50 protein-coding genes and 1 pseudogene (1 of these 51 running past the window's edge) are annotated in these 57,671 nt (G+C 62.6%); 34 read left to right on the top strand and 17 right to left on the bottom strand.

The window, feature by feature from the left end; translation table 11 throughout:
- Together GGQ98_RS06190 and GGQ98_RS06185 are read left to right on the top strand one after the other, a co-directional pair.
- Nucleotides 1-543, top strand: partial view of an SDR family NAD(P)-dependent oxidoreductase gene (locus GGQ98_RS06190; protein WP_184066674.1) — the 3' portion only. Its footprint begins 231 nt before the window's first position; the window shows 543 of its 774 coding nt (coding positions 232-774); its start codon lies beyond the left edge, outside the window; its stop codon occupies nt 541-543.
- Nucleotides 544-553: 10 nt separating this feature from the next.
- Complete coding sequence (locus tag GGQ98_RS06185) at nt 554-1,324, top strand: SDR family NAD(P)-dependent oxidoreductase (RefSeq protein WP_184066671.1); 771 nt, start codon at nt 554-556, stop codon at nt 1,322-1,324.
- Between the two features lie 49 nt (nt 1,325-1,373).
- Here the strand turns inward: GGQ98_RS06185 and GGQ98_RS06180 are convergent, their stop codons facing one another.
- A complete protein-coding gene (locus GGQ98_RS06180) occupies nt 1,374-2,225 on the bottom strand; it encodes a fumarylacetoacetate hydrolase family protein (RefSeq protein WP_184066668.1) in 852 nt (283 codons plus the stop codon).
- Nucleotides 2,226-2,357: 132 nt separating this feature from the next.
- Between GGQ98_RS06180 and GGQ98_RS06175 the strand changes: the two genes are divergently transcribed.
- The 10 genes from GGQ98_RS06175 to GGQ98_RS06130 all read left to right on the top strand — a co-directional run bounded on the left by GGQ98_RS06175 (nt 2,358) and on the right by GGQ98_RS06130 (nt 12,543).
- Nucleotides 2,358-3,116, top strand: coding sequence for an SDR family NAD(P)-dependent oxidoreductase (locus GGQ98_RS06175; RefSeq protein WP_184066665.1), 759 nt, complete (start codon nt 2,358-2,360; stop codon nt 3,114-3,116).
- Nucleotides 3,117-3,176: 60 nt separating this feature from the next.
- On the top strand, nt 3,177-4,403 hold the full coding sequence (locus tag GGQ98_RS06170) for a phosphotransferase family protein (protein ID WP_184066662.1): 1,227 nt from the start codon (nt 3,177-3,179) through the stop codon (nt 4,401-4,403).
- Nucleotides 4,400-4,930: a hypothetical protein gene (locus GGQ98_RS06165; RefSeq protein WP_184066659.1), complete on the top strand. Its 531-nt coding sequence runs from the start codon at nt 4,400-4,402 to the stop codon at nt 4,928-4,930. Before GGQ98_RS06170 ends, GGQ98_RS06165 begins: the two co-directional genes overlap by 4 nt.
- Nucleotides 4,930-5,739, top strand: a complete 810-nt coding sequence (locus GGQ98_RS06160; protein ID WP_184066656.1) for an SDR family NAD(P)-dependent oxidoreductase — start codon at nt 4,930-4,932, stop codon at nt 5,737-5,739. The genes GGQ98_RS06165 and GGQ98_RS06160 overlap by 1 nt, the downstream gene beginning before the upstream one ends.
- A gap of 27 nt (nt 5,740-5,766) precedes the next feature.
- Nucleotides 5,767-6,159, top strand: coding sequence for an EthD domain-containing protein (locus GGQ98_RS06155; RefSeq protein WP_184066655.1), 393 nt, complete (start codon nt 5,767-5,769; stop codon nt 6,157-6,159).
- A 23-nt stretch (nt 6,160-6,182) separates the two neighbouring features.
- Complete coding sequence (locus tag GGQ98_RS06150) at nt 6,183-7,193, top strand: zinc-dependent alcohol dehydrogenase family protein (protein ID WP_184066653.1); 1,011 nt, start codon at nt 6,183-6,185, stop codon at nt 7,191-7,193.
- A gap of 104 nt (nt 7,194-7,297) precedes the next feature.
- Nucleotides 7,298-8,545, top strand: coding sequence for a phosphotransferase (locus GGQ98_RS06145; protein WP_207791283.1), 1,248 nt, complete (start codon nt 7,298-7,300; stop codon nt 8,543-8,545).
- Nucleotides 8,545-9,039 (top strand): hypothetical protein, encoded by a 495-nt coding sequence (locus tag GGQ98_RS06140; RefSeq protein ID WP_184066651.1) that lies wholly within the window; start codon nt 8,545-8,547, stop codon nt 9,037-9,039. Before GGQ98_RS06145 ends, GGQ98_RS06140 begins: the two co-directional genes overlap by 1 nt.
- Nucleotides 9,040-9,219: 180 nt before the next feature.
- Nucleotides 9,220-11,754: a TonB-dependent receptor gene (locus tag GGQ98_RS06135; RefSeq protein ID WP_184066649.1), complete on the top strand. Its 2,535-nt coding sequence runs from the start codon at nt 9,220-9,222 to the stop codon at nt 11,752-11,754.
- Nucleotides 11,755-11,826: 72 nt separating this feature from the next.
- Nucleotides 11,827-12,543 carry a glutathione S-transferase N-terminal domain-containing protein gene (locus tag GGQ98_RS06130; protein ID WP_184066647.1) on the top strand — a complete coding sequence of 239 codons (717 nt, stop codon included), beginning with the start codon at nt 11,827-11,829 and terminating at the stop codon, nt 12,541-12,543.
- A 36-nt stretch (nt 12,544-12,579) separates the two neighbouring features.
- Here GGQ98_RS06130 and GGQ98_RS06125 read toward each other — a convergent pair whose 3' ends face one another.
- Together GGQ98_RS06125 and GGQ98_RS06120 are read right to left on the bottom strand one after the other, a co-directional pair.
- Entirely contained in the window at nt 12,580-13,338 is a 759-nt protein-coding gene (locus GGQ98_RS06125) for an SDR family NAD(P)-dependent oxidoreductase (RefSeq protein WP_184066645.1), read from the bottom strand.
- A 63-nt stretch (nt 13,339-13,401) separates the two neighbouring features.
- On the bottom strand, nt 13,402-14,406 hold the full coding sequence (locus GGQ98_RS06120; protein ID WP_243451730.1) for an NADP-dependent oxidoreductase: 1,005 nt from the start codon (nt 14,404-14,406) through the stop codon (nt 13,402-13,404).
- Nucleotides 14,407-14,507: 101 nt separating this feature from the next.
- Here GGQ98_RS06120 and kce (GGQ98_RS06115) point away from each other — a divergent pair, with 101 nt between their 5' ends.
- Both kce (GGQ98_RS06115) and GGQ98_RS06110 read left to right on the top strand, forming a co-directional pair.
- Complete coding sequence (kce, locus tag GGQ98_RS06115; RefSeq protein WP_184066640.1) at nt 14,508-15,437, top strand: 3,5-dioxohexanoate:acetyl-CoA acetone transferase; 930 nt, start codon at nt 14,508-14,510, stop codon at nt 15,435-15,437.
- Nucleotides 15,438-15,481: 44 nt separating this feature from the next.
- On the top strand, nt 15,482-16,522 hold the full coding sequence (locus GGQ98_RS06110; RefSeq protein ID WP_184066637.1) for a TIGR03857 family LLM class F420-dependent oxidoreductase: 1,041 nt from the start codon (nt 15,482-15,484) through the stop codon (nt 16,520-16,522).
- Between the two features lie 20 nt (nt 16,523-16,542).
- On the opposite strand, the gene GGQ98_RS06105 is transcribed toward GGQ98_RS06110, so the two are convergent.
- The 7 genes from GGQ98_RS06105 to GGQ98_RS06075 all read right to left on the bottom strand — a co-directional run bounded on the left by GGQ98_RS06105 (nt 16,543) and on the right by GGQ98_RS06075 (nt 24,505).
- Nucleotides 16,543-17,274 carry a glutathione S-transferase C-terminal domain-containing protein gene (locus tag GGQ98_RS06105; RefSeq protein ID WP_184066633.1) on the bottom strand — a complete coding sequence of 244 codons (732 nt, stop codon included), beginning with the start codon at nt 17,272-17,274 and terminating at the stop codon, nt 16,543-16,545.
- The gene (locus tag GGQ98_RS06100) at nt 17,271-17,621 is read right to left on the bottom strand and encodes a hypothetical protein (protein WP_184066630.1); all 351 of its coding nucleotides are present in this window, start codon (nt 17,619-17,621) and stop codon (nt 17,271-17,273) included. Before GGQ98_RS06100 ends, GGQ98_RS06105 begins: the two co-directional genes overlap by 4 nt.
- Nucleotides 17,618-18,886: an aromatic ring-hydroxylating oxygenase subunit alpha gene (locus GGQ98_RS06095; RefSeq protein WP_184066627.1), complete on the bottom strand. Its 1,269-nt coding sequence runs from the start codon at nt 18,884-18,886 to the stop codon at nt 17,618-17,620. Before GGQ98_RS06095 ends, GGQ98_RS06100 begins: the two co-directional genes overlap by 4 nt.
- A 22-nt stretch (nt 18,887-18,908) precedes the next feature.
- Nucleotides 18,909-19,595 (bottom strand): EthD domain-containing protein, encoded by a 687-nt coding sequence (locus tag GGQ98_RS06090; RefSeq protein WP_184066624.1) that lies wholly within the window; start codon nt 19,593-19,595, stop codon nt 18,909-18,911.
- A 53-nt stretch (nt 19,596-19,648) separates the two neighbouring features.
- Nucleotides 19,649-22,246: a TonB-dependent receptor gene (locus tag GGQ98_RS06085; RefSeq protein WP_184066621.1), complete on the bottom strand. Its 2,598-nt coding sequence runs from the start codon at nt 22,244-22,246 to the stop codon at nt 19,649-19,651.
- A 144-nt stretch (nt 22,247-22,390) separates the two neighbouring features.
- Nucleotides 22,391-23,266: an NmrA family NAD(P)-binding protein gene (locus GGQ98_RS06080; protein WP_184066619.1), complete on the bottom strand. Its 876-nt coding sequence runs from the start codon at nt 23,264-23,266 to the stop codon at nt 22,391-22,393.
- A 297-nt stretch (nt 23,267-23,563) separates the two neighbouring features.
- Nucleotides 23,564-24,505 (bottom strand): DUF7064 domain-containing protein, encoded by a 942-nt coding sequence (locus GGQ98_RS06075; RefSeq protein WP_184066617.1) that lies wholly within the window; start codon nt 24,503-24,505, stop codon nt 23,564-23,566.
- Nucleotides 24,506-24,769: 264 nt separating this feature from the next.
- On the opposite strand from GGQ98_RS06075, the gene GGQ98_RS06070 reads away from it, so the two are divergent.
- The 8 genes from GGQ98_RS06070 to GGQ98_RS06035 all read left to right on the top strand — a co-directional run bounded on the left by GGQ98_RS06070 (nt 24,770) and on the right by GGQ98_RS06035 (nt 34,476).
- Complete coding sequence (locus GGQ98_RS06070) at nt 24,770-27,106, top strand: membrane-bound PQQ-dependent dehydrogenase, glucose/quinate/shikimate family (RefSeq protein ID WP_184066615.1); 2,337 nt, start codon at nt 24,770-24,772, stop codon at nt 27,104-27,106.
- 33 nt (nt 27,107-27,139) lie between these two features.
- On the top strand, nt 27,140-27,907 hold the full coding sequence (locus GGQ98_RS06065) for an SDR family NAD(P)-dependent oxidoreductase (protein WP_184066613.1): 768 nt from the start codon (nt 27,140-27,142) through the stop codon (nt 27,905-27,907).
- Between the two features lie 94 nt (nt 27,908-28,001).
- Nucleotides 28,002-29,786 carry an FAD-dependent monooxygenase gene (locus tag GGQ98_RS06060; protein WP_184066611.1) on the top strand — a complete coding sequence of 595 codons (1,785 nt, stop codon included), beginning with the start codon at nt 28,002-28,004 and terminating at the stop codon, nt 29,784-29,786.
- Between the two features lie 97 nt (nt 29,787-29,883).
- A complete protein-coding gene (locus GGQ98_RS06055; protein ID WP_184066609.1) occupies nt 29,884-30,228 on the top strand; it encodes a hypothetical protein in 345 nt (114 codons plus the stop codon).
- Between the two features lie 15 nt (nt 30,229-30,243).
- Nucleotides 30,244-31,506: an aromatic ring-hydroxylating oxygenase subunit alpha gene (locus tag GGQ98_RS06050; protein WP_184066607.1), complete on the top strand. Its 1,263-nt coding sequence runs from the start codon at nt 30,244-30,246 to the stop codon at nt 31,504-31,506.
- Nucleotides 31,507-31,528: 22 nt separating this feature from the next.
- Nucleotides 31,529-31,960, top strand: a complete 432-nt coding sequence (locus tag GGQ98_RS06045) for a nuclear transport factor 2 family protein (protein WP_184066605.1) — start codon at nt 31,529-31,531, stop codon at nt 31,958-31,960.
- Nucleotides 31,960-33,147 carry an acyl-CoA dehydrogenase family protein gene (locus GGQ98_RS06040; RefSeq protein WP_184066603.1) on the top strand — a complete coding sequence of 396 codons (1,188 nt, stop codon included), beginning with the start codon at nt 31,960-31,962 and terminating at the stop codon, nt 33,145-33,147. The genes GGQ98_RS06045 and GGQ98_RS06040 overlap by 1 nt, the downstream gene beginning before the upstream one ends.
- A 24-nt stretch (nt 33,148-33,171) precedes the next feature.
- Nucleotides 33,172-34,476 carry a cytochrome P450 gene (locus GGQ98_RS06035; protein WP_184066601.1) on the top strand — a complete coding sequence of 435 codons (1,305 nt, stop codon included), beginning with the start codon at nt 33,172-33,174 and terminating at the stop codon, nt 34,474-34,476.
- Here GGQ98_RS06035 and cofC read toward each other — a convergent pair.
- The 5 genes from cofC to cofH are packed head-to-tail and all read right to left on the bottom strand — an operon-like array spanning nt 34,461 to nt 39,684.
- The gene (gene cofC, locus GGQ98_RS06030) at nt 34,461-35,024 is read right to left on the bottom strand and encodes a 2-phospho-L-lactate guanylyltransferase (RefSeq protein ID WP_184066599.1); all 564 of its coding nucleotides are present in this window, start codon (nt 35,022-35,024) and stop codon (nt 34,461-34,463) included. The two genes, GGQ98_RS06035 and cofC, sit on opposite strands and share 16 nt — an antisense overlap.
- Nucleotides 35,021-35,956: a 2-phospho-L-lactate transferase gene (cofD, locus tag GGQ98_RS06025; protein WP_184066597.1), complete on the bottom strand. Its 936-nt coding sequence runs from the start codon at nt 35,954-35,956 to the stop codon at nt 35,021-35,023. The genes cofC and cofD overlap by 4 nt, the downstream gene beginning before the upstream one ends.
- Nucleotides 35,953-36,708 carry a coenzyme F420-0:L-glutamate ligase gene (gene cofE, locus GGQ98_RS06020; RefSeq protein WP_184066595.1) on the bottom strand — a complete coding sequence of 252 codons (756 nt, stop codon included), beginning with the start codon at nt 36,706-36,708 and terminating at the stop codon, nt 35,953-35,955. The genes cofD and cofE overlap by 4 nt, the downstream gene beginning before the upstream one ends.
- A gap of 8 nt (nt 36,709-36,716) precedes the next feature.
- Nucleotides 36,717-37,376, bottom strand: a complete 660-nt coding sequence (gene npdG, locus GGQ98_RS06015; protein ID WP_184066593.1) for an NADPH-dependent F420 reductase — start codon at nt 37,374-37,376, stop codon at nt 36,717-36,719.
- A 10-nt stretch (nt 37,377-37,386) separates the two neighbouring features.
- Nucleotides 37,387-39,684, bottom strand: coding sequence for a 5-amino-6-(D-ribitylamino)uracil--L-tyrosine 4-hydroxyphenyl transferase CofH (cofH, locus tag GGQ98_RS06010; protein ID WP_243451729.1), 2,298 nt, complete (start codon nt 39,682-39,684; stop codon nt 37,387-37,389).
- A 392-nt stretch (nt 39,685-40,076) separates the two neighbouring features.
- Between cofH and GGQ98_RS18915 the strand changes: the two are divergent.
- From GGQ98_RS18915 to GGQ98_RS05960, 11 genes and pseudogenes are all read left to right on the top strand, one after another.
- Nucleotides 40,077-40,288: pseudogene (locus GGQ98_RS18915) on the top strand (hypothetical protein); the annotation flags it as partial.
- Between the two features lie 536 nt (nt 40,289-40,824).
- Nucleotides 40,825-41,589 (top strand): GntR family transcriptional regulator, encoded by a 765-nt coding sequence (locus tag GGQ98_RS06005; protein ID WP_184066589.1) that lies wholly within the window; start codon nt 40,825-40,827, stop codon nt 41,587-41,589.
- Between the two features lie 162 nt (nt 41,590-41,751).
- On the top strand, nt 41,752-43,917 hold the full coding sequence (locus tag GGQ98_RS06000; RefSeq protein WP_184066587.1) for a TonB-dependent receptor: 2,166 nt from the start codon (nt 41,752-41,754) through the stop codon (nt 43,915-43,917).
- Between the two features lie 43 nt (nt 43,918-43,960).
- The gene (locus tag GGQ98_RS05995; protein ID WP_243451728.1) at nt 43,961-45,103 is read left to right on the top strand and encodes a serine hydrolase domain-containing protein; all 1,143 of its coding nucleotides are present in this window, start codon (nt 43,961-43,963) and stop codon (nt 45,101-45,103) included.
- On the top strand, nt 45,100-45,867 hold the full coding sequence (locus GGQ98_RS05990) for an SDR family NAD(P)-dependent oxidoreductase (protein WP_184066585.1): 768 nt from the start codon (nt 45,100-45,102) through the stop codon (nt 45,865-45,867). Before GGQ98_RS05995 ends, GGQ98_RS05990 begins: the two co-directional genes overlap by 4 nt.
- A complete protein-coding gene (locus GGQ98_RS05985) occupies nt 45,867-47,201 on the top strand; it encodes an MFS transporter (RefSeq protein WP_184066582.1) in 1,335 nt (444 codons plus the stop codon). The genes GGQ98_RS05990 and GGQ98_RS05985 overlap by 1 nt, the downstream gene beginning before the upstream one ends.
- Before the next feature lie 56 nt (nt 47,202-47,257).
- A complete protein-coding gene (gene kce / locus GGQ98_RS05980) occupies nt 47,258-48,190 on the top strand; it encodes a 3,5-dioxohexanoate:acetyl-CoA acetone transferase (RefSeq protein WP_184066579.1) in 933 nt (310 codons plus the stop codon).
- Nucleotides 48,190-50,256 carry a hydantoinase/oxoprolinase family protein gene (locus GGQ98_RS05975; RefSeq protein ID WP_184066575.1) on the top strand — a complete coding sequence of 689 codons (2,067 nt, stop codon included), beginning with the start codon at nt 48,190-48,192 and terminating at the stop codon, nt 50,254-50,256. The genes kce (GGQ98_RS05980) and GGQ98_RS05975 overlap by 1 nt, the downstream gene beginning before the upstream one ends.
- Nucleotides 50,253-52,016 (top strand): hydantoinase B/oxoprolinase family protein, encoded by a 1,764-nt coding sequence (locus tag GGQ98_RS05970; RefSeq protein WP_184066572.1) that lies wholly within the window; start codon nt 50,253-50,255, stop codon nt 52,014-52,016. Before GGQ98_RS05975 ends, GGQ98_RS05970 begins: the two co-directional genes overlap by 4 nt.
- Nucleotides 52,013-52,780 carry an SDR family oxidoreductase gene (locus tag GGQ98_RS05965; protein ID WP_184066569.1) on the top strand — a complete coding sequence of 256 codons (768 nt, stop codon included), beginning with the start codon at nt 52,013-52,015 and terminating at the stop codon, nt 52,778-52,780. The genes GGQ98_RS05970 and GGQ98_RS05965 overlap by 4 nt, the downstream gene beginning before the upstream one ends.
- A gap of 3 nt (nt 52,781-52,783) precedes the next feature.
- A complete protein-coding gene (locus GGQ98_RS05960; RefSeq protein ID WP_184066567.1) occupies nt 52,784-53,374 on the top strand; it encodes a carboxymuconolactone decarboxylase family protein in 591 nt (196 codons plus the stop codon).
- A gap of 66 nt (nt 53,375-53,440) precedes the next feature.
- On the opposite strand, the gene GGQ98_RS05955 is transcribed toward GGQ98_RS05960, so the two are convergent.
- Entirely contained in the window at nt 53,441-54,781 is a 1,341-nt protein-coding gene (locus GGQ98_RS05955) for an ATP-binding protein (RefSeq protein WP_207791282.1), read from the bottom strand.
- 13 nt (nt 54,782-54,794) lie between these two features.
- On the bottom strand, nt 54,795-56,192 hold the full coding sequence (locus GGQ98_RS05950; RefSeq protein WP_184066561.1) for a sigma-54-dependent transcriptional regulator: 1,398 nt from the start codon (nt 56,190-56,192) through the stop codon (nt 54,795-54,797).
- A 174-nt stretch (nt 56,193-56,366) separates the two neighbouring features.
- Between GGQ98_RS05950 and GGQ98_RS05945 the strand changes: the two genes are divergently transcribed.
- On the top strand, nt 56,367-57,626 hold the full coding sequence (locus GGQ98_RS05945; protein WP_184066558.1) for an efflux RND transporter periplasmic adaptor subunit: 1,260 nt from the start codon (nt 56,367-56,369) through the stop codon (nt 57,624-57,626).
- Nucleotides 57,627-57,671: the final 45 nt, after the last annotated feature.

Below are 57,671 nucleotides of genomic sequence, written 5' to 3'. Positions count from 1 at the left end.
GGTAAGCTAGACATTCTCGTCAGCAACGCGGCGATAGCGAATGTGCATCCGATGTCGGAGGCCGACGCCACCCGAGCCGATCGCTATTTCCAGGTCAACGCGCTGAGCGCGCTTGTCGGGATGCGCGAGGCGGCAAAGCGGATGGGCGAAGGCGGATCGATCATCAGCACGGCCTCGCTCTCCGGCATCCGCGGCACGCCCGGTTGGGGTGAATATGCGATGTCGAAGGCGGCGGTGGTCGCGGCGACGCAGACCGCCGCGCTCGAATTCGGGCCGCGCGGTATCCGCGTCAATGCGGTTTGCCCGGGCGGGGTCCGCACTCCGCTTGCGGTCGCGGTCAACGGGGAGGCGCTCGACAAGGTGATGAAGATTCTCTCGCCTCTTGGGCGGATCGGTCGGCCCGAAGAGATCGCCGCGATGGTCCATTTCCTCGCCAGCGACGACGCGAGCTACGTTACCGGCCAGGCCTATCTGGTCGATGGCGGCTGGGGCATCGGCACCACGCTGGCGACCGTCGAACTCGCGCTCGCTGCAGAAAATTGAGGGTAACACCATGAGCGAAGCTGGCTTCGACAGGCTTTCGATGCGCGGCAAGGTGGCGCTGGTCACCGGCGGCGCCAAGGGGATGGGCGCGGCGCATTCGCGGTTGATCGCCGCGCGAGGCGGATCGGTGATCATCGCCGACATCGACGAGGCGGGCGAAGCACTCGCCGACGAGATTCGCGGCAGTGGCGCCGAGGCACGGTTCGTGCGGCTCGATGTTACGTCGGAAGAACAGTGGCGCGCCGCCATCGACGAGGCGATTGCGCGCGACGGCCGTATCGACGCACTGATCAACAATGCGGGCGTCGCGACCGTAAAGCCGATCGCCGAGGCTACGATCGAGGATGTCGAGTTCATCTTCGGTGTGAACTTCCGCGGGGTGTTCCTGGGGTGTCGATCGGTGCTGCCGGCAATGAAACAGGCCGGGGGATCGATCGTCAACATCGCATCCGCAAGCGCGATGAAGGCGATCATGCCGACGCTCTCGCTCTATTCGGCGTCGAAGGCAGCGGTGCGGATGTTCAGCAAGGTTGCCGCCTGGGAGTTCACTGAACACCGTATTCGCGTCAACACGGTGCATCCGGGACTTGTGGAGACGACGCTTAATCGCGAGTATCTCAAGGATCCGGCGACACGTCGGATGATGATGGGCAGTACGATGTTCGACCGGCTCGGATTACCCGAAGAACTCGCTGAGATGGTGGTGTTTCTCTGCTCGGATGCGGCGTCCTATATTACCGGCGGAGATTTCGCCGTGGATGGAGGCTGGTCGGCCAACTGAAAGAGTTGGGCCTCGACGGGCTCGGCCCCAGCGGTTCGCATGGGCACCCCTATTCGGGGCGTACCACATTCTCGATCGCGCCGATCCCGTCGATCTCGACACGAACGACATCGCCATCGGCGAGCCATTTCGGCGGCTGCATTACAGCACCGACGCCGCTTGGCGTGCCAGTGAAAAAGACGTCGCCGGGAAGCAGCGTCATCACTTGCGAAAGATAGGCGACCTGATCGTAGCAATCGAAGATGAAATGGTGCGTATTCGACGATTGCCGCTCCTCGCCGTTCACGTAGCAACGGATCGCAAGATCATGCGGATCGATCGAATCGGCGGTGACGATCCACGGCCCGAACGGTGCATGACTGTCGAATGACTTGCCGAGATTGAACTGGCTGGTCTTGAACTGCCAGTCGCGAACGCTGACATCGTTGCCGACGCAATAGCCGAAGATGGCGTCGCGCGCCTGCTGGAGGCTGGCGTGGCGAATTGGTTTGCCGATCACGAAAACGAGCTCGGCTTCGTAATCGAGCTTGTCGGAGACTTTGGGTAGCTGGATCGGGCCGTAAGGATCGGCAATGCACGTCGCCTGCTTCGAGAACCAGAGCTGTTCCTCCGGAAGCTCCATTTTTGCCTCGGCGGCGTGATCGGCATAGTTGAGGCCTATCCCCATGATCTTGTCCGGCCGCGTCAAGGGCGCGTGGAGCGTGACGTCGGGGAGCTTGTGGTCGGGCGCGGTGCCAGCGAGCGCCTCAAGCTCGGGCCGGAGCGTGTCCCATGCCTCGATCAGCGCGATCATGTCGGCGGGAGCGCCGGGCAGGTGGCGGGTGAGCGCGATCAGTCCGCTATCCTCGACCAGTCCGAGCTGTCTGTGGCCACCATCGATCGAAAAGGACGCGATTTTCACTGACACCGTCTCCTGTTGTTCTCGTTCGACACTTAACGTGCGCGAGCATCTTGCGCAAACGGTCAGTTAAGTTTAGCGTCCAGTGAAATTCCGCCGAACGAGCGGATGGCGCCAAGCGGGAGAGTATAGCCAATGGTCAAGGACAAGGTTCTCATCGTCACCGGCGCGGGCTCGGGCATCGGCCTGACCACTGCGCACGTGTTGGCGGGCGCGGGCGCCAAGGTGGTGGTGGCCGATATCAACATCGGCGCGGCACAAGGCGTCGCCAACGAGATTCGCGACGCAGGTGGCGAGGCGGCGGCGGTCATGGTCGATGTCGCCGACGAGGCGAGCGTCGCGGCGATGGTCGCGTTCGCGGTCGATACCTACGGGCGACTCGACGGCGCGCATAACAATGCCGGGATCGAGATGGCCAGCAAGCCGCTGCATGAGCTCACCGCCGACGAATGGGGTCGCGTGGTCCATATCGACCTGACGGGTGTGTTCTACTGCCTTAAGCACCAATTTCTAGCGATGAAGGATAGCGGCGGCGGTGCGATCGTAAACACCGCTTCTTCCTCCGGCATTCGCGCAACCATGAACTCAGCGGAATATACTTCTGCAAAACATGGTGTAGTCGGGCTCACCAAATGTGCTGCGATCGATGGCGCCCCTCTGGGTATCCGCGTCAATGCGATCTGCCCGGGCCTAATCATGACGCCGATGGCCAAGGATCGGCTGATGAACGATCCGGGATTTTCGGTCGCACTGGAAGGCATCCGGCAGCGGCATGTCATCGGCCGCTTCGGTGAGCCGAAGGAAATCGCAGACGCCGTGATGTGGCTGCTCTCTGATCAGTCAACCTTCATGACCGGGGCGCCGATGCTCGTCGACGGCGGCTTTGCAATCTGAAATCTCCGGCAAGCGATCCGATCGCATGATCGGACAAAAGGACGTGAACGGATGACCTCGATGGCAGGATTGTCAGACTCTGACTCACGGGCTGAGCCGGATGAGGCGTTCATCGCCCGCATCCGTGCGGCCTATCCAGTCGAGGCGGAGATCGACCGGGTACTGACGCGCAAACTGCGCGGGCGGGGCGGGCCTGAATATGCACCGGTGTCGCTCGACGAACTGGTCGACGGCGTCGCGGCGCTGATCCGCGCCGACATCGGCGACCGCTTCTCGATCCGCAATCCACGCTGGCTGGCAGGCGGGGCATCGAAGCTGCAGATGGCGTTCGATCTCGACTGGGCGGGCAAGTCCGGCGAGGGTCCGTTCCGGACAGAGCCGATGGTGCTGCGGATGGAGCCTCCCGAGGCGATCGTCGAGACGAGCCGGCTGCGCGAGTTCGAAATACTTGGGGTCGCGGGCGATGTCGTGCCGGTGCCGCCTTGCTATTGGGTCGATGCGGAGGGCGGCTGCCTACCTCATCCGGCGCTGATCTACGGATTTGCGGCAGGCACGACCAAGCCCGCGGCGCGGCCATCGACGCAGGTGACAGGGATCGGCACCAATTTCGGGCCGGAACTGCGGCAGATCCTTGCCGAGCAATTCGTCGATCACCTCGCGGCGATCCACACCATAGACCCCGCGCGACTGGCGACGTTGCAGAGCTTCGAGCAGGCCGAGGTTGGCTCCAACGCGAGCGTCCTGCGACAGATCGCGTGGTGGCGGCGCGTGTGGGACGAGGACCGGCCGGAGGAACTGCCGCTGGTCGATGTCGCTGCGCGCTGGCTGATCGCGAATGCGCCGCCGCTCGACCATGTCTCGCTCGTCCACGGCGATTTCCGGGCGGGTAATTTCCTGTTCGACGAGGAGAGCCGGCGGATTACCGCATGGCTCGACTGGGAGCTTGCGGTGCTGGGTGATCGCCATCAGGATCTGACCTGGACCACCGGCGTGCATTTCGGCCATTATCATGAGGACGGGCAGACTTTCCTTGCCTCCGGCCTGCTGCCCGTCGAGGAGTTGCATCGGCGCTACAAGGCGGCTGCAGGGCTGTCGATCGATCCGGTGCGGCTACGCTATTACCGCATCTTCAACGACTTCACCTCTTGCGTGCACATGCTGGCCACTGCGGCGCGTGTCGCGCGCGGCGGCAAGACGCACCAAGATGTCGTCGTCGGCTGGTTGTCGATGATCGGCAATGTCATCGCGGGCAAGCTCCGCGACTCGCTTGCGGAGGTGCTGCGATGATCCCCGACCTCGATCTTCAACTGCAGGTCGTCATCAAGGCACTCAAGGACACGGTAATGCCGGCGGTCGACCCGGCCCATCGCATGGCGATCGAACAGCTCGGCCTGTCAATCGCGACGCTCTCCATGGTGCGCGAGAGGCTTCCGCTGGCGGGGCTTCGCGAGTGGCAGGACCTCGCCAACGCGATCGCGCTTGGACGCGCGACCGTCGCTGAGGTCTCGTCCGCCGTGCTTGAACAGGCGATCGGTGACGGTGCGGCCTTGCTCGATGAGGCGCGGCCGGCACCCGGCGCCCGCACTGCCGCAACGCGCGCCGTTCTGTCGGCGGTGAGTATGGCGGTGCGCGAAGCGGATGACGGCAGCGAGACCGCGCTCATGCGAACGATCGTCGAGGCATCGCGGCCGGCGCTCGATCTGGCGCGCGCATGGAGCAAGTCGGCGGGCTTTGAGCCGGATCCTGATGAGGTGCCCGAGGTGGTGGCATTGCTGACCGGAACGGTCGGCGTACAACGAACAGGAGTGCGATGATGGGCAAACTTTCGGGCAAGGTCGCGATGATCACGGGCGCAGCGTCGGGCATCGGCCGCGCGTGCGCGATCCGGATGGCGGCGGATGGTGCGGTGGTCACGATCGCCGACATCAACATGGAAAGCGCAGCGCAGGTCGTTGCCGAGATCAGCGATGCTGGCGGCACGGTGGAAGCCATCTATTGCGACATCACCGTCGAAGAGAGCATCAAAGCGGCAATCGAAGGTGTCGCGGCCAAACATGGTCGGCTCGATATTCTCCACAACAATGCCGCCTATGTGCCGATCGAGGTGCTCGAGGCCGACGTCGATATCCTTACCATCCCGACTGCGATGTGGGACAAGGTGATGGAAGGGACGCTGCGAGGAACGATGCTCGGCTGCCGATACGGCGTGATCGAGATGCTGAAGACCGGTGGCGGCAGCATCATCAATACCTCGTCGATGTATGGCGTCGGCGCATTCAACCGGCAGCCGGCCTATGGCGTGTCGAAGGCCGGGATCAACATGCTGACGGAGTATGTCGCGACCGCATTCGGCAAGAGGGGCGTGCGGTGCAATGCGGTGGCGCCATCCATGATCAGCACGCCGCTGCTGCGCAGCTTCATCCCGGAGGCGTTGGTCAAACTCAACGAGGATGCGACGCTGACGCCGTTCCTCGGCGAACCCGAGGACATCGCCGCGATCGTGGCATTCCTCGCCTCCGACGATGCCCGCTACCTGAACGGACAGGTGATCCGCGCCGATGGCGGTACAACCGCGCATCTGCCGACCTATTCGGATGCTCGCCGCTTCTTCGGCGAAGCCTGATAACGACCTGCAATCAGGGAGCAGATGATGATCAAGATGGTGGTCGAGGTGTGGAAGAAGGACGGGATGACCGATGCGGCGTTTACGCGGCGTTGGCTGGTCGAACATGGCGCGCTGGTGAAGCAGCACGCGAACGCGATGGGTTTCGTGCGGTACATACAGAGCCACAAACAGCCGTCTCCCGCAATCGAAGCGTTCGCCGCAGGGCGTGGCTGGAAGAGCCCACCGGACGGGCTGACCGAGGTTTGGTGGGAGAGCGTTGAGGCGATGAACGCCGCGCTCGGGTCGCCGGAGGGGCAAGCCGCCAGCGCGGCGCTGGCCGCCGACGAGGTGCAGTTCATCGAAGCGTCGAAGATTAGCGCTTTCCTTGCCACTGAAGAGGTCATCTTCGATTACACGAGAGAAACCGCCGCAGCGTGATGCGTGAGCAACGGAGGGGACGGATGCGCCGTTACATGATTACCCCGGGGGGAGGCATAGACAGCCTCACGCTCATCGATTGCCCGACGCCGGAGCCGGGGCCCGGCCAGGTGCTCGTCGCGCTCAAGGCTGTGTCGCTCAACTACCGTGACCTGCTGATCGCCGACGGCCTGTATCCCGGTGGCGGAGCGAGCGGAATCGTGCCGCTTTCCGATGGAGCAGGCGAGGTGGTGGCGATCGGGGAGGGGTGCCGCCGCTTCAATGTCGGCGATCGCGTTGCAGGGATATTCATGCAGAGCTGGGCCGGCGGAGAGATCGCCGACGCCGATCTTGCTTCCGCGCTCGGCGGATCGATCGACGGCGTGCTGAGCGAGTACCGGCTTTTCGACGAGCGTGGCCTTGTTTCCGTTCCGGACGCGCTTTCCTTCGAGGATGCGGCAACGCTGCCCTGCGCGGCGGTCACGGCGTGGAACGCACTGTTCGGGATGAAGCCGATCATGGCAGGCCAGACGGTGCTGACATTGGGAACCGGCGGGGTCTCGATATTCGCCCTGCAGTTCGCGCATGCCGCCGGCGCCCGCGTGATCGCGACATCATCGAGCGACGAGAAGCTCGCACGCGCCCGCGCGCTCGGCGCAGCCGAGACGATCAATTACCGTACGACCGAGGATTGGGCGAGCGAAGTGCGCCGGCTGACCGACGGACGGGGCGTCGACATGGTGGTCGAGGTCGGCGGGCCGGGAACGCTCGGCCGGTCGATCGCAGCCACCGCGCGCGGCGGATCGGTGCAGATGATCGGTGTGCTTTCGTTTGCGCAGATCGATCCGCTGCCGATCTTGACAGGGGGCGTGGTTGTGCGCGGGCTGATGGTGGGATCGGGCGAAATGTTCGAAGGGATGAAACGTGCGATCGTCACCAACAAGATCAAGCCGGTGATCGACCGCCGTTTCACCTTCGACGACGCGGTCGGCGCCTATGAGCATCTCCGCTCGGCAGCGCATTTCGGCAAGGTCGTCATCGGGGTCGCGCAATGAGAATGTGCTGACCAATTGGTGTAATTATGTTGACGGGAGCCTGCCATGAGAGCAATTGTTAACCAAGCGGGTGATCGCGATCGACCCGCACGGGAGGTTCGAACGTGGCAGACGCAGACAGCATCGTGACGCGGCGGCCGGACGCTGGCCTCGATCCTCGCGCAGCACCGACCTCTGAGTTCATAGAGCAAATCCGGCGACGGTTTCCGGTCGAAACCGAGATGGACCGGGTTCTGACCCGCAAGATGAGGCTGCGATCGGGGCCTGGCTATTCGCCGATCTCGCTCGATCAGCTCGAAGCCGGCGCGCGCCGGCTTATTTCCCGCAACATCGGTGAGGACTTCACGCTATCGCGCGTGCGCTGGCTCACGGGCGGCGCGTCCAAGATCCAGGTGGCATTCGACCTGGAATGGAACGGACCCGCCGGCGATCAGCGGCAATCGACGCCGATGGTTCTGCGGATGGAGCCGCCCGAGTCTGTCGTCGAGACGAGCCGGATGCGCGAATTCGAGCTGATCCAGGCACTCGACGGTCTCGTCCCGGTGCCGCCCTGCTACTGGGTGGATGCGGACGGGGAGTGTCTTCCCCATCCGGCGCTCATCTATGGCTTCGTGAACGGTGTCACGTGCCCGAGCAGCCTGAAATCGACCCAGGTTACGGGAATCGGCCTCAACTACGGCCCCGAGCTGCGACCGTTGCTGGCGCGCCAGTTCCTCGACCAGGTAGGACGTTTTCATCGTGCGGGCGCCGAGCTGGCGCCGCGCCTGCCGCATTTCGATGGCGCCGAGGTCGGCTCGAACCTGTCGGTGATCCGCCTCGTCAACTGGTGGCGGCGCGTGTGGGAGGAAGATCGCAAGGAGGATGACCCGCTCGTCGAGCTCGCTTATCAGTGGCTGATCAAGAATGCGCCGCCTCTCGATCATGTCTCGATCGTTCACGGCGATTGTCGCGGCGGCAATTTTCTGTTCGACGAGCAGACCGCGCAGATCACCGGCTGGCTGGACTGGGAACTGGCGCTGCTGGGCGATCGCCATCAAGACCTCGCCTGGTCGATGCACAATGCCTATCGCCACATGAGCGAAGACGGCAAGGACGAGCTTATGAGCGGCTTCCTGCCGCTCAACCAGTATCTGGAAGAATATGAACGACTGTCGGGTTTGTCCGTCGATCGCAAGCGGCTGCAATATTACCGGGTTCTCGTCAGCTTCATGTCGGTCGTGATCTGTGGCGGGACGGGCTATCGCGTTGCGCGCGGTGGCAAGACTCATCAAGACGTGGTCGTCGCGTGGCTCGCCATGATTACGCATCCCATCGCCGAACAGATGCGTGAGACGCTTGAGGAGGTGCTCTGATGGTTCCCAGTCTCGATCTCCAGCTGCAGGCTGCGATCAAGGCGCTTTCCGACACCGTCAGCCGCGCGATCGATCCCGCCGACAAGATGGCCTCGGGACAACTTCACCTGGTGATCGCCAGCCTCGGCATGGTGCGTGAACGGCTACCGGTACAGCGTCGTTTCGTTCGGCGTCTGCTTGAAGATGCCGTGGCGATTGCCGGAGCTGTGAACGCGAGCGAGCAGGACGGTCGGCTCGCAGAGGCGGTAGTGGTCGCCAGGGCGGCGCTGGCCGATCCCGAGATGGAGGCGCAGGAGCTGGAGGACGTGCGTTCCAACCTGACCAGTATTACAGCAAATCTTATCGCAGCGGCTGGTGGTGAGGGCCTTGACCGCTTCGGTGCGGCAGTCGCCCGCGGGTCGAAAGTGCCGCTCGACCGCCTCCGTGCGTGGAGTATCATGTCGGGCTTTGAGCCAGACCCATCGGCCGTTCCGCCACTGAGTGCGCTGATTTAGGCGTGTCCAGGAGTGCAGGGCGAAGATCGTCCTGAGGAAACGACCTGTGATGCCATCCAGCCACATATTTCTATTGATCGATGCAATTTTAAAATATAGGTTGTCCATATGGTCAGTGTGGTTTAACGCATATACCGAGAAGCGGCCATGGAGTCGCTCGCATTCAGAGGGGGGATTTGCATGTACGCTCATCGCACGACACTTCACATCGGTGCTTCGCTCGCAGCCTTGCTCGTGGCCGGCGCGTCCCACGCTCAGGTGACCGGCGCCACCCCGGATGTTGCGGCACCGGCTGCAGCAGGGGCGACGGAGCAATATGAAGACATCGTCGTCACAGCTAACAAGCGCGAACAAAATCTCAGTGATGTCGGCCTCTCCGTGACGGCGCTTGGAGCGCAGTCGCTCGCCAATCAGCGTATCGCGACGGTCGCCGATCTGGCGCAGGTGGTTCCCGGACTCACCTTCGCCCCCACGCCAAACGCGACGCCGGTCTATACGCTGCGCGGTGTTGGTTTCTACGACAGCTCGCTCGCATCCTACCCGGACGTCGCCGTCTATATCGATCAGGCGCCATTGCCGCTGCCGGTCATGACCACCTTGACGGCCTTCGATCTGGAGCGCGTCGAGGTCCTGAAGGGACCGCAGGGCACGCTCTTCGGCAACAATGCGACCGGCGGCGCGATCAACTTCGTAGCAGCCAAGCCGACCGACCAACTCGAAGCTGGCGTCGAACTCAGCTACGGGCGCTTCAACACCTTCGAGGCAGCAGGTTTCATCAGCGGCCCGATCACCGATACGCTGCGGGCACGCCTTGCGGTGAAGGCCGTCAACGGCGACGAATGGCAGCATAGCTACACGCGCAACGACAAATCGGGCAGAGCCGATAATATCGCAGGCCGGCTCATACTCGAATGGGATCCGACGGACGCGCTCAGCGTCTCGTTGAACCTCAATGCCTGGCGCGACCAGAACGATCCGCAGGCGCCGCAGCGGATCGCTTTCACGCCGCAAAACGACGTGTCCGGGGCGCCCGTTATTGGGCCGTTCAATCCCGCCCCCGGCGGCCCAGTGCCCTATCCTCAGGCGAGCTATCCGAATGCGCCGCGTACCGCGCGCGCTGCGGACTGGACGCCGGAGTTCGCGCCTGAGCAGGACAACAGGTTCAAGCAAGGCATATTGCGCGCGGATTATGATTTCGGTGGTGCGACACTTACGTCGCTGACAAATCTGATCGACATGGATTTCCGGAACACCACCGAGGGCGGTGGCACCGCGCTGCGCGATCTTGATCTTCGCAACGATCAGGGCAAGATCAAGTCCTTCACCCAGGAAGTCCGCCTTGCCGGAGACACCGCGAACCGTCTTCGCTGGGTGATCGGCGCCAATTACGAGCGCACCACCGTCTACGAAGATACGAACCTGGCCTACACCGATACGAGTTCGACCTATGTCAACGGTATCGTGATGAGCTCCTATTTCACCGATCAAAAGATGAAGAACTATGCGGCGTTCGGAAACGTCGAGTTTGACGTCAACGATCAGATCAAGCTCAAGGGCGGCATCCGCCAGACGAAGGCGAAGCGCTGGTCCGAAGCCTTCAATGGCGACCTGCCACAATATCCGATTCTTTCCTCCGACCAAACCTTCGCCGGCACGCCTGGCGTAACGCTGACGGACTTCTTCAACACGCTCTACGGCGCACTTAGCGGACTCTATGGCGGCCCCGGCTACCAGATTCCGACGATCGCCCCCGGTGGTTCGATCATCCTCGATACGCGTGGCCTCGTGCTCGGCGACCCCTCGGCCAATAATCCGGTTGATCCAGCGACGTTCCTGACCGCTGCCAACGTGTTCACGAAGCTCAACGAAGATAGCACTTCATGGAGCGTCGGCGTCGATTTCAAACCCAGCGATGATCTCCTCCTCTACGCGAACGTCGCCAAGGGTTATAAGGCGGGAAGCGCTCCACATCTTTCGGGTGCCATCTTTGACGCCTACGCCCCTGTCAAACAGGAATCGTTGCTTGATTATGAAGTGGGCTTCAAGGCGCAGCTGATGGACAGTCGCCTATCGATCAACGGCGCCGCCTTCTACTACGACTATAAGAACAAGCAGACCCGGGCCAAGTTCGTGGATCCGATCTTCGGTGCGCTCGACAAGCTGCTCAACGTGCCCAAGTCGACCATCAAGGGCGCCGAGTTGGAGATCAGCGCACGGCCCTCACGCGGGCTCTCTTTCACGGCTTCGGCGACCTACCTTGACGCGAAGGTGAAGGAATACACCGGTGCGATCGGCTCTCAGGCTGTAAGCGGTGTTCTTGTGGCGGAGTTGGCCTCGTTCGAGGGTGTCCGTTTACCTTACGCGCCGAAGCTCCAATATTCGTTCCGGGCCGACTATGACACGGAGATTACGTCGGAACTCGCTGGCTTCGTCGGTGTCGGTGTGAATGGACAATCCAAGTCCTACTCGGCTCTGGTACTCCAAGGATCACAGCCATTCGGCGCTGATGCTTCGCTCTACGATATCAATGCTCGTACGCTCGTAAATGCCAACATCGGTGTACGTTCTGCGGACGACACGTGGCGTTTGTCGTTCTGGGGCAAGAACATTTTCAACAAGTATTATTGGGTGAACGCAACCCAGGCTTACGATACCTTTGTTCGATATACCGGTCGGCCTGCCGAATATGGCCTTACACTTGGTCTGCGGATGTAAGCACGGCTTACATTATTTCAGGAAGGAACGGCGGCTCAGGGTTGGGCCGCCGTTTCATTTGGGAGACATGCGATGATAGACCTTCATTTCGTCACCAGCCCCAATGTTACGAAAGTGGTGATCGCCCTGGAGGAAATGGGGCTGGAATACCGGCTGCGGCCGACCGATCTCAGCAAGGGGGAACATCTCGATCCCGCCAATGTCTCCGGCGCGATCAACGGCAAGCTTCCCGTGATCTGCGACGATAGCCCCGAGGACGGGGGCGATCCGATCACGATCTTCGAATCCGGTGCAATTCTGCAATATCTTGCGGAGAGGTCCGGGCGCTTCCTGCCTGCAGAAGGCCGCGCGCGCATCGAGACGATGCAGTGGCTGTTCTGGCAGATGGGAGGCATCGGGCCAATCGGCGGGCAGCTCTGGCATTTCCGAATGTTCGCGCCGCGAATCGCGCCGGACGTGGACAACAGCTATTCATGCCGTCGCTACGACAGGATGTTCGATGCGCTTTGGGAAACGATGGACCGGCGGTTGACCGACCGGGCCTATCTGGCAGCCGACTATTCAATCGCCGACATGGCCGCCTTCCCTTGGATCGCCTATCTTGAACCGGAACGCGGGATCGCTTCCTTTCCCAACGTCCAGCGCTGGCGTGACGAGATCGCCGCGCGGCCTGCGGTGCGTGCGGCCTATGAAAAGGCAGGGTCGGTGGACGCGGGCTACGCGCGCGCGGAAAACGGCGCGACAATGTTCCCGTGGGAGGGCTTGATGGAAAATGTCATCGTCGTGTGAAGGCTGATCCGCAGGGGATGCACCAATCGAGCATCCTCAGATGCAGGTGTGCCCCCCATCGACGGCATAGGCGGCGCCGGTGACGAAGCTCGCTTCGTCCGAGATGAGGAAGCGCACTGCGGCGGCGATCTCCCGGGGCTGTCCAAAGCGGTTCATCGGATGTACCGCAGCAAGTGCAGGCTCGAGGCCGGGATCGTTGGCCATGGCGCCTTTCAGCATCGGCGTCAGTGTGCCGCCCGGCAGCACCGCGTTGATGCGGATGCCCTTGGTCGCATAATCGATCGCGCCGCCGCGGACGAGGCCCATCACGCCCGCCTTGCTGGCGCAATATTCGGCGCCGTTCGGAAAACCGACCGAGGCGGCGGTCGAGGCGATGTTGACGATCGAGCCTCCGTTGCCGGCCAGCATGGCCGCTACCTCATATTTGTTGCAGAGGAAGAGCCCGCGCAGGTTCACGCGATGGCAGCGGTCCCATTCCTCGATATCGACATCATGGAGGGGCTTGCCGACCTGCGGCACACCGGCGGCGTTGACTGCGCCCTGCAGCCCGCCAAACGCCGAGACGGCGGCGTCGACCATAGCGCGGACATCCCCTTCGGAGCCGACATCGGCGCGGAACGCGCGAGCCTCGCCGCCATTGTCGATGACCTCCGCGCAGACGCGGTCCGCAGCATCCTGGCTGAGATCGGCGATCAGCAGCCTGCAGCCGCCTTCTCCGAGCAGCAGCGCCGCAGCCCGGCCGATGCCGCTACCTCCGCCGGTAACGAGCACCGATTTTCCTGCCAATCCGTGCATCACCCTCTCCTGTCATCGTGCCTTTGTAGTAGCTGACCATATTGTCAGATTCGGAGCAAGCCTTCAGACCAGCCGAATGAGGCGTTTGCCGAAATTCTCGCCTCGATACAGTCCGGCGAGGGCGTCGGGGCATGCCTCGATACCGTCGAGAATGTCTTCGAGATAGGTTAGGCGCCCCTCACGTATCCAAGCGGCGAGCTGCGCTACAGCGTCTTCGTAGCGATCCATGTGATCGAAGATGACGAAGCCCTCCATCCGCGCTCGGCGGACGAGCAGGTGGCGTTCGACCCGGGGACCGAGCGGCCAATCGACCCAATTCTGGATCGCCGCGGTCCCGCACACGATCACGCGGGAGCGCAGGGCGAGATGGCGCATGACGGCGTCGCTGATCGCGCCGGCGGTGTTGTCGTAATAGATGTCGATGCCATCGGGGCAGAGTTCGGCGAGCCGCGCGTCGACGTCCTCACGCCGGTAATCGATCGCGGCCTCATAGCCGAATTGTTCGACGCAAAGGCGCTGCTTGGCCGCGCTGCTGGTGATCCCGATGGTGCGGCAACCGTGAATATTCGCGATCTGTCCGGCAGCCGAGCCCACCGCGCCTGCGGCGGTCGAGACGACGACGGTTTCGCCCTGCTTCGGCTGTCCGATCATGGAGAGGGCGGTATGAGCCGTCGCGCCGTTGATCCCGAGGATGCCGAGCGAGGCGGACAATGGCAGATCGGCCTCGGCAATCTTGCGGACGACCGCCGAGGGCGCGACCGTTGCATAGTCCTGCCAGCCGAACCAGCCGGTGACCGGATCGCCGGGTGAAAAGCCGGGCGCGCGCGACTCGATCACGGTGCCGGCGCACAGCGCGCGCATCACCGAACCGAGCGGAACGGGCGCTGAATAGTTGGCAGCGTCGGCGATCCAGCCCCGCATCGCGGGCTCGACCGAAAGGAAGTGATTGCGGACCAGCATCTCGCCGTCGGCGATCGCCGGCACGGGCGCGGTGTCGAGGCTGAAATTCTCCGCCTGCGCAACTCCCGTGGGGCGCGATTTGAGAAGGACACGTCTGTTCTGCAACATCATCTCCAAAACATTTACGTCTATGCAATCGATCTTGTCGGAGTATATTGACCATTTGGAAAATTAGCGCAATCGAGTGGTAAAGCTTAGAGGAGTCTGCCATGGCCAATGGGAAGGTGATTATCACCTGCGCGATCACGGGATCGATCCACACCCCTTCGATGTCGCCCTATCTGCCGGTGACGGCGCAGGAGATCGCCCAGTCCGCGATCGAAGCAGCCGAGGCGGGCGCGGCGATCGTGCATCTGCACGCGCGCAACCCTGAGGACGGCCGACCAGATCAGTCGCCGGAAGCATTCGAGCCGTTCCTGCGCGTGATCAAGCAGGCGTCGAACGTCGTGATCAATCTTACCACGGGGGGTTCGCCTTACATGCCGGTCGAGGAGCGGGTACGGCCCGCAGCGGTGTGGAAGCCCGAAGTGGCGAGCCTCAACATGGGATCGATGAACTTCGGCCTGTTCCCGATGCTGAAGCGCTTCAAGGAGTTCAAGCATGAGTGGGAGCCGGCCATGCTGGAGGGCAGCCACGACCTCGTCTTCCGCAACAGCTTCAAGGACATTCGTTTCGCGCTGGATACACTCAACGCGACCGGCGCGCGCTACGAATTCGAATGCTATGATACCAGCCACCTCCACAATCTGAAATATTTCTATCAGGAAGGCCTGGTGAAGGCGCCGCTGTTCATTCAGACGTGCTTCGGCCTGCTCGGCGGCATCGGGCCGCATCCCGAGGAGGTGCTGCATATGAAGCGCACCGCCGACCGGCTGTTCGGCGACGCCTATCGCTGGTCGGTGCTCGGCGCCGGACGGAGCCAGATGCCGATCGCGGCGATGGCGGCGGCGATGGGGGGGCATGTCCGCTGCGGGCTTGAGGATTCGTTGTGGCTTGGCAAGGGCGAGTTCGCGCGCAGCAACGCCGATCAGGTTCGTCAGATTCGAAAGATCATCGAGGGGCTGGGGCTATCGATCGCGACGCCCGATGAAGCCCGCGAGATACTTGCGCTCAAGGGCGGGGATCAGGTCGGGTTCTAGCAGTTCCGTCCGCCCGCACATCATCAACCGGAAGGCTTGCAGTTATGCTTATCGATCGTCTGAACGCTTATATCCTGCCGGGCCGCGCCGCGCATCCGGCCCCGGGTCTCGATCAAGCCAAAGCGGGTGAGGCGCTCGGGCTTGGGGGCATTTTCCTATCCGAGCGGTGGGAAACCAAAGAGCTGGGTGCGGTGATGGGCGCGCTCACCCAGGCAACCGGCCGGGTGAAACTGGTTGCCGGGCTGACGCATTTCGGGACACGCCATCCGCTCGTGCAGGCCGGAATGGGCGCGACCTTGCAGATGTTGAGCGGCAACCGCTTCATCCTGGGTTTCGGCCGCGCCGTGCCGCCGCTATTCCGAAAACTCGGGATTACCGTCCTCAACAATGCGGGCATGGCCGACCATGTCGGGATCCTCCGGCGACTATGGGCCGGGGAGAGCGTATCCTACAGCGGTCCGGCGGGCGACTATCCTGAGATGCAACTCGCGCAGCCCTGCGATGCTCCGCCGCCGGTTATCCTCGGCGCGGTTGGGCCGAAAACCCTGGCGTTGGGGGGGGCGCACTTTGATGGAGTCGTGCTCCATCCTTTCCTGACAACGGAGGGCGTGGCGCGCTCGGCTCGTATTGTGCGCGATGCCGCGCGCGATGCAGGGCGCGATCCCGAAGCCGTGACCATCTACGCGACCGTGGTGACGGCGCCGGACAACCTCCTGCCGAAGCAGCGCGAAGACATATTGGAGGCGCGCGCGGTATCCTATTTCATGCACCGCGAGGTTGGACTGCCGATCGTCTCCATGAACGGCTGGGACGAGGCGCCGATGGACCGGCTGGTCGAGACGGGTCTCAGCCGCCTGGAGTATGGCCAGGGCGACATCGCCGAGGCGCGCAGGCAGATGGCGGAGGCGGTGGCAATGCTGCCGGATGAATGGCTCGAACAGGGCGCGGCGATCGGCAGCCTGTCGCGATGTGCCACGCGGCTCGCCGAATATCGCGCGGCGGGCGCGGATCAGATTTTGCTCCACGGCACTACGCCCGACCAGCAGGAGGATATCGTCGCTGCCGTTCGTGCGCTTGATGGATGAAAACGGCAGCCGTCGTGCCGTCAGTCTCGGCGCAGCGTCGCGGCGCGGTGGAGATTGTCGCCGAACATATTCGACCATTGCGCATCGCTGAGCCGGGCGCGGCCCTGAGTGTTTCCGGTGGGGATGGCGGTGGCACTCGCGCTTGTCGCGCGGATCACGGCAGGCCGTGCTGCGATCACCTGGGACCAGCGTGAGACGGCCGGAAACGAAGCCAGATCGACATCAAGCAGCCAGCTCGCCTGCACCCACGGCCACGCCGCCATGTCGGCGATGCTATAGTTGCTGCCGCCCAGATAATCGGCTTCGGCGAGACGGTATTCGAGGACGTTGAGGAGACGAACCACTTCGCGCACATAGCGCGTTACACCGTAATCTTCACCCTCGGGCGCGTAGCGGAGGAAATGGTGAGCCTGACCGTTCATCGGCCCGTGCCCGGCGACCTGCCAGATCAGCCATTTCAGCACCTCCCAGCGCGGCGACTCGCCGGCTGGCAAAAACTGTCCGCTCTTCTCGGCCAGGTAGAGCAGCATCGCACCGGATTCGAAGATCGTGACGGGCTCGTCCGCGAAGTCCGGCGCTTTATCGACGAGGACCGGCAGCTTGCAATTGGGATTGAGCTGGCGGAACTCTACCGTGAGGTGGCGCCCTTCGAAGAGGGGATAGTCGATGACCTCGTATTCGAGCGCCATTTCCTCAAGCGCGATTGCGATCTTCAGTCCGTTGGCCGTGGCGACATAGTGCAGCGTGATCATGCAAAGATGCTGAAGCTGCGGGTAACGGTGAGCTTGTCCGGATAGGGCGCGTAAGGCGCGCGTGGGCAGCCGTGGATCTCGGTAGCCATCGACGCATGCGCGAGTGCGAGCACGAGGCGATAGAGACGCGCGATCTCTTCCGGCATCTGCTCGAACGGATATTGTTCGACCAACGTCAGCGCCGCGTCCGCCCGGTGGCGCATGGTTTCATAGAAGTCGCGGATATCCTCCATTGGCAGGCCGCCGCGCCAGGCGCGGCGGGCGTTGAAATCGGGATGGTCCCACGTCGCCACGAACCGCTCGAGATCCTCGAAGCCCGGCGGCAACAGCCGCGTTTCCACATTCATGCCAGCGCCTCCTGAACTGTCTGTGCTCGGGCCCAGCGCTCGACGTGATGGACCGAATGGCGGATCATCACCTCGTTTTCCTGGAGGACCATATAATCCTTGCCGCCCGAATCGATGCCGCGCTGCGTGCGTTTTACGTTGCTGAGATCTTCGAGCAGCACCTCCATCACACGGGCAAGATAGGCCTCCTGCTGAAAGCGTGCTCGCGCGTCCAGGGCATGCGCCATGTAGAAACGCACTTCATATCGTGTGGTGTTGACCGATGTCGGCCAAAAATGATGCGTGTAGAAGCCGCCTTGCCCTGTATCGATGTGGAGGTTGGGGAAGATAGCGTGGACGTCGTGCACCCATTCACGCGCCTTGGGATGGTTTACCGCCGGATGTGCGAGGTAGTCGGCCATCTCCTCGCGACTGCCCGCCGCGACGACGTTGGCGGAGTCGATCGCGGAATAGGCAAGGCGTTCGACATGCGCCTCTTCGCCCGGAATATAGTCGGGGTTACCGTAGAGCGCGGCGCTACGATGCGGGCCGAAGAAGTTAGCGCCCAATATATGAGCGAACTTGTTGTCCTGTGAGCTGAAGGTCTTCCCGATCGTATTCGCGTGGATGGCGGGGATATGATAGGCTTCGCTGAACGCGTCGCAAGCGACTTTCCAGTTGCAGTCCAGATGCGCTTCGATGGTGATCGGGTTGTCGGCATATTTATACTGAATGCCTTTGAGATAGTCGCCCATGCCGCCGAGGAACTCCTCGAGTCTAACCGACGGGTTGCGTTCGAGGTTGACGAAGATGAAGCCTTCCCAGACCTCTGTCGCGATCGGCGTTAGGCCGCATTTCGCCTTGTCGAGCCGCTCGAACGAAGCCTCGTCGGGCACGCCGATCAGCCGGCCGTCCGTCCTGTAGGTCCAGTTATGATAGCGGCACACTAGTCGCGTGGCATTCCCGGACCGTTCCCACGCGACCTGGTTCGCGCGGTGCGAGCAGACGTTGTGGAAAGAACGGATCGTCCCGTCGCGGCCGCGTGCGACGATCACTGACGCGCCGAGAACCTCGATATCGCGGACCAGATAATCACCCGGCTCCGGAAGCTCTTCCTCGCGCGCGAGCGTCAACCAGCTGCGGCCGAAAACCCGGTCGCGCTCGAGTTCGTAGAATGCTTGGGAGCGGTAGGATTCGAGCGATACGGGCTCGGGGAGAAGTCCGGCTTTCCGGGTGTAGCTCTCGTTTGCGGGCGCATGGAGGCTGATCTTCTGGTCGTTTCCCATGAGTGGTCCCTTGTCCGAAAACTCAGATGAAGCGTTCCGCCTGCACCAGCATCGTCGTTGCCTTGCCGGCGCGCGCGAGCAGTTCCTGCAATGCGTCCGGCGCGGCATCGACGGCGCGATGGAAGTCAGTGCGTGTTGGCCACCAAAGTTCGTGGAGGCCCAGGAAGGTAGGCTCGTTGCCATGCACCGACGCGAGCGGCGTCGCGCGGGTATGGCGGAACGCGCCGAGCTTCTGCCCCAGTGCCTGATCGTCGGGGTGTGCCCAATCGGGATTTCCATCCGCATCGATGAAGTGGAGGAGCTTGACTGAAAGTGGGCGTGTCGCGGGCGACCACATCTCGTCGCCGGGATGGAGTCCGGCATTCTGCCGCGGCCCGGAGACGAGCACCTCCGAATCCGCCGCGAAGAACTTCAGATTGGGCATGTCGACGAACTTGGGCTCGTCTTCGATCAGATATTTAACGAGGATCGGTTCCTCGCGGAATGTCTGTACGTCGGATTCGTTGTCGAGCCAGATTTCGGCCACGGCATCGAAGCGCGCCTGATCAGGGCCAAGCCGGTCGGTGTCGATCTGGTGGTTCTGCACATAGCCGCGCATCGTTGTCATGTTGCGACCCATGGTGCCGTGTGGATGACGGTAATAATCGTGGAACTCATCGCGGCCCATGCCGGGCTTGCGCGGGATCAGGCCATACATCTTCGTGCTCATGGAACGTCCCCAATGCGGTTCCGGCGACGCATCGCGCCGCCGGTTGATGGCTATCAGTAGCGGAAGGACACGGTCAGCCCGTATTCAGCGGGGCGCGCCGCGTAACGCATGATGTTGTCGTAGGCCTGGATCGCGTTGGTCCAGTAGTATTTGTTGAATACGTTTTTGCCCCAAAGGCCGGCCCGCCAGCGCCCATCGTTCGTGGCGATGCCCGCGTTGAGATCGACCAGAGCACGAGCGTTGATCTTGTAATCCTCGCGCTCCACCGGGGACACGGTGAGCACGCCGATCGACTTGCTCTGGCCGTTGATTCCGATGCCCGCATAGCCGTCGAACGTCTCGGTCAGCGGGAACTCCCAGTCCGCGCGGACCGCGAACTGCCATTCGGGGGCGTAAGGCAGCGTGACACCCTTGAACGAGGCGAAGGTCGGTACGCGCAGACCGCTGCCCGGATCGACGACCGAGCCGGTGATTCCCTGATATTCGCTGACCTTCGCGTCGAGATAGGTCACAGCGCCGGACAGCGTGAGGCCGTCCGTCGGCTGGGCATTGATATTGAGCTCGGCGCCCTTGATCTTCGACTTGGGTACGTTCACGAGCTTGTCGAGCGCGCCGAAGATCGGATCGACGAACTTCGCGCGAAGCTGCTTGTCCTTATAGTCGTAGTAGAAGGCAGCGCCGTTGATCGAGAGCCTGCGGTCCATCAGCTGAATTTTGAATCCGCCCTCGAAATCGAGCAGCGATTCCTGTGTCACCGGCAGATAGGCATCGTAGATGGCACCGGCGAGCGTCGGAATGCTGCCTGCCTTGTAGCCCTTCGACACGTTGACGTAGAGTAGCAGATCGTCGTTCGGTTTGATGTCCGCACCGACGCTCCAGGACGTGTTCTTTTCATCGAGTGTGAGATAGGGATTGCCAGGCTGCAGATAGGTCGAAGGATCGACCGGGCTGCCGTCGGGATTGGTGCGGGTGTCCAGCGCGATGCCGTTTCCGACCGGGATCGTCGGGATGACGACGCCCGGGCCGTAAACGCCGAGGCCGGCCAGGACCTCATAAGTGGCGTTGAAGAATTTGGTGAGCGAGTTGTCGCCGAACACGCCCGGCTTGTAGAAGCCGTCAGGCTCGTAGGGGGAGCGGATGTCCGCCGCGCGCTCGGCCTTGGTCCGGCGGATGCCGCCCTTCAGCGTCAACCATTCGCCGATATCATATTCAATGTTACCGAAGGCCGCGTAGTTCTTCATCGTCTGATCGGAACCGTAGAAATTCCCGTTGAAGCCGTTTGCCGCCGTCGAAGACGTGCCGCTGATATACAGCTCGATATCTTCGTTCGCGGTCGTGCGCTCGTAATTGGCACCGATCACGAAGCGCAGCGGGTTGGATGCGGCATTCGCCAGGCGGACTTCCTGCGTGAACGACTTTATCCTGCCCTTGTCGCGGCCGAGATCGAGCCCCTCGAGCGCCATGCCGTCGCCATCGGTCGCGTTGAGGAAGTCGAGATCGCTGTAGCCGGTGATGGAGGTGACGGTGAGATCCTGAGTGATGTCCCAATCGGCGCGGAGCGCGGTCTGCCAGAACTTGTTGTTCTGGAACGGACGGAGATACGGGTTCCAGTCGGCGGCGCGCGCGTTGTGCGGCGCAGCGGGGTAGACGAAAGCCGGAAGGTCGACTGGAACGACACCGCCCGGGCCAGCCGAGCCGGGCGGATTCTGCGGAACGGCTCTGGTATACTGCGGCGCCGTCGGGTCGTTCTGGTCGCGCCAGCCGTTGACATTGAAGGAAAAGCGCAGGCTGTCACTGGCATCCCAGTCTAGAAGCAACCGGGCGGCGACATTGTCGAGTTTGCCGAGCCGGTCCTGCCGGCCGTTGCCGGGATCCGGCACGCCAAGGGCTTGGAATTCAGCCGGCACGCCACCGTCGATCCGAGTATAGCTCTTCTGCCATTCATCGCCGTTAACCGCCTTGAACGAGAGGCGTGCACGCAGGTTCTCGGTGATCGGGCCGCTGATGAAGCCGCCGACGTCGACTGTGTTGAATCGCCCGTAACTTAGGTCCACTCCATATTGGAGTTCTCGGGTAGGCTTGGCGGCGATGAAGTTGATGGCGCCGCCGGTCGCGTTGTTGCCGAACAATGTGCCCTGAGGGCCTTTCAGGACTTCAACGCGTTCGAGGTCGAATGCGGTCAGCGACGACATCGCGGGCAGTGAAAGCGGAACCTGATCAATGTAAAGGCTGACATCTGGATAGGCAGCGAGCGAAGCCTCGAAGAAGCCAACGCCGCGCAACGTATAAACGGGCGTCGAGTTTGGCGTGGGAGCGAAAGTCAGGCCGGGCGTAACCTTTGCGAGGTCGGCAACGGTGGTGATGCGTTGATTCTGCAAAGCCTCACCACTAATTGCGGAAATGGTCAGGCCGACCTTGTTCAGATTCTGTTCGCGCTTGTTCGCGGTGACGACGATCTCGCTGATCTGGTTTCCGCTTTGTACTATCTCGGAGCGGCTGTCTTGCGCGGCACCTGCGTCTGGCGCAGTCGCCTGTGCCAGCTGCGTGGGCGTTTGCTGATCCTCGGCCGTCTGGGCGGCGGCTGCGTTCGTGCAGATGGCGCAAGCAAGTGCCGTGGAGCTGACAAACGAAAGCGAGCGACGTGTGCGCATAATCCATCCCCATATGTTGTGGAGCCGTCTGATCACGGCATCTCTTGTGTGTCGAATCGCAGGGTAAAGTGTACTGACCTATTGGTCAATCGAGATAAATATGCACGATCGAGATTACCCGAGGCTCCCAGGGCGTTACGGTCGTCAGGCGGACGTCTGCATTAGGTGAGGGATGAGGTGGGTACGCACCCATTTACGAAACGGAATGGGTTCTCCCACGAGACTCTCCAGCGTGTCGGTGCTATCGGTTTCGACGCGCGTTGAGAGCCATGTGTAGAGACTCACGCCTTGCGGCCATCCCTGAGCGAGAGCATCGAGCGGGACCGAGATCGGTGTTACCTGGCGGTCGGCCTCGTCGCCGATGATCTCTGCCATCTCTCCGAAGCTGACGATATCGGCGACCAGGTCATAGGCCTTGCCGCTATGCCTGTCGGGCGCGGCCAGCACTGCGGCGGCGGCGCGGCCGATATCATCGGCCGAGACGAGTCCTTGCGGTTTGTCGAGCGGCAGCGCCATCGCGATGCTGAGCTGGCCGTCCTGCTCCTGCAACGGAAAATAGGTCAGGAAGTTGTCCATGAACAAGCCGGGGCGGTTGACCGTCCAGGGGATGTCCAGCTCGGCGATCCGCTCCTCGATTGCGCGCTTCGACCCTACGCTCAGCACACCGCGCGCGCCTTCGACCATCGCCGATTGGTAGACCAGATGTCCGATGCCGACCTCCACTGCGGCATCGACGACGCCGATTCCCTGCCGCGCCTGGCCGCTATCCCAGCGGTTGCCGAGCGATGGCCCCGCGAGATAGACCGCGTCCGAGCCCTCGATCGCTTTGCGGACCGAGGCGAGATCGTCGAGATCGGCTATCTCCAGTTCGGCGCCCGCCGCGGCTGCGGCTTTTGCCTTGTCCGAATTCGCGTCGCGGGTCACCGCGCGTACCGTCCAACCGTCATTCATGAGGTGCCGCATTGCACCTCCACCCGAGGTTCCCGTCGCGCCAAATACCGTAATCCGCTTGCTCGCCATTTCGCTCTCCCGGTCAGGCTGTTTATTTGCAGATACACATATGAAAACGGGGCGGTGTTCGCCGCCGCGTGCTGCTTATCAGGGCTGCGACCGTACCCTCACGGCTGGGCGGCTATACGACATGCCACTACCCTGGAAACCGCTCTCTCGATTATCCTCGCAGTGACAAGTGGACCTGTCAATGGACTGACCAAAAGATCAGAATAAAAGGGCAAGGCTCCTCCAGCATTCTATTCCAGTACATTAAGCGTGAGGCGCATAAGCGTCCGGTAATGGATTTCGTGAGGACGCGTCAGTTCAGCGGTAGATGCCGACGCGACGAACATGCTCGAGATAGGGGCGCGGCCAGCCGAATTCGAGCCAGCCCGAGCCGGGGACGCCATCGATCATGATCTCGGCCGCGCCCTCGTTGAGGACAAAATCGGGATCAGGTATGAGCGGGTAAACCCCGAAAACTTTTGCGTCGACGCGGGTATGACGCCTGGCCTCGTCAGTGATGTCGGCCTGGAATGCAGTGTGATTGAACTGCGCGTCACCCTGCCATTGAAGGTCGAGGGTTGTGATCTCGGCCATGAGTCCGTCCTTGCAAACATAGCCGCGCAACTGGCGCTCGCCGAGCGCGTAGAATTCCCAGAAGTGAACCGACATGTCATCGCCGGCCTGCGACTGGAGCCAGCGGTAAAAATGCAGTGCGCCCCAATCGCGGGTGCCCCAGCTATGATCGCGATGCCCCATCGTGCGAATGTCGATCACGCGATCGCCGATGCGCAGTGTGCCGGTGATCCGGCCGCTCTGTTCGATGCGGTCGTCGGCAGCATAGGGAGGGCAGCCGCCGGCGTGCGTCGAATAGGCGTAGGGTGGGTGGAACGCCTCGAAACGGAAATCGACCGAGGCTTCGGGCCCTTCCCAGCGGACCTCGGCCGCTTGGAAGGCAAGATCCTGCCGCATCGAGAAGCCTTCGATCTGCCAGGCATCGAAGTTCATGTCGCGCGGGACGGGGCGATCACGAAGATAGCCGGTGATCGCCTCCGCGCCGACGCCCGGGCCCCAGACGCCAAAGGCGGCACCGGCGACGCTATCCTTGTTGACCCATGTGTAGGTGAACAGCGCGATCTTCTCCTTGGGCATGACAACGCAATAGGGGATGGATTCGCGCATCAAAGGACGATCGGGGAGGGTGTGACGGCCGTCGTTTACCGGATCGATGGCGGTATTAGGGCGGAAGAGCTTGGCGGTCATGTCCTCTCCTTTGCGTGGCGATTTGGAGTTGCTTTAGCAAGGAGGAGCGGCCGCTGCCAGAGCTACTGACCGAACGGACAGTGGTCTTTTTTTGTGACGACAGCTGGCGCCGCGCACGACTCGGTCTGCACTGTGGGTACGTTTTCGCAGTTGTGAGCCGGGGTTCAGGCGCTAGGCACAAGCGGAAACTCAGCTCGGATAATGGCTTGACCAAAAGGTCAGCAACGGCGTAGCTATAAGGAAAGAGAGAAAGGGGAGGGTCTGATGAGCTGCGCGCGAACCGTGGTGCCTCGGCTGTTGGCGCTGCTGTTGTTCGTGATCGGCGCCGCCATCGCGCTCGGCGGCGCTCTCCTCGTCACGCTGGGCGGCTCAAGCTATTATCTGCTGGGCGGTATCGCTGTCGTCGTTGCCGCCATATTGTTGTGGTGTGGGCACCGGCTCGCAGGCTGGCTGTATGCGGCCTTTCTCGCGGTGACGCTCGGCTGGGCGCTGTGGGAGGCGGGGATCGACGGTTGGGCGCTCGCGCCGCGGTTGATCGGGCCGGCCTTGCTCGGCCTTGCTTTCGCACTTCCTCCCGTCCGCCGCTCGATCGGCCGTTCCGGGTGGGCGCCCGCCGCTGCGGGACTGCTGATGATCGTCACGCTGGCAGGCGTTGGAATCTCCGACTCGCCCGACAGATTCGCCGCGCCACCGCCGGGCCAGGCCTTGCCGGGCGGCGACGATGCAGCCGGCGCGGAATGGCTTGCCTGGGGCGGCACCAATGCCGGGCAGCGCTTCTCGACGCTCGACCAGATCACCCCCGCAAATGTCAGCGATCTCGAAGTCGCCTGGACCTATCGCACCGGCGTTCGTCAGCCCGGCACGAAGAGCCCGCTACAGACGACTCCGCTGATGGTGGACGGCACGCTCTATCTCTGCACGCAGACCAACATCGTCATCGCGCTCGATCCCGAGACGGGCAAGGAGCGCTGGCGGTTCGATCCCAAGGTGGACCCGACGGGCGCGAGTGCGGTGACGACCTGCCGGGGCGTCGCCTTCCATCGGGTGCCCGACGCGGCCGACTGTCCGGCGCGGATCATTACCGCGACCTTCGACGCGCGCTTGATCGCGCTCGATGCGAAAACCGGGAGGCCATGTGCGTCGTTCGGAAATGGCGGGTTCGTCGATCTCAAGACCGGGATGGGGGTCGTCGAGAAGGGCTTCTACTATGTGAGTTCGGCACCCACGATCGTGCGCGGGCAGATCGTGCTCGGCGGCTGGGTCTCCGACAATCAGAGCACCGACGAGCCCTCGGGAGTGATCCGCGCCTATGATGTTGCAAGCGGGCGTTTCTCCTGGGCGTGGGACATGGGGCGCCCCGGCGACAATCGCGAGCCAGCACCGGGCCAGCACTACACGCGCTCGACGCCGAACAGCTGGGCACCGATGAGCGCCGACGAGGTGCTGGGGCTGGTCTATGTCCCAACGGGCGGTTCGACGCCTGACCACTGGGGCGGCGCGCGCAGCGCGGCGGCTGAACGCTACGGCAGTTCGGTGGTCGCGCTGGACGCGACGACGGGGACGCCGCGCTGGTCGTTCCAGACGGTGCATCACGATCTTTGGGATTATGATGTCGGGTCGCAGCCGACATTGGTTGAGGTGCCGCTTAGGGGCCGGATGGTGCCCGCGCTCGCCCAGCCGACCAAACGGGGAGAACTCTTCCTGCTCGACCGCCGAACCGGGGTGCCTGTCGCGGCTGTCGAGGAACGACCCGCGCCCCAGCGTCCGCCCGTGAGCGGTGACTGGACCGCGCCGACGCAGCCCTATTCGGTCGGTATGCCGAGCTTCGCGGGTGAGCGCCTCCGTGAGCGCGATATGTGGGGAATCACGCCGTTCGACCAGCTCTGGTGCCGCATTCGCTTCCGCGAGCTACGTTACCAGGGGCCGGCGACCGCGCCCGCGACCGACGAGTCGCTGATCTATCCGAGTATCGGCGGTGGGATGAACTGGGGCGGGGTCTCGGTCGATCCCGAGCGTGGGCTGATGATCGTCAACGCGATCTATTACGGCACGATCGCGCAGCTCGTGCCGCGAGCCGAAACCGATCGGCTGCGTGCGAAGGCCTCGGTTGCGCATATGTATGATCTGCCGCAGCCGCAAGCGGGCACGCCGTACGGCATTCGCCTGTCGGGTTTGGTCTCACCGCTCAACGTGCCGTGCAACGAGCCGCCGTTCGGGACCATCTCCGCTATCGACCTGCGCACGCAAAAGTTGGTCTGGACACGATCGATCGGCTCGGCGCGGGACAGTGGACCGATGGGCCTCGCGTCGCGGCTGCCACTGCGGATGGGCATGCCGATGTTCGGCGGTTCGCTTGCCACCAGAAGCGGGCTTGTCTTTATCGGGGCGACGCAGGAGCGCGCCTTCCGGGCATTCGACATTCGCAATGGCCGCGAACTCTGGCGCGCGTCTCTTCCAGCCGGCGGCCAGGCGAATCCGATGACCTACGTCTCTCCGGCAAGCGGGCGGCAGTTCGTGCTGATCGCGGCGGGCGGCCACGTCATGCTGCAGTCGCCGCTTGGCGATTCGATTGTCGCCTATGCCTTGCCGAAGAAGCGGTGAGGCCGACGATTTTTTACGAATTAGGAGAGAGAAATGGCCAATCGTCTGCAGGATAAGGTTGCGGTGATTACAGGCGGCGCCTCGGGGATCGGCGGCGCGACGGCGCGGCTGTTCGTGGCCGAGGGAGCCAGGGTGATCGTTGCGGATCGACAGGAACCTGTCGACGGCGATCTGGCCGCGCTGATCGTGTCGTCGCCCGATCGCGTGAAATTCGTCAAGACCGACGTGACCCGCGAAGAGGAGGTGCGCGCTGCCGTTGCCGCGGCGGTGAGCGCTTGGGGTAAGGTCACCTCTGTTGTCGCCTGCGCGGGCGTGCCGGGGCAGGGAAGCGACATCGATCTGAGCGAGGATGAATGGGACAGGATATTCGCAGTCAATGCCAAGGGCGTGTTCTTCCTCACCAAACATGCGGTGCCCGAGATGATCAAGGCCGGCGGCGGATCGGTGACTAATATTTCATCGGCTTACGGCGTAGTCGGCGCACCGGGTTTCGCCGCCTATTGCGGGTCGAAGGGCGCGGTCAGAACCTTCACGAAATCGACCGCGATCGAGCACGCGGCGCAAGGTGTGCGCGCCAATTCGATCCATCCGGGCGTGGTGGAGACGCCGATGCTGCACGGGATCTTCGAGGGGACGCCCGATCCCGAAGCGACGCGCGCGGCGTTTTCGGCGCAGCAGCCCAACGGCTTTAACGGCACACCCGAGGATATCGCCTGGGGCTGTGTTTACCTCGCTTCCGACGAAGCCCGTTTCGTCAACGGCGTCGAACTGCCGATCGACGGTGGTCTCCTGGCACGATGACACTCCAGGACAACTTGACGAAATGGTCAGTATTGAGTGAGAATTGCTATCACGCGGCCACGGGCGACCGCGCGAGTGAGAGGATATCGGAGCGATGAAGGTGATCGAAACACCCGTGCTGATTGTCGGCGGCGCCGGATGCGGGCTTAGCTCGGCGATCATGCTGGCACAGGCCGGAATCGAGTCGTGGCTGGTGGAGCGCTATCCGACCACCTCGCCCGCGCCCAAGGCGCATTACCTCAACCAGCGGACGATGGAAATTTTCCGCGAGATCGGCATCGCCGACCGGATCTATTCGGTCAGCACTCCGCAGGAGAATATGTCACGGGTGGGCTGGTTCACCTCGCTCGGTGGTGATGGCGAACTCGATCGCAAGACGATCCATCTGATGGACGCCTTCGGCGGGCGCTCGCTCAAGGAGGTCTACGACCGCGACAGCCCATGCCGATCGGCCAATTATCCGCAGCTCCGGCTTGAGCCGCTGTTGCTCGAACATGCCCGCACGCTGCCGCTCGCCAAGATCAATTATCATCATGAAGTGCAGTCGTTCGAGCAGGATGCCGATGGCGTCACTGCGACGGTCCTTGAGCGCGGCACCGGTGAGACCTATCAGGTGCGCGCGCGCTACATGATTGCCGCTGACGGCGGGCGTTTCGTCGGTCCGACGCTGGGCATTCCGATGGATGGGATCGATCGGCTGTTCGATATGGTAACCTGCCATTTCGGCGCCGATCTCAGCCACGTGATCGACGATGACAGCCCCATGATCCGCTGGTTCATCAACCCGGAGAAGGGTGGTTCCTGGGGTAGCGGCGTGATGGTCGCGCTGGGGCCCGACCATTATGACCGGCACAGCGAGGAATGGTTGCTGCACTTCGCCTTCCAGCCCGATGACCCCGCGCAGTTCGATGCCGAATCGGTGGTTCCGCGGCTGAAAGAGCTGCTGCGCCTACCCGACATTGATCCCCGGATCATCCGCATGAACAACTGGAAGGTGCAGGGCGTGCTCGCGCGCCGTTTCCAGGAAGGGCGCATCTTCCTGGCGGGGGATGCGGCGCATCGCCATCCGCCGACAACGGGACTTGGTCTCAACACTGCAGTACAGGATGCGCAGAACCTGACGTGGAAGCTCGCGGCGGTGCTGAAGGGGCAGGCGGCGCCATCGCTGCTCGACAGCTATGAGACGGAGCGACGGCCGGTGGCGTCGCGGAACGTCAACTGGGCGATGCTGACCTTCCAGAACCATCTCGTCATCGACGCCGGCATCGGTTTGATCCCGGCCGCGCCGGTCGAAGTCAACCGCGAGGCTTTCCGGATCCTTTTCTCCGATACACCCGAAGGGGTAACGCGCCGCCACCGGCTCGACGAGGTGATCCGTACCCAGCGCACCGAATTCCAGGCGCATGACCTTGAAATCGGTTTCTATTACGGCGGTGATGCAGTCATACCCGATGGCACGCAACCGCCGCCGCAAAGTCCGATGGGGGATGAATATCATCCGGTGACGCGACCCGGACACCGTTTGCCCCACGCCTGGCTCGAAGGGCCGGAGGGTCGGGTGTCGACGCTCGATCTCGTCGGGCGCGGCGGGTTCACGCTGTTCGTGGCGAGTGATGCGAGCGGGTGGCGGCGCGTGGGCGAGGCAGCTGCCGAACGGCTCGGTGTGCCGCTGCGCGTTGTGCTGGTGGGTGAGGGCGGATATCGCGACGTTGACCGTTGCTGGGCTCTGGTGAGGGGGACGGGCGACGATGGTGCGGTGCTTGTCCGTCCTGACGGGCATGTCGGCTGGCGCGCGGCTGATGTCGCGGGCCGGGAGCAACTGCCCGAGGCGCTGGCCGCGATTCTCGGGCGCGATTGCGCGCTTGCTGCTGTGGCGTAGCGTATATGGCATAATTTGACATTATGGTCAGTAATGGGCAGGGTTGATCGTTCTGGAAATGACAGACGGAGACCTGCCCCAGGTTCGGGAGAAGTCGATGCCGCTGAACATGCTTCCCCAAGGTTTTGAGGAACTGGAGCCGTTCCAGGCCTATTGGGGTGCCCCCGATACGCAGACACGCCGGGAACGGCGCGAAGCTGCGACGATGGACGAGATTATGGCGTTTTACGATGTGGTCCTTCCGCTTGCGCCTGCGGCCATGAAGCATCTCGAGGACGTCTCGCTCGATGCGATGCCTCCGGCGGAGGCGCGGTTGTTCGAGCTGGTGCTCGCGCTGGCGCATGTCTCGATGGCGGTCGAACTGCACGGGGCACCGCGTGCGCCGCACACACCCTATCCGCATGGTGTGAAGCTTATGAACGGCCCTGCCCATTTCGGCTGATCGGAGACGTTGGCGATGAACGAGATAGTTTCGGACTTTCGCGCTTCCAGCACGCACTTCACAGTCGCTGCCGGGCTTGGCACAGGGCCGGTGCCAACCGAACCCTACCGCTCACCCGCTTATTACGAACTCGAGCAGGAGCGCATCTTCAAGCGCGCCTGGCTCTGCATCGGGCGGGTCGAGCGGCTCCCGAAGCCCGGTAGTTACATCGTCCAGCCGATCGAGGTGGCGAAAGCATCGGTGTTGATTACGCGGATCAAGGACGGTTCGATCAAGGCGTTCCATAATGTCTGCTCACACCGTAGCAATACGCTGGTGCTCGATGAGGAGGGCACCGCGAACCGCTTCGTTTGCCGTTACCATAACTGGACATACCGCAACGATGGCGTGCTCGCCGGGGTGCCCGACGAGCGCAACTTCTTCGGCATCGACAAGACCTGTTTCGGGCTGACGCCGATCGCAGCGGACATCTGGGACGGATGGATATTCGTCAATCTCCAGCCCGAGCCGGAAGTCGGTCTCGCCGAATTTCTCGGCGACTTCGGCGAAAGTTACCGCGGAATACCCTATGTGAACGCTGACAAATCTGTCCTTTACGTCTCGCACCTCAATGCGAACTGGAAGGTGATCGCCGACGCGTTCGCCGAAACCTATCACATCCCGGCGATCCACCCGGAAACGATTGGATCGACCTTCGCGAGCAAGGAAAACCCGTTCGCACGGCCAATCAGCGTGCAGACCTGGGGCCCGCATCGTTCGGTATCAACATATGGCAATCCCGAATATGCGCCGCCCGAGCGCGCCAAGGTCGAGCGGCTTGCCTATGCCAATATCGCGACAGGCAATGTCGTGTCGGCTGGCAGCCTGGATATCATGGACATACTCGTGCGCCATCCCGCGATCAACCCGACCAAGTCGAAGCATTGGGCGCTGGATGTGAACTGGCTCTTTCCCAACTTCCAGTTCGATGTCTCACCCGGCGGCTTCTGGACGCACCATTTCTGGCCGGTGACCTACAATCGCACGCGGTGGGAGGCGCGCTTCCATATCCCGGTGGCGGGCGACGTATGGACCCGGCTGCAGCAGGAACATTATGTCGCCCGGTTGGGCGAAATATTGCTCGAGGATGTGGGCAATACCGAGCGGACGCAGCTTGGTCTGGAATCCGGCGCGAAGGACGTGATGCCGCTGCAGGACGGCGAGATCATGATCCGGCATTCGCTTCACCACATACAGAAATGGATCGACGCGGACACGGTGCGCGAAGCACTGGCCTGACTTGGGACGGGAGGAAAATATAATGGCAGAAGGCGATGCCGGCCTGCGGGACCGGAATGTGGCGATTGCGACCGAGCTGATGGACCGATTCGGGCGCGACATGGACGGTTGGTACGATAATCTTCACGAAGATGTCGTGATGGAGTTCCCGTTCGGTGCTTGCGTGGGCCTGCCCACGCGGGTCGAGGGCAAGGCGGCGTGCAGCGCTGTCTTCCAGGCCGTTTGCGATGCCGTCCAGGTCCAGTTTTCCAATATTCGGGTCAGCCCGATGGCGGATCCGAACCGTCTCGTCGTCGAATATACCGGATATAGCGAGCCGGGGGGTACGATTTACGATCAGACCTATATTTCGATACAGGAATATCGCGACGGCAAGATAATCTTGTTCCGCGAATATTGGAACGCAGTCGTCGTTCGCGAGGCGTTCGGTGACCTTAGCGCGCTGGCCGGCTGATGGCGACTGTAGCGATCACGGCTTCGGCAGCCAACAAGCAGGATATGATCGCCCGCGCTGAGGCGCTGGTGCCGTTGGTCGCCGCGCGGGCCGCAGAAACTGACGCGAACCGCGCGGTGCCCGACGACCTGATCGCGGCGATGATCGACGCCGAGCTGTTCGCGACGATCGCGCCACGCGATTATGGCGGGATCGAGCTGGGGCTCGATACGTTCTCCGAGATTGTCCGCAGGATCAGCGCGGCCTCGCCATCGACCGGTTGGGTGGCGGCGTTCTTGATGGGTGCGGCGTGGCGGATGCTGACCTTCCCGCGCGAAGGGCAGGAGGAGATCTACGGCGGGCGCAATTATGTGCTGGGCGCGGGTGCGGCGCAGCCGATCACCGGGGTCGAGCGCGTGGAGGGCGGATATCGCCTGACGGGCCGCACGGCATGGAATTCAGGTGCCTCGCACGCAGAATGGTTCACGATCAACGGGCTGTTGATAGAGGAAGAACGGCCACCGGAACTGCTGATCTTCGCTGTGCCCCGCCGCGAGGTTTCCGTCATCGACAATTGGCACATCATGGGGATGCAAGGCACCGCGAGCTGCGACATCGCCGTCGATGGCGTCTTCGTTCCGCAGCGACGCTCGGCACCCTTCATGCCCGCGCTGGCCGGTCAGTCCGCGGGTCATGCCCTGCATGCGAATCCGATGTACCACATTCCGTTCCTGCCGTTCGCGATGAACGAGGTGCTGCCTGTAATCGTAGGCACGCATCGCGGCGCGGCCGACGCGCTGTTCTCGCGCATCAAGGGACGAATGGGCACGATCTCGGGCGCCAAATCGGCGGAGAAGGTGCCCGCTCAGGTGCGGCTGGCACGCAGCCTCGCCCAGGCGCAGGCTGCCGAGCTTCTGCTGGAGGCGCTCGTCGCGCGGAACATGGCGGCACTGCCCGAAGCGGGCGCGCCGGTGAACCGCAGCGAGATGAAGCTGCACGCTGCGCTGCTGACGCAGATGTGCCTCGACAGTGTCAACGACATGGCGCGGGGAGTCGGCGGGGACTCCTTTCGCGACGATGCGCTGTTCCAGCGCTACTTCCGCGATCTGAACGTCGTTGCGCGGCACGCCTTCCTCGATCTCGAAACGGCTGGCGAAAGCTACGCGAAACTGCTGCTCGGCCTGCCGATCAGCGATCCCCTCATCTAGCATCTTTCAAGGGCGGACATCATCATGCAGCACGAGCAGCTCGATTTGACCCAGGACATGGACCTTCCGCAGGAGATCGCCGAAGCGATCGTAAGCCCGCAGGCTTTCACCGACGCCGCCAAGATCGAGCAGATGTTCACCTGGATCCGCGCGAACAATCCGCTCGGCATTGCACGGCCGCAAGGGTTCATGCCCTTCTGGGTGGTGAGCAAGCATGCCGACGTGCTTGAGGTCACACGCCGCAACGACCTTTATGATTCCACCACCAAGCCGTTCATCCTCGGCGAGACTGAGGCGATTGAGCGGATGCGCGCAATCAATGATGGTGACGCCTTCCCGTTCAAGAGCCTGACTGGAACCGACGAGCCGGAGCATGGTGTGCTGCGCAAGCTCTTCACGCCTTTGTTCCAGAACCAGGGTATGAAGGCGATGGAACCGCGCGTGCGGGCGATCGCGCGCGCGCACATCGACCGCATGGTGGCGCTGGGCGGACGGTGCGATTTCGTCAACGATATCGCACTCGACTATCCGCTGCGCGTGGTGATGGATTTCATGGGCGTGCCCCCCGAGGATGAAGCGCTGATGGTGCAGATCACCAATGCGCTGTTCAGCGGCGACGACGACGAGATCATCGAGGCCGCCGCCGTGCTCACGCCCGCCGAGCAGGCCGAGCAGATGCGCGCGGCGTTCAAGCCGATGGAGGATTATTTCGCCGCGCTCACCCGCGACCGGATCGCGAACCCGCGCGAGGATGTCGCGACGCTGATCGCGAACGGCCGCGTGAACGGCGAGCCACTACCGCCGGATCGCGCGCTCGGCCATTATCTGAGCTTCGCGACAGCGGGCCATCACACAACCGCTTCGTCGCTCTCGGGGGCGATCCAGATCTTGTGCGAACAGCCGCAGCATCTGGAAACATTGCGTACCGATCCGTCGATCATTCCGGTCTTCGTCGAGGAGGCGCTGCGCTGGATCACGCCAGCCAAGCATTTCATGCGTTGCGCCACTGTCGAGACAGAATTGCGCGGCCGGACGATCCATGCCGGCGACTGGATGTATGTCAGCTATGCGTCCGCCAACCGCGACGAAGAGGCGTTCGAGGCGCCGTTCGAGTTCCGGCCGAACCGGAAGCCCATCAAGCATGTCTCGTTCGGATTCGGCGTCCACCAGTGCCTCGGCAACATGCTCGCCAGGCAGGAGATGCGCTTCTTCCTCGAGGATCTCGTTGCACGCATCAACATGCTTGCGCTCGACGGCGAGCCGGCATTGACCAAGTCACGCTGGGTGCAGGGGCTAAAGACGCTGCCGATCCGCTACAGTTTCAAATAGGCGGGTATCTCCATCAGGGCCTTCAGGTCATCGGGCGTATCGAGATCGAGTGCGAAACCCTCCCGCTTGATCACCTTGCAATCCAAATGCTGCAGCCGATGCAGAGAGAAGCTGTCGGTACCGAAAGAGAATTCGAGAAAGGTAGACGCTTTCAAGGCCAGACCATTGGTGCCGGTTCGATGTCGGTCGGGTGCAATCGCCAGTCCTTCTGAAGCCGCTTCGATCAGCGCGGCCACGTCCTCGGGCGTCAACAGCGGTAAGTCGGCGTGCAGCACGATCAGGTCGCCTGCGAGAAGCTTGCGGGCCTGTTCGAGCTCGAGATTGAGGCCCCGCCTGCCATCAGCCATCCAGTCGCCGCGCCAATCGGCGGGGCACTCGTCTGCGAGAACGACGATCCTGCCGATCGCAGGGACATGCGGCAGGACGTTTATGACATGGTGGAACATTCGGGCGCTGAGGACGGATCGTTCCTCTGCGGAAAGCAGTCGGGCGAGGCGGCTCTTGCGCTCGCCGCTCGTTTTGAGCGGGACAATCGCCGTCCAACTCATGACCGGATCGCGCGAGCGAGCTGGAGCGCTGCGCGGGCCACGAGGATGCGATCGCTGAGAGTCGTCATCAGCGTGTCGACTCGCGCCGAGGGAACCGGCAGATCCCGCAGCGGGTCACGTTCATCGACCAACATCGCATCGATCACGCCTGCATAATGCGTGGCGACGGCAGCCGCGGTGACGTCCAGCCCAAGCTCCTTCATCATCTTTGCGGTTGGGCCTTTCACTGCCTTGCCGCCGACGAGCGGGGACACGGCAATCACCGGCGCACGAGATCCCGCCAACGCTTCTTTGATACCCGGCACTGACAGGATCGGATCGACGCTCAGGAACGGATTGGAAGGCGCGATCAGCACGGCTTCGCAATCGGGGTTCGAAATCGCTTCGATGATACCCGGCCCTGGCCTTGCCGTGGCCGCGCCTTCAAAGCGAATCGCGCGGACGATCGGCTCACAGCGACGCCGCACGAAATAGTGCTGAAAGTCGAGAATGCCCTCGTCGGTCTCGACCTTGGTCGCGACAACATCGTCTGTCATGGGCAGCACCTGCGCCGCGATGCCCCATGCCGATGCGAAATCCGCAATGATCGTGGACAATGGATCGCCCCGCTGCCGTCTTTGGCTTCGCAACACGTGCAGTGCGAGATCTCCGTCACCGAGCTGAAACCAGTCCTCGCCGCCCAGCGATCGTAGCCCGCTCATGAATTCCCAGGTGTCGGCTTCACGGCCCCAGCCCTGCGCGGTATTGGCCTTGCCGGATAATGTATAGAGCAGCGTATCGACGTCAGGCGAGACAGAGAGCCCGAGGTGCTGGAAATCGTCGCCGGTATTGACGATGGCCGTCACTGATTTCGCCGGAATGGCGTGGCAGAGACCGAGCACCAATTTCGCCCCGCCGACGCCGCCGGTCAGGATGACGACCTGGCCGCTCAACGGAACAGATCTTCCTCGATCGGCCGCACGAGCGCGGCGGCCGGGGTGTCTGCCACTGTCCAGCTCAGCCCACGCACGAGCGCTGCCGGTATGCCTTCAGCGCCTTCGCCGGTGGCCAGGCCGGCGGCTGTCGCGATCATGTCGCCCAGCGCGATCTGGGTAACCTCAAGCGTTCGTCCATCACGATCGACGTCGCCACGGCGATCGACCAGCGATGGTATTCCGCTCGCGCCGATCGCGACACAGGTAACGCCATAACGCCAGGGTCGCCCGAAGCTGTCGGTGATCAGCACCGCTGGCGCCTCAGGCCAGATTGCCGCAAGCGCATTGCGCAGCCGCGCCGCCGAGGCATCGGCATCGACCGGTAGCAGCAGGGCCCTGTCACCATCGCCAGGGCCAAGGTTCGAGCGATCAATCCCCGCATTGGCCATGACGTGGCCCGATCGATGGCGCGCAATCAGTACGTTTGGCATTGCGCGCACTATATTTTGCGATTCCGCCAGAACGAGCTCGACGATGCGGGGATCCTTGCGCGTAATTTCGGCCAGTTCCAGCGCCTTTGGGCCGGGCGTCACCGTATCGAGGTCAACAAAACGGCCTTCGGCCTTGGACACGATCTTCTGGGTGACGGCCAGCACGTCCGATGCCAGCGGTATGATCCCAGCCGCATGGACGGCATTGGCGAGCGCCCGCGCCAGATCATCCCCGGGACGGACTTCACCAATGGACGGGAGCGGATGGATCTGGATCATGCGAACTATCAGGCCTCAGGGTTAGTCAGCTTTCCTGTGATGGTGATGCCGGCGCCGTCAACCTGATAGGTCTTGTTGATGAAGATGAGGATCGAAGTCAGCGCCTCGGCCGCCGCCGAATTGACGAGCGCACCGCCATGAATACCACGTAGGCCGGCGGCATTGGCGAGCTCGACGACTTGCGCTCGCGCGGCCTTGTCGTCGCCGAAGACCAGCACGTCGCACGCGATGTCCTGGTCCGTCGCCAGCTTGTGCGCGGCGACATTATGGAAGCCCGAGACGACGGTGACGTCCACACCCAGCGCGTTCTGCGCGCGGACTGCGGCGCTACCTTCTTCAGGAAGCTGTACCCGCATCACCTTCGGCGGGGCCAGCGGCACCGTGGTATCGACCACGATCTTGCCCTGAACGAATGGTTTGATCTCGGCGAGCGTCGCGTCCTGCGCTTGGAAGGGCACGGTAACGATCACGATGTCCCCCGCTTGCGCCGCATTCGCATTGCTCTTGCCGGTCACGCCGAAGCCGAGCTCGGCCGCCGCCTTCTGCGCATTTTCTGCCGACCGCGAGCCGATGATCACTTTGCGCCCTGCCTTGGCCAGCCGGCGCGCGATCGCCGCGCCCAGCTTGCCGGTCCCGCCCACCACGGCGATTACTGTTTCGTTCGTCATAATATCCTCTTCATTCGGCGGCTGTCATCAGCGCTGCGGCCGGCTGGTAAAGTGTCGTGCGCTGCATCGCAAAGCGACCCGCCGCCTCGGCGATTGCCGTCATGCGATCCGCGTCCCAGGCTTGGCCGTTGGTTCCGCCCGCCGCGCGCGTGATCGATTCGTCCATCAGCACGCCGCCAAGGTCGTTTGCGCCCGCTTGCAGCGCCGCGATCACGCCCTGTTCGCCAAGCTTCACCCAACTCGTCTGAATGTTGGAGATCAGCGGGTGCAACACCAGTCTTGCGACGGAATGCATCAGCAAAGACTCTCGTGCGCTTGGCCCGGACCGGGCCTGACCGCGCCGCCAGATCGGCGCTTCCATGTGCACGAACGGCAAAGGCACGAATTCGGTGAAGCCCCCGGTCTCGGACTGCAAATCACGAATCGCCAGCAGATGCCGCGCCCAGTGGGCATAGTGGTCTACATGACCGAACATGATCGTCGCTGTCGACCGAAGACCGATGGCATGGGCGGTTCGCATCACATCGAGCCACTCGGCTGTGTTCACCTTGTCCGGGCAGATGATCGTGCGCACTTCGTCGTCGAGAATCTCGGCTGCCGTCCCCGGCAGAGTTGCCAGGCCTTCTTTCTTGAGCATTGTCAAGAAGTCGTGCAGCGACAAGCCCAGCGTGCGCGCCCCGTGCGTCACCTCAAGCGGTGAGAAGGCATGGATGTGGATCGAGGGTGCCGCCGTGTGCACCGTGCGCAGCACATTTATATAGGTGTTGCCGTCATAGTCGGGATGAATGCCGCCCTGCAGGCAGACCTCGGTCGCGCCCCGGTCAGCGGCCTCTACAGCGCGCCGCGCCACCTCCTCGTAATCGAGCATATAGGCTGGACCGCGCAGGGCCTTTGCGGTCCCTTTCGAAAAGGCGCAGAAGCCGCATTTGTAAAGGCAGATATTCGTATAATTGATATTGCGGTTGACGACAAAGGTCACCGCATCGCCAATTGCCTGCCGCCGCAGTTCGTCGGCCGCACCGGTAATCAATTCAATGTCGGGACCGTCGGCTTCGAAAAGCCGGACGATGTCTCCTTCCTCAAGTCGCCCACCTTTGAGCGCGCGCGCCAGGATCTCCCGTATTCTGCCGGACTGGACAGTGACGCCCTCGCGCCGCTCGACAGGCATCGGCAAGGCCGTGCCCGAATGCCAGCCGTCCGTGATTGGCAACCCCCGCGCATCGACCGAGCGGCGTACCACCCGCGCCAGTGCAGGCTCCATCCATGCTTCGGGTTTGCGTGCAAAGGAAGGCCCGATCGCGAGGCGTTCGCGCAGCACCCGGCCCGCTGCGGAAGTCGCTCTGTCCAGCAAATCGAGGCGCGGCCAAGGCGCCTCCGGGTTCACATGGTCGGGCGTTACGGGAGACACGCCCCCCCAATCGTTGACACCGGCGCGCAGCAGCGCTGCAAGCTCATCGGGAGCATGTAAATTTGGCGGTGCCTGAATCACCATGTCCGGTCCAAGAATCAATCGAGCCACAGCGATGGTCCACAGATGTTCATCCAGCGACAGCTCTGGATGGTCGGCCATCTTCGTGCCGGGTTTGGCACGGAAGTTCTGGATGATCACTTCCTGAATATGGCGATGGCGCGCATGGCTGTTACGGATCGCCTGCAGTGCCTCTATCCGCTCGATACGAGTTTCCCCGATTCCGATCAGCAGGCCGGTCGTGAACGGCACCAGGGCCCGACCCGCCGCTTCGAGCGCCTCTAGCCGCCGCGCCGGCAGCTTGTCAGGCGAACCATAATGTGGACCGTCCTTATGCGACAGCCGCTCCGACGCGGTCTCCAGCATAAGGCCCATGGAGGCTGACACCGGACGCAGCGCCGCATAGTCGGCGTCGTCCATCAGACCCGCATTGAGATGTGGCAGCAGCCCAGTCTCGTCGAGCACGGCTTTCGCCATGGCACCGAGATAGGTCAGCGTGCTCCTGTAACCCATAGCCGCCAGCGCACTTCGTGCAGCACTGAAGCGGGCCTCGGGACGATCACCAAGCGTAAACAAAGCCTCACGGCATCCTGCCTCGGCGCCTGCGCGGGCGATCGCCAGCACCTCCTCGCGGCTTAGATAGGGCGAACGGATTTGACGCGGCGCCTTCGCGAACGTGCAATAATGGCAAACGTCTCGGCAGAGCGTCGTGAGTGGAATGAATACCTTGCGGGAATAGGTCACGACCGGACCAAACGATCCAATGGTCAGCCGTTCAGCATCGGAGACCAATGAGGATAGTGGGCGTTCAAGAAAATTCGATTCGCTTCCCAAAGTCATTCTTTCGCATAGCATTGGAGCAGCGCGGTGCTGTAATTCAGCATCCTGCGATCAGGATGAGGGCGGCATTGTCGCAACGATCAGTGTTTGCCTGTTTGAATTGGTGCTGGCAAGCCTGTTTGTCTGGTCAGTAGCGGTGGCCCGCCATTTCCTCGACGGATTTGAATTTCGCGGGTGGCGGATGACTCTGGAGATCCCTGAAAACTGAGCTAAGGCGTCACGCCCTGATACGGTCGACAGCTTGATGCCCTGTGCTCATTCCACCGTCATTATCGACAATCTTTGTAAATATACTGACCAACTGCTCAAATATGATAAACGAAAAATATGATAAACGAAATCGTCCAGTATGCGTAGCTGGCTTGAGCCCGGCGCGGCTCGGCACTGTATGCGGCGGCGGGGCGCGGCTACCCGCGCCACGAGATCGCCACCGCTATGACCGCATCGCCTACAAGCGGCGCTGGGGCATCGAAGGCTTCTTCGCCAAACCAGGGTCCGGACCCTAAAGCAGTGGCGTCTTATCGCTACCCGGTATAACATAATCGCTGTAAAATTCCTCGACTTCGTCAATTTCGCAAGCATTATACTTTTGGCAAGTAATTAAATCGTCTTTACCATTGAGTATTTCCCAGCCATCTCAAGAAATTCAGAAGCATGATCCCTCTATGTTCAGGGGGGGATATGGCAGGCCAATTTACGGTCAAAACAAGTCGAACAACAAACGGCTTAAACACAGAGACCGGTTCCGCCGCAGCCTTTCTTTCTGATGGTACATCTGATGGCATATGCCAAAATTCTTTGAATATAATACAATTATAATAAAGCAGTAGAACTGTTCCGTCATGCCCGTTGGGTCACCAGATACCGTCCATGGGCGTCCATTTTCGTCGCCAAGTGACTGTTTTTTTCATTATTTCTGTCATGGCGTCCGCAGGAATTCGGGTAAATCGATACCATGCCGCGTCAAGTCCATGGTACTTTTCCTGGTATCGAAATGCCCTCCTGAGGGAGGTGCCATGCGACTTTCGGCGCTGGCGATAACGTCGTCTTTGGATTTCGAGCACCCCTGCTGGAGATTTCGTCGCCGCTGCGTTACGAGCGCGGATCGTCGACAATGCAGAGACAGGCGGCAGGACAGCCATGGGCGGACCGAAAACGAAAACACCGGCCAGGCGAGGCGCGGGTTCGAAGACATCCGGCGCGGCGGAACCCAAGGTGCCTGTCCGTCCGTTCGGGGCGTCGAAGGTCACTGCGGGCGGTGAGCTGAAAATGTCGCTCGTCGAGCGCGTCTATCAGACACTGATGGCGGCGATGGACCGCGGTGAGCTGGCCCCCGGCAGCCGGATCATCGCTGCCGAGGTCGCGCAGCAACTCGATCTCAGCCGCGCGCCGGTGCGCGAGGCGCTGGCGGTTCTCGCGGGGCAGGGGCTCGTCGAACTGCTTCCTGATCGCGGTGCCGTGCTGCGCCCGATGAAGCAAAACGACCTTGCCGAGATGTACGAGGTTCTTGCCCCGATTGCCGCTCTGGGTCTCAAGGCCGCCGCCGCGCGCGCGCAGGACGCCGACAATCCGGATCTGATCCGCGCGGCCATGGCGGCGATCCGCAGCGCGGCGGCCAATCCTGCCGAAGGCATGGCCTTTTTCCACGCGCTGAACACCTTCCATTATGTGGCGAACGCCATCGCGCAAAAGCCCTACGTCGATTTCGTCATGCGTACGATGCAGATCGAGTACTGGAACCGGCTGCTTGTCGCAGCGATCGATCTCGACGCTCATGCGCCGCAGTATGTCACGAACTATCAAAGACTTACCGAAGCGCTGTTGGAGCGGGACTCGCGCAGTGCCGAGGCGATTATTCTGCATCATGTCGACTGGTGCATCGGGCTGCTGACCCCGTCCGACTAACATCGGTCCAAAATCGTCGACAATAAATAGCTTAAATATCACTAACGTGAACATAAAGTGATAAATCGTCGACGATTGTCTTGATTATCTTTTTGGCCTGTGCCTACATTGCGTCACGGCGAGGCGACGTGCCGGACCCGGGGAAGCAAAGGGGGGAGGATCATGGTCAGCCAATTCGCAGCGCGGGGTGCATCTGCAATCGTAATGGCGATTGCCATCGCATCTCCTGCTGCATTCGCTCAGGAGGCCGCGCAGACCGATAACGCGGGCGCAAGCGCCGCCGCAGGCTATGACGACGAGATTTTCGTGACCGCGACGCGCACCGGCGAAACCAGGTTGCAGGATACGCCGCTGGCGGTCACGGCGGTCAGCGCTGACACGCTCGATCGCGCCGGGATCAAGGACATCCGCGATCTCGTGTCGCTGGCGCCGGGTCTCCAGGTCACCCAGAACGCCACCTTCTCGCAGGTTTACATTCGCGGCGTCGGCTCGAACAATGTCTTCGGCGGTTCGGACCCATCGTCGACGATGCATGTCGATGGCATCTATCTCGCGCGCCCGGGCAGCTATCTCAGCAACTTCCTGGATGTCGAGCGCATCGAGGTGCTGCGCGGTCCGCAGGGGACGCTCTACGGCCGCAATTCCGTCGGCGGCACGATCAATGTCATCAGCCGCAAACCCGACGACGTCACGCGCGGCCGCGCGCAGCTGACCTATGGCAATTATGATTTCATGCGCGCCGAGGGCTATTTCAGCGGCCCCGTCGTGCCCGGCAAGATCGCGGCCTCGTTCTCGCTTCTGCGCTCGAAGCGTGATGGCTATCTTGGCAACGCGGTCGCCGGCGTCGGCGATATCGACGACGAGGATACCGTCGGCGGCCGGGTGCAATTGCGGTTCACCCCTGACAGCCGGCTCGACCTCGTGCTGCGCGCCGATTATCTCCATTCGGACGACGCTCTTGGCGGCTATGTCAAAATGCTCCAGCCGACCACCGATCCCGTGGCCAACAGCGTGCTCGGCGACTTCCGGACGGTTGCACTCAACATCCGCTCAGCCTCGAAGCGAACGCAATGGGGCACCTCTGCCGATCTGAGCTACGATCTGGGCGGCGCTACGCTGCAATCGCTCACCGGCTACCGCACGAACCGCCTGCAACAGGTCGGCGATACCGACGGCACTGCGCTCAACGTCCGCCGCACCGACCAGTTTGAAGGCCAGCGCCAGTTTTCGCAGGAGCTCAACCTGTCGGGCAATGTCGGCAATCTCTCGTATATTCTGGGCGCATATTACTTCGACGAGAACATCCAGGTGGACTCGTCGGTCACGACCTTCGCCGCAGATGTCCGCGCCAATTTTGCGCCGGTCATCGAAACCGCGGCGATCGCGGGCTTCGTCCAGGCCGACTACGCGCTTACCGATCGGCTCAGCCTGACTGCGGGCGCGCGCTATACCCGGGAGCGCAAGCGCTTCGACCAGACCGCCAGCCAGTTCTTCGTGACCACCGGCGGCTTTCGGCCCGGCTTCCCCGAAACCTATGCCCTGCGCGACGTCTATTCGGCATGGACCCCGAAGGTCGGCATTGAATTCCGGCCCGTCGACGATGTGCTGGTCTACGCATCGGCGACCAAGGGATTCAAATCTGGCGGCTTCAACTTTGCCAGCCGCAACCCCAGCCAGGGCTTCGATCCCGAAACGCTGTGGAGCTATGAGGCGGGCGTGAAGCTCGAAATGTTCAATCGTCTGTGGCGCCTCAACGCCACCTATTTCCATTACGATTATTCCAACCTGCAGGTGCAGTCGTTCCTGTCGCCCGGCGTGATCGATATCACCAATGCCTCCGATGCGACCGTCGACGGCGTCGAGGTCGAATCGCTGCTGCGGCCCGTGCAGGGCATCCAGATCGGCGCGAACCTCGCGTATCTCGATGCGGTCTATAAGAACTACACCACAGCGCTCGCACCGGGCAACGTCGTGTTCGATGCGTCGGGCAACCGCCTCAATCTTGCGCCGAAATGGGCGTATTCGGCCTTCGTCGATCTCGATCTGCCCGTCGGCAACGGGTCGATCATCGGCCGCGCGGAATACAGCCATCGCGGGCGCCAGTTCTTCACTGCCGGCAATGTCGGGCTCGATCAGCAATCGCCATACGGTCTGCTCAACGCCAGCCTCGGTTACGACTTCGGCGATAGCGGCCTTCGCGTCATGGTGTTCGGTCGCAATCTGGCCGACAAGGAGTATGTCACCAGCACGGCCAGCTTCGCGTCGGGCATCGTCGGGCGTGTCGGTGAGCCGCGTACCTATGGGCTGCGCGTCAGCGTTTCCTATTGATCCCGCACGCCGTGACCTCCAGCCACCAAGGCGAAAAGCGATCATGACCATCTTGATGACAGCGCCCATCGAAGGCCATTGTGACCCCGAATTCGCCGCGGTCGGCGAAGCGTTCGAAGCAAACTTCCGGGAACGCGGCGAACGCGGGGCTGCGGTCGCGGTGTACCGTGATGGCGTGAAATGCGTCGATCTTTGGGGGGGCTGGGCCGACAAGGCGCAGACCCGTCTCTGGCGGGAGGACACCATCATCTGCATGATGTCCGTGGGCAAGGGCATGGCGGCCTTGTGTCTGTGGATGCTGGCGGATCGCGGCGCGCTCGACATGGATCGGCCGGTGGCGCACTACTGGCCCGAATTCGCCGGCGGCGGCAAGGCGGCGATCACCGTGCGCACGCTGATTACCGGCAAGGCGGGTTTGTTGTTTGCCGATGCCGCCCCGGACGGCGCAGGCCTCGACTGGAAAGCGATGATCAGCGCCTACGAGGTTCAGGTTCCCGAATGGGAGCCCGGCACAGACCATGGCTATCACAGCTTCAGTGCGGGCTATCTGTTTGGCGAACTCGTCCGCAGGATCGATGGCCGGCGCATCGAGCGCTTCTTCGACGAAGAGGTCGCACAGCCGCTCGGCGCCAGTTACGGCTATGGCACACGCGGCGCACCCGATGAACAGGTCGCCGACGTAATCCCTAATCCCGACAGCCACACGTTCGTCCAGACCCGCGATCCCAGCACCAAGCTGGGCCGGGCGTGGCGGCAACGCCCACCATCGGACAATCCCTATAACGATGCCGCCTATCGCGAGGGCGTGATGCCTTCGAGCAACGGCCACGGAAATGCGCGTGCGGTGGCGCGCATCTATGCGGCGCTCGCGTGCGGCGGCACACTCGACGGGGTGCAACTGGTCTCGCCCGACACGATCGAGAAGATGCGCAGCGAGGCCTGGTTCGGCACCTGCGCGATGACGGACCGGGTGTTCCGCTATGGCCACGGCTTCTTCCTCAACGAGCCGAACATGTCCCCCATGGGCCCCAATGCGGGCAGCTTCGGTCATCCCGGCGCGGGCGGCGCGCTGGGTTTTGCCGACCCGGAAAACCGCATCTCGTTTGGTTACAGTCCTTCATTCATGTGCGCGGGCGGAGGGCTCGGCGAGCGCTGCGCGGCGCTGAGCGCGGCGGTGTACGTATGAGCGGGCGTTTTTCGGGAAAGGTGGCGCTGGTCACCGGCGGTAGTTCCGGTATCGGCGAATGCACGGCAAGGGCGTTGGCGGCCGAAGGCGCCGATGTCGCCATCCTCGCCAGCTCGTCGCTTGAAAAGGCGCAGGCGGTCGCCAGTTCGATCGTCGCAGCCGGCGGCAGTGCGCGCCCCTATCAGGCCGACGTGCGCAGCGCCGAAGCGATGAACGCGCTGATGGAGAGCGTCGAAGCCGATTTCGGCGGGCTCGACCTGCTCGTCAACGCGGCCGGGGTGTTCTACCCGACCCCTGTCGGCAGCACCGACGGCGCAAGTGCCGCGCGGATGATCGATATCAACGTCACCGGATTGTGGAACAGCATCGCTGCGGCAACCCCGCTGATGCAGCGCCGCGGCGGCGGCAGGATCGTCAACTGCGCGTCGACTGCGGCGATGATCGGCATCAACAGCCACGCGCTCTACTGCGCCAGCAAGGCGGCGGTGGTGATGATGACACGTGCGCTCACCGCAGAGCTTGCGCCGCTCCATATCGCCATCAATGCGGTCGCGCCGGGCAACACCGCCACGCCGATGAACGAGGACGTGCGCAACAATGCCGATGCGATGGCGGCGATGCAGGCGATGACGCCGAGCGGTGTGGCCTTCAGCGATGCCGACGCAATCGCCGGAGTCATTCTGTTCCTGCTCTCGAACGATGCGCGCGCGGTGCACGGCGCGACATGGCTTGCCGACGAAGGTATTTCGGCGGCGATCGGCTGATGACCGCAGCCTCGCCTCGGCTGTCCTCACCACCGTCGCTGATCGGCGGATGGTATCCATGGTATGTCGCCGGGATGCTGGCGGTGGCGCATCTCGTGTCGTTTGTCGATCGGTTCGTGCTCAGTCTGGTGATGGAGCCGCTCAAGCTCGATCTTGGCATTTCGGATACCGAACTTGGACTTCTCCAGGGCACGGGGTTCGTGATTCTGTATGTTGTCGCTGCGGTTCCGCTCGGGCGGCTGGCGGATCAGGTCAACCGCCGCAACCTCATCGTGGTTGGCATTGTCCTGTGGAGCATCGCAACTGCATTGTGCGGGCTGGCGGACAGCTTCGGCTCGCTCTTCCTCGCGCGGCTCGGCGTGGGCTTCGGCGAGGCGGCGCTGGTGCCTGCCGCGATGTCGCTGCTTGCGGCCTATTTCCGCAAGGAACAACTGGGCCGCGCGGTCTCGCTGTTCACAACCGGGGCGTCGCTCGGCAAGAGCGCGGCGATGATCGGCGGCGGCGCGGTGCTGGCCCTGCTGGTGGCTCAGGGTGGACTGATGCTGCCGGGGGTTGGCAATCTTCAGCCCTGGCAGGGCACCTTCGTAATCATGGCGCTTCCCGGCCTCGTGCTCGCGCTCGTCATAGCATTGACGCTGCGCGAACCACCGCGGGCTGAAGTCTCGGATCCGCGCGCCAGACCCGGCTTCGGTCCTGCGATCGCGCATGCCAGACAACACCGCGGCGCCTATATCCCCCATGTCGCGGCGTCGATCGCCGTGGTGCTGCTCGTCCAGACCATCGCGGCGTGGAGCGCGACCTTCTACGTGCGGCTGTTCGATATGACACCCTCGCAGGCCGGGCTGCTCGTGGGCGGGGTTATTCTGGTCGCCGGGCCCCTGGGGCACCTCAGCGGCGGCTGGCTGACCGACCGGTTTGCACGCAACGGCGCGCCGTCTCCGGCGGCGCCTGTGATGGCCATCGGTTTGCTCGGGGCTATCCCGGCGATGCTCGTGTTCGCGTTCAGCCGTGATGTCGCCACGTCGGTCATCGCATACGGCCTGCTCAATTTCTCGCTCACGATGGGCGCGCCCGCCTCACTTGCAGGCGTGCAGATGTTGACCCCGCCCGCGATGCGCGGTGTGGTGACGTCGGTGTTCCTCGCAATCGTGACGTTGGTGGGCATCGGCTTCGGTCCGCCGCTGGTCGGGGCGATCACAGATTTCGTGTTTGCCGATCCCGACAAGCTCAACCTCTCATTGCTCGCAATGGTGCTCGTCGTCGCCTGCTTCGGTGCAACGATGGCCATGGCCAGTCGCACGGCCTTCGGCAAGACGATGCGCGCACTCGGATAGTTTCTCTGCGGCATCCGCCGCCTCTCACGCCTTCTGGATAAAATTGGAGTCAATCGATGAAACGTACCGGGAAGGCGATCATCACCTGCGCGGTGACAGGATCGATCCACACGCCCAGCATGTCGCCCTATCTGCCCGTAACGCCCGACGAGATCGCCGAGCAGGCGATCGAAGCGGTCGAGGCGGGCGCGGCGGTGCTGCACCTGCATGCCCGAAACCCCGTCGACGGCAGGCCTTCGCCCGATCCAGCCCTCTACATGCAGTTCCTGCCACGGATAAAGCAGCAGACCGATGCCATCATCAACATCACCACCGGCGGTGCACCGGGCTTCAGCGAAGAGGACCGCATGGCCGGGCCGCTGGCCGCCAGCCCCGAGATGACCTCGCTCAACATGGGTTCGATGAACTTCGGCTTCTGGCCGCTCGCCGACAAGTTCGACTGGAAACACGAGTGGGAGCGCGAGCTCATGCTGGGCAGCAAGCGCTTCCCGGCCAACCACAATTTCGCGCTGATCGAGCGCATCATGACCGAACTGGGCGAGGGCCATGGCACCCGCTTTGAATACGAATGCTACGATATCGGTCATCTCTACAGCGTGAAGCATTTTGCCGACATCGGCCTTATCAAGCCGCCGTTCCTGATCCAGGGCATCTTCGGCATCCTCGGCGGGCTGGGCGCTGATCTCGAAAACTTCTTCCTGATGAAGCAGACCGCTGACCGTCTGTTCGGCGATGATTACATCATGTCGTGCTTTGCTGTCGGGCGTCCGCAGATGAAGTTCCTCGCGCAGTGCGCGCTGGTGGGCGGCAGTGTCCGCGTCGGTCTGGAAGACAGTCTGTACATCGGCAAGGGCGAACTTGCGGTCAGCAACGCCCAGCAGGTGCGCAAGGTCCGCCAGATCCTCGATGCACTTGATATTCCCATAGCCACTCCGAAAGAGGCGCGTGAGATGCTGGGCACCAAGGGCGGGGACAAGGTCGCTTTCTGATGCGCTTCGCAACCGATACCGGGGGTACGTTCACCGATCTTGTCGTCGAGGACGACGACGGCACCATCACGCTTCACAAGGCGCCAACCACGCCGTCAGATCCCGTGGCGGGTGTTCTTGATGCCCTGCGCGTCGCAGCGGACGCACGCGGCCTGACATTGGCGGGGATGCTGGCACGCGGCGACAGCTTCATTCACGGCACCACGCATGCGATCAATGCGATCATTCAGGGGCGCACTGCGCGCACCGCGCTGATCGTGACCACAGGGCACCGCGACATGCTGCTCTTTCGCGAGGGCGGGCGCACCGAACCGTTCAATCATGCGCATGCCTATCCCCAGCCCTACGTTCCGCGTGCGCTCACGTTCGAGGTTCCCGAAAGGATCATGGCCGGCGGTCACGTCGTGACTGCACTTGACGAAGCCGCCACGGCGCAGGTGCTCGATGCCATTGCGCGCGCCGACGTTGAGGCGATCGCGGTCGCGCTCTTGTGGTCGACGGTCAACCCCGTGCATGAAAACCGCATCGGCGAGATGATCGCGGCGCGCTTCCCGGACATGCCCTACAGCCTTTCGCATAGCGTCAACCCGACGCTGCGCGAGTTCCGGCGCGCGTCATCGGCGGCGATCGATGCGTCGCTCAAGCCGCTGATGGGCGCGTATCTCGGTAGCCTTGAGGCGCGGCTGGCGGACGCCGGTTTTGCCGGGCGGGTGATGGTGCTGACCAGCGCCGGCGGAATGGTCGATGCGCGCGAAGTCGCGGCGCAGCCGATTTCCGCGATCAATTCAGGGCCATCGATGGCCCCGGTGGCGGGCCGCCATTATGCGCGGCGCGAAGGCGGCTTCGACAGCGCCATCATCGCCGATACCGGCGGCACGACTTACGACATCAGCATCATCGCCGACGGCCGCGTCGCCATGACCCGCGATCTGTGGATCGGCGAGCCCTATCGCGGCCATTTGGCGGGCTATCCGTCGGTCGAGGTGAAAAGCGTCGGCGCGGGCGGCGGCAGCATCGCGCGCGTCGATGCCTCCGGACTGCTGCACGTCGGCCCGCAAAGTGCCGGCGCGATGCCGGGTCCGGTCTGCTACCAGCGCGGCGGCACATTGCCCACCGTGACAGACGCCTGCGTCGTGCTGGGCTATCTCGATCCCGACTTTTTTCTGGGCGGCAAGATGAAGCTCGATGCGCTCGGCGCGCGCCGCGCGATCGAGGCGCACATCGCCGCGCCGCTCGGCGTTTCGCTCGAGGAGGCGGCATGGTCGATCGTCGATCTTGCCACCGAAGCGATGGTGCAGGCGATTCAGGATCTCGTCGTCAATCAGGGCATCGATCCCGCCCGGGCGGTGCTGATCGGTGGCGGCGGGGCGGCAGGTCTCAATTCGACCTTCATCGCGCGGCGGCTCGGCTGTCCGCGTCTGCTCATCCCGGAAACCGGCGCTGCGATGAGTGCGGCAGGCGCGATGATGTCGGACATCACCGCCGAATTCGCCGCCACAGTATACAGCAACACCGCGCGTTTCGACAGCGATGCGGTGAGCGCGTCGGTGGCAGGGCTTGCGGCACGCGCCGAGGATTTCATCGCGCGCTCGGGCAGGCCTGGCGGCACGCAGTTCATCGCGGAGGCGCGCTATGAGGGGCAGGCGTGGGAAATCGACGTGCCCTTGCCCAAGGCCGACTTTTCGAGCCCTGGCGCAATAGCGGAGTTCCGCGCCCGCTTCGAGGCCGAGCACCTGCGGCTGTTCACCATCGTCGATCCGGCGTCGGAGATCGAACTGATCGGGCTGCGCGCCCGCGTGCAGTGTTCGGCGCGCGACGGCGAATCCGATTTCAAGCTCATGATGGAACAGACGGACGCTTCCCCTAGGGGCAGCCGCAGCGTGTACTTTGCAGGCGCCGGCCGGGTCGAAACCCCGGTCTGGCGGCTCGATGCGCTCGCGCCCGACCGGATGTTCGACGGTCCTGCGCTGATCGAATCCGACTTCACCACCATCGTCGTCGATCCGGCGGCACGCTTCTGGCGCTCGGCCCCAGGAGCGATCCTGATCGAGGAACGCCCCCTATGACTTCGGCCAGCTTCAACGGCGCGCAAATGGCAGTCTTGCGCAGCCGCCTCGACGGTGTCGTGCGGGCGATGTCGAACACGCTCTTGCGCACCGGGCGATCGGGTGTGCTCAACCGCGCGCGCGATTTTTCGTGCTGTATCCTGACGCAGGGCGGCGATCTCGTTACCGCCGCCGACAGCCTTCCGATCCACGTTCTTTCCGGGCCGGACCTGATGGTCAAATCGGTGATGGATTTCCATCCCGATCAGCGGCCGGGCGATGCCTTCCTGCACAATTCGCCCTATCACGGCTGCTCGCACCCTGCCGATCTCTCCGTGATTGCGCCGGTGTTCGATGGCAGCGGACGGCACCGCTTCACCCTGCTCGCAAAGGCGCACCAGGCCGATATCGGCAACTCGCAGCCGACAACCTATATGGGCGAGGCGACCGACGTTTATAACGAGGGCGCGCTGATCTTTCCGGCGGTGCAGGTGCAGCGCGGCTGGCAGGACATCGACGACATCATCCGCATGTGCAAGGTGCGCATCCGCGTGCCGCAGCAATGGCACGGCGATTACCTCTCCACCGTCGGCGCGGTCCGCGTTGGTGAACGCAACCTCACCGCGCTGGCCGAGGACATCGGCTGGGATCGGCTGGAGGACTTCGCCGCGCAGTGGTTCGATTATTCCGAGGCCCGCATGGCCGAGGCGATTGCGGCGCTGCCCGCAGGCAAGGTCAGCGGCTCCTCGACTCACGATCCCTTTCCGGGGCTTCCCGCCGAGGGCGTTCGGATCACTTCCCATATCACGGTCGATCCCGATCAGGGCCGGGTGACGGTCGATCTCGCTGACAATCCCGATTGCATGCCGTGCGGCATGAACCTTTCCGAAGCCTGCGCGCGGACCGCCGCGATGATCGGGGTGTTCAACAGCATCGATTATCAGGTGCCCAAGAATGCCGGATCCTTCCGGCGGATCGACGTGTTGCTGCGCGAAGGCTGTATCGCCGGCATCCCTGTCCATCCGTTCTCCTGCTCGGCAGCGACCACCAACATCGCCGATCGGGTGGCGAATTCGGTGCAGACCGCGCTGGCCGGGTTGCAGGACGGCATCGGAATGGCCGAGGTCGGAGCGGTGATCGCGCCGTCGGCAGGGGTCGTTTCGGGAATCGATCCGCGCAGCGGCAAGGCGTTTGTCAATCAGGTGTTCCTGGGCATGAGCGGCGGGGCGGCGAGCCCTGGTGCCGATGCATGGTGGACGGTCGGTCATGTCGGCAATGCCGGTTTGTGCTGCATCGACGGCGTCGAGCACGCCGAGATCATCCAGCCGATCATCATCCACCGGCGCGCGTTCGTGCCGGACAGCGAAGGGGCGGGACGCACCAATGGCGCGCCGTCGACCGTTATCGAGTTCGGCCCCGTCGGCGGCGCCATCGACATCGGCTATCTTTCCGATGGGCATGTCAACGCGCCTGTCGGCGTGCGGGGCGGCGGTGCCGGCGGCGGCGCCGACCAGCATATCATCCATCTCGACGGCAGCAGCGAACGGCTTGCCGCCTGCGCGCAGGTGCATGTCGAGGACGGCGAGCGCATCCTGGCAGTCTCTTGCGGCGGCGGCGGTTACGGATCGCCGTTCGAACGAGCGCCCGAAACCGTCCTTCGCGATATGGCCGAGGGCCTGATCAGCGCGGAGCGGGCGCGCACGGTCTACGGCGTCGCCGCCCGGCCGGACGGCAGCCTCGACAGCGAGACCACCAGACAATTGCGGGAGCCGGCAGCATGAATGATCTTTCAGGCGGCACGCGTCATGTGGCGGTGACCGCAGGCGCAGCGAATATCGGCCTCGCCATCGCGCATATCTTTGCCGATGGGGGCTGGAAGGTCAGCATCTGCGACGTCGATCGCACGGCGATCGACAGCGCGTGCCAGGCAAGGCCGGAAATTGCCGGGCACTGCGTCGACGTCGCCGACGCCGATGCGGTCGCGGCGTTCGCGGCCGCGATCGGCCCGGTCGATGTCCTCATCAACAACGCCGGGGTGGCAGGACCGATCGGGGATATCGAGACCAACACGTCCGATGACTGGGCCCGCTGCTTCGCAGTCAATGTGCAGGGCGCGTTTCACATGGTGCGCGCGTTCGTTCCGGCGATGAAGCGCGCGGGCGCAGGCGCGATCATCAACATCTCGACCGCCTCGGCGATCACCGGATTGCCGGGGCGGACCGCCTATGTCGCATCGAAATGGGCGATTGAGGGAATGACCCGCAACCTGGCGCGCGAACTCGGTCCTGCCGGTATCCGGGTCAACGCGATCCGTCCCGGCTTCATGGATACCGAGCGGATGCGGATGCTGATGGCGCGCGCTGCCGAGGCGCGCGGCGTTTCCGTTGCCGATGTCGAGGCCGAGGCGCTCGGCTTCATCTCGCTCAGGACCAAGATCCAGCCGTCGGAAATCGGTGAAACGGCGTTGTTTCTGGCGTCGGATGCTGCGCGGCACATCACCGGACAGATCATCGGCGTCGATGGCAATTGCGAATGGGAAGGCTGAATCATGGCTCGGATAAGATCGCTTACGATCGAGGAACTCGCCTCCCGCGGCATCGACACCAGCCCCTTTCTCGCGGATTTTGCCGAGCTGCCCGGCAGCATCACGACGCTCGGCTACCGCCCCGATATCTTGCAGGCAACGCTGGGCCTGTGGACGGCCATCATGGGAGCGGGGCGCGTTTCCGCCGATCTCAAATACATGGCGGGTCATGTCGCCAGCATGTCGGCAGGATGCCAGTATTGTTCTGCGCACACGGCCAGCAACGCTGCAAGCAGCGGCGCGTCGGTCGAAAAGATCGCGGCAATCTGGGACTATGAGCGCAGCGATCTGTTCTCCGATGCAGAACGCGCAGCGCTCGACTTCGCGATCCTCGCGGGGCAATCCCCTTCAGGCGTGACCGACGCCACAATGGACCGCCTCGCGCTGCATTTTGACGAGCAGCAGATTGTTGAACTGCTCGCGGTAATTGCGCTCTACGGGTTCTTCAACCGATGGAACGACAGCCTCGCCACCACACTTGAGGAGACCCCTCGGCGATTCGGCGAAATGCATTTGGCGGCGCAAGGTTGGAGCATTGGCAACCACAAATCCTGATAGCGTTCATTTGAGAACGTATTGGACGTTCGAAAAAAACCGGTCTGTTCCCCAACCAGCGATGTGCTATGCCTTGCCAGCAGATTTGGTGGGCAGGCCGAGCGTGAATTTGGTGCCGCCGCCCGGTCGCGGTGCCACGCTTATCGTGCCGCCGTGGGCGATCATGACCTGACGCGTCAGCGCCAGTCCAACGCCGCTGCCCTCCGGCTTCGTCGTGTAAAAGGGGACGAATATTTTCTCCGCCACGTCGGCCGGGATGCCCGTTCCATTGTCCGCGACCTCGATGTACGCCGCGCCGTTATTGTCCAGCCCTGCCTTCAACGAAACGGTCGGACGCCGCTGTTCAGCTGTCGCTTCCTGTGCGTTTTTCAGCATGTTGATCAGCACCTGCTCCATTAGGGCGGGATCAACCGCAAGCCGCAGGTTGCGTGGGCTGATCTCCACGCGCAGATCTAACGTCTCTTCTGCCCATTGGGGGGCGTATAACGCGGTAATCTGGGCGAACAGATCTTCTGCGAGAATCGATTTCACTTGCGGCGGCGGAATGTGCATCAACTGCCGATAGTTGGAAACGAACTTCGTCAGCTTTTCAGAACGGGCGGCGATCGTTTCGACGGCATTTCTGATGTCCTCGTGACTGCCCTTTTCCGATCCCGCATCGACGTCCCTCATCAATGTCGCCGCCGTTTGCGCCAGAGAGCTGATGGGCGTTATCGAGTTCATGATTTCGTGCGTCAGCACCCGCACCAGATCCTGCCATGCCTCAAGCTGCGCCACGTCAAGTTCGCTTTGAATATTTTGAATGCTGATGAGCTTTTCGCTACCCTCCCGTGTCACGATCTGCGTGGCAGCCAAAGTCACGCGTTGACGGGTACTATCCACAATGATGGTCGCGAGACGCCGCTCTCCGGGGCGTATGTCTTCGATCTGACGGCACAGATCCTCGCCAAACGGGTCAAGCCCGGAAAGCGCTTTCACCGCGACGCCGTGGAACTGCCGTCGGGCGGCGCGATTCCACAGTGTCAGCGTCCGGTTGGAATGAAGGGAAATGAGAGGAACGGGAACCTGTTCCAGCAGAGCCTTGTACCGCGACAGCTCTCTCTCCTGCGCAACGCGGGCTTCCTGAAACTGCGAGAATATCCCGTTCAATGCGGCGCCGAGTTCTCCGAAGCCCGAGCCCAGCCGTCCGAGTTCGAACCTTTCGCCATAGTCCTCATAACGGGCGGCCTCGTGGAAGCGTGTGAGCTCGAAATTGGTTCGCGATACAAAGCGGATCATTTCGAAGATCAAAGCGCTCGTCACGATGAACGCGAAGAGCGCGCTCGCCTGGTAGCCGGACAGGACGGAGAGGCGTATGAATGCAAAGGAGGATACCGCCAGCAAGATAAGGCGCACGGTCAGCCCCACGGAAAACCTTCCCCTAAATCCCATGCTTTTCCATCCTTCGGTAAAGAGCGGCACGTGTCAGGCCCAGTTCCTTCGCCGTGTGGCTGATATTGTAGCGGTGCTTTTGCAGTGCCGCCCGAATAGTCCGCGATTCGATCCGCTCCAGGTTCAGGTCCGTATGCTCCTCATTTGGAGAGGCAGGCGCGGTTCGGATATCGGGTGCCAACTGGAAATCAGCGGGGGAGAAACTGTCGCTGTCTCTGGCAGACAGAACGACGGCCCGTTCTATGGCGTGACGCAGTGCGCGGACGTTTCCAGGCCACGAATGCTGTGTCAGCGCCGCGAGCGTACCGGCCGTGAAGCGTTTCTCCGGGACCGAGTATTTGCGGCAGTAGAATTTCGCATAATAATACGCAATCTCCGCAATATCCTCGGGCCGCTCTCGGAGCGGCGGCAGCGTGATTTCGACCGTATTCAGCCGGAACAACAGATCCTGGCGGAAAAACTCCTTGTCGTGCAATTTGGCGGCGGAGACGTTCGTCGCAGCGATGATGCGAACGTCGATCGGCGTGGGCCGGTTGGCGCCGACGGGTGTTACTTTCCGCTGCTCAAGCACGGTCAGCAGCTTCGTCTGTAGATGGAGCGGCAGGTTGCCGATCTCGTCAAGAAACAGCGTGCCGCCTTCTGCCGCCTGGAATTTCCCGATGCGCGTTTCCGCCGCGTCGGTGAAGGCGCCCTTCTTGTGGCCGAACAGTTCCGATTCAAACAGGGATTCGGTGAGCGCACCCAGGTCAATGGACATGAAGATACCGCCGGCCCGGGGGGACGTGTCGTGCAGCGCGCGCGCGGCCAGTTCCTTCCCTGTGCCGTTCTCTCCCAGCAGAAGGACGTTTGCCTCCGTCGGCGCCGCGCGTTCGATCAGGGAGATGACCGCCCTCATCGATGCGCTGTTCCCCAGCATTTCCTGTCGAGGGCCTTGCGCTGATTGAGAGACGACCTGACTTGCCTGCGCAAGCCTTTCGGTTTCCCGGCGGCTGCTCCGCAAGCGCACTGCCGCCGACAGGGTCGCGACGATTTTCTCGTTCTGCCAGGGCTTGATGACGAAATCTGTGGCGCCTTGCTTCATCGCCTTGACGGCAACATCGGCATTTCCATGCGCGGTGATCATCACGACAACGGCGTTTGGATCGGCCTTCTGTATCTTTTGAAGCCAGAACAGGCCTTGTTCACCTGCTGATTCCCCCGGCCCGAAATTCATGTCGAGCAAAAAAGCGTCGAAATCATGCTGCGCCATCAGATCCGGGATGTGGGCCGGATTATCACAGGTGATAATTTCCCCGAAGTGCCGCTTCAGAAGCAGTTTCCCGGCAACCAGAATATCCTGATCATCATCGACAATCAGGAGCTTGGTGTCGTCCCAGCCCGTCTGCATCTGTCCTCCGGTAAGTCAAATCGTTCGAAATCGTACAGTCAATGTTCGATTATGGACAGTCCTGGCGGCCAAATAAACAAAACCGCGCGCTTTTCCGCGCTTGGCACATCCCTTGCTCATTCGGCGCGAAGATAGGCTTGCGAAGGGGGATGAGGGTGCGGCGCTGGGGCGGTCATGAGCGATAACGTCACAAACGATGACGAATCCTCCCAGTCGAAAGAGTCTATGCGCGCCATTTCCGGGGCAGGAATGGACCGCCGGGTTGAAGGCAAGAAGAAGCCTTGGCGGATCATGGCCATTGCCGGAGCGGTGGCAGTGCTCGCGTTCCTGGCGTTCTTGCTGCTGGATGTTGCGGATGGCCGGAATCTCTCGGTAAGCGCGGACCGCGTAACAATTTCCAAGGTCGTTCGCGGCAAGTTTGAGGACTTCGTACCCATTCGCGGCAGGGTGACCCCGCTCAACACCGTGTATCTCGATGCCATTGAGGGCGGGCGCATAGAGCGTATTCTGGTCGAGGACGGCGCCCAACTCGAAGAGGGCGATCTGATCGTCGAGTTATCCAACACGACCTTGCAACTAGATGTCACCCGAAACGAGGCGGTCGTTACGGAACAGCTCAACAACATCCGCAGGATCGAGCTCGAGCTGGAACAGAACAGGCTTTCTCATAAGCGCAATCTGATCGAAATAAATTATCAGATGAGCCGACTGGAAAAGAAGTTCGCGCGCGAGCAAAAACTGATGGAAAGCCGGACGATTTCTCGCGTGCAGCTGGAAAATACACTGGACGAGCTGGAATATTACCGAAACCGGCGGATGGTGACGTTGGAAAGCCAGAAAACGGATGCGCGCTTGCAGGACGCGCAGCTTGTTTTTCTGACAGGCGCAGGAGCGCGGCTGGAACGGAACCTCGAACTGTCGCGCAAAAACCTCGACGCTTTGAATGTGCGCGCGCCGGTCGCAGGAACGCTGTCGGGCTTCAATATCGAAGTCGGGCAGAGCATCGCGGCGGGCGGCAGGCTGGGCCAGGTCGACGATGCAGACGATTACAAGGTTGTTGCGAGTATAGACGAATTCTATCTCGACCGGATTGATATCGGGCAGCTGGCCGTCTTCGAGCGGGGCGGAAAGACATATACGCTGCGCGTCAACAAGATCTATCCGCAGGTAAAGAACGGCCAGTTCGAAGCTGATCTGGTCTTCAGCGGGCAACAGCCCGATGGCATTCGCCGCGGTCAAACGCTGCAGGCGAAACTGACGCTCGGGGATCCCGAAGACGCGGTCCTAGTGCCGAACGGCCCGTTTCTTCAAGATACAGGCGGAAACTGGATATTCGTCGTCGCACCCGATGGTGGCGAGGCCATCCGCCGCAATGTGCGTCTAGCCCGTCTTATTCACCGGGAGCATGGGATGGGGTTGGCGGACGTGGTGTAAGTTACTGATCTGGAATAGAGAACGGGTGCTTACGCCATCCCTCTA

Origin of the sequence: Sphingosinicella soli, from assembly GCF_014199685.1 — a bacterium.
GTDB lineage: Bacteria > Pseudomonadota > Alphaproteobacteria > Sphingomonadales > Sphingomonadaceae > Sphingosinicella > Sphingosinicella soli.
The sequence above is the reverse complement of the archived record's forward strand: the minus strand, read 5'-3'. Positions and strand labels throughout refer to the sequence as shown.

Coding starts and splice junctions, on each gene's coding strand:
- GGQ98_RS06185 (WP_184066671.1), top strand. CDS start 554: ATGAGCGAAGCTGGCTTCGACAGGCTTTCGATGCGCGGCAAGGTGGCG.
- GGQ98_RS06175 (WP_184066665.1), top strand. CDS start 2,358: ATGGTCAAGGACAAGGTTCTCATCGTCACCGGCGCGGGCTCGGGCATC.
- GGQ98_RS06170 (WP_184066662.1), top strand. CDS start 3,177: ATGGCAGGATTGTCAGACTCTGACTCACGGGCTGAGCCGGATGAGGCG.
- GGQ98_RS06165 (WP_184066659.1), top strand. CDS start 4,400: ATGATCCCCGACCTCGATCTTCAACTGCAGGTCGTCATCAAGGCACTC.
- GGQ98_RS06160 (WP_184066656.1), top strand. CDS start 4,930: ATGGGCAAACTTTCGGGCAAGGTCGCGATGATCACGGGCGCAGCGTCG.
- GGQ98_RS06155 (WP_184066655.1), top strand. CDS start 5,767: ATGATCAAGATGGTGGTCGAGGTGTGGAAGAAGGACGGGATGACCGAT.
- GGQ98_RS06150 (WP_184066653.1), top strand. CDS start 6,183: ATGCGCCGTTACATGATTACCCCGGGGGGAGGCATAGACAGCCTCACG.
- GGQ98_RS06140 (WP_184066651.1), top strand. CDS start 8,545: ATGGTTCCCAGTCTCGATCTCCAGCTGCAGGCTGCGATCAAGGCGCTT.
- GGQ98_RS06135 (WP_184066649.1), top strand. CDS start 9,220: ATGTACGCTCATCGCACGACACTTCACATCGGTGCTTCGCTCGCAGCC.
- GGQ98_RS06130 (WP_184066647.1), top strand. CDS start 11,827: ATGATAGACCTTCATTTCGTCACCAGCCCCAATGTTACGAAAGTGGTG.
- GGQ98_RS06125 (WP_184066645.1), bottom strand. CDS start 13,338: ATGCACGGATTGGCAGGAAAATCGGTGCTCGTTACCGGCGGAGGTAGC.
- GGQ98_RS06120 (WP_243451730.1), bottom strand. CDS start 14,406: ATGTTGCAGAACAGACGTGTCCTTCTCAAATCGCGCCCCACGGGAGTT.
- kce (WP_184066640.1), top strand. CDS start 14,508: ATGGCCAATGGGAAGGTGATTATCACCTGCGCGATCACGGGATCGATC.
- GGQ98_RS06110 (WP_184066637.1), top strand. CDS start 15,482: ATGCTTATCGATCGTCTGAACGCTTATATCCTGCCGGGCCGCGCCGCG.
- GGQ98_RS06105 (WP_184066633.1), bottom strand. CDS start 17,274: ATGATCACGCTGCACTATGTCGCCACGGCCAACGGACTGAAGATCGCA.
- GGQ98_RS06100 (WP_184066630.1), bottom strand. CDS start 17,621: ATGAATGTGGAAACGCGGCTGTTGCCGCCGGGCTTCGAGGATCTCGAG.
- GGQ98_RS06095 (WP_184066627.1), bottom strand. CDS start 18,886: ATGGGAAACGACCAGAAGATCAGCCTCCATGCGCCCGCAAACGAGAGC.
- GGQ98_RS06090 (WP_184066624.1), bottom strand. CDS start 19,595: ATGAGCACGAAGATGTATGGCCTGATCCCGCGCAAGCCCGGCATGGGC.
- GGQ98_RS06085 (WP_184066621.1), bottom strand. CDS start 22,246: ATGCGCACACGTCGCTCGCTTTCGTTTGTCAGCTCCACGGCACTTGCT.
- GGQ98_RS06080 (WP_184066619.1), bottom strand. CDS start 23,266: ATGGCGAGCAAGCGGATTACGGTATTTGGCGCGACGGGAACCTCGGGT.
- GGQ98_RS06075 (WP_184066617.1), bottom strand. CDS start 24,505: ATGACCGCCAAGCTCTTCCGCCCTAATACCGCCATCGATCCGGTAAAC.
- GGQ98_RS06070 (WP_184066615.1), top strand. CDS start 24,770: ATGAGCTGCGCGCGAACCGTGGTGCCTCGGCTGTTGGCGCTGCTGTTG.
- GGQ98_RS06065 (WP_184066613.1), top strand. CDS start 27,140: ATGGCCAATCGTCTGCAGGATAAGGTTGCGGTGATTACAGGCGGCGCC.
- GGQ98_RS06060 (WP_184066611.1), top strand. CDS start 28,002: ATGAAGGTGATCGAAACACCCGTGCTGATTGTCGGCGGCGCCGGATGC.
- GGQ98_RS06055 (WP_184066609.1), top strand. CDS start 29,884: ATGCCGCTGAACATGCTTCCCCAAGGTTTTGAGGAACTGGAGCCGTTC.
- GGQ98_RS06050 (WP_184066607.1), top strand. CDS start 30,244: ATGAACGAGATAGTTTCGGACTTTCGCGCTTCCAGCACGCACTTCACA.
- GGQ98_RS06045 (WP_184066605.1), top strand. CDS start 31,529: ATGGCAGAAGGCGATGCCGGCCTGCGGGACCGGAATGTGGCGATTGCG.
- GGQ98_RS06040 (WP_184066603.1), top strand. CDS start 31,960: ATGGCGACTGTAGCGATCACGGCTTCGGCAGCCAACAAGCAGGATATG.
- GGQ98_RS06035 (WP_184066601.1), top strand. CDS start 33,172: ATGCAGCACGAGCAGCTCGATTTGACCCAGGACATGGACCTTCCGCAG.
- cofC (WP_184066599.1), bottom strand. CDS start 35,024: ATGAGTTGGACGGCGATTGTCCCGCTCAAAACGAGCGGCGAGCGCAAG.
- cofE (WP_184066595.1), bottom strand. CDS start 36,708: ATGATCCAGATCCATCCGCTCCCGTCCATTGGTGAAGTCCGTCCCGGG.
- npdG (WP_184066593.1), bottom strand. CDS start 37,376: ATGACGAACGAAACAGTAATCGCCGTGGTGGGCGGGACCGGCAAGCTG.
- cofH (WP_243451729.1), bottom strand. CDS start 39,684: ATGACTTTGGGAAGCGAATCGAATTTTCTTGAACGCCCACTATCCTCA.
- GGQ98_RS06005 (WP_184066589.1), top strand. CDS start 40,825: ATGGGCGGACCGAAAACGAAAACACCGGCCAGGCGAGGCGCGGGTTCG.
- GGQ98_RS06000 (WP_184066587.1), top strand. CDS start 41,752: ATGGTCAGCCAATTCGCAGCGCGGGGTGCATCTGCAATCGTAATGGCG.
- GGQ98_RS05995 (WP_243451728.1), top strand. CDS start 43,961: ATGACCATCTTGATGACAGCGCCCATCGAAGGCCATTGTGACCCCGAA.
- GGQ98_RS05990 (WP_184066585.1), top strand. CDS start 45,100: ATGAGCGGGCGTTTTTCGGGAAAGGTGGCGCTGGTCACCGGCGGTAGT.
- GGQ98_RS05985 (WP_184066582.1), top strand. CDS start 45,867: ATGACCGCAGCCTCGCCTCGGCTGTCCTCACCACCGTCGCTGATCGGC.
- kce (WP_184066579.1), top strand. CDS start 47,258: ATGAAACGTACCGGGAAGGCGATCATCACCTGCGCGGTGACAGGATCG.
- GGQ98_RS05975 (WP_184066575.1), top strand. CDS start 48,190: ATGCGCTTCGCAACCGATACCGGGGGTACGTTCACCGATCTTGTCGTC.
- GGQ98_RS05970 (WP_184066572.1), top strand. CDS start 50,253: ATGACTTCGGCCAGCTTCAACGGCGCGCAAATGGCAGTCTTGCGCAGC.
- GGQ98_RS05965 (WP_184066569.1), top strand. CDS start 52,013: ATGAATGATCTTTCAGGCGGCACGCGTCATGTGGCGGTGACCGCAGGC.
- GGQ98_RS05960 (WP_184066567.1), top strand. CDS start 52,784: ATGGCTCGGATAAGATCGCTTACGATCGAGGAACTCGCCTCCCGCGGC.
- GGQ98_RS05950 (WP_184066561.1), bottom strand. CDS start 56,192: ATGCAGACGGGCTGGGACGACACCAAGCTCCTGATTGTCGATGATGAT.
- GGQ98_RS05945 (WP_184066558.1), top strand. CDS start 56,367: ATGAGCGATAACGTCACAAACGATGACGAATCCTCCCAGTCGAAAGAG.